General features: G+C 59.7%; 55 protein-coding genes and 1 riboswitch (1 of these 56 running past the window's edge). Of the genes, 20 read left to right on the forward strand and 35 right to left on the reverse strand.

The window, feature by feature from the left end:
* From HBH25_RS05885 to yaaA, 13 genes are all read right to left on the reverse strand, one after another.
* Positions 1–665: the 5' portion of an alginate O-acetyltransferase AlgF gene (locus HBH25_RS05885; RefSeq protein ID WP_168082441.1), read on the reverse strand. It extends 4 nt beyond the left edge of the window; only the first 665 of its 669 coding nucleotides appear in the window; it begins with the start codon at positions 663–665; its stop codon lies off the left edge, out of view.
* 50 nt (positions 666–715) lie between these two features.
* Positions 716–1864, reverse strand: a complete 1149-nt coding sequence (locus HBH25_RS05890) for an alginate O-acetyltransferase (RefSeq protein WP_168082443.1) — start codon at positions 1862–1864, stop codon at positions 716–718.
* Positions 1865–1875: 11 nt separating this feature from the next.
* A complete protein-coding gene (locus tag HBH25_RS05895) occupies positions 1876–3438 on the reverse strand; it encodes an MBOAT family O-acyltransferase (RefSeq protein WP_168082445.1) in 1563 nt (520 codons plus the stop codon).
* Between the two features lie 152 nt (positions 3439–3590).
* Positions 3591–4772, reverse strand: coding sequence for a mannuronate-specific alginate lyase (locus HBH25_RS05900; RefSeq protein ID WP_168082447.1), 1182 nt, complete (start codon positions 4770–4772; stop codon positions 3591–3593).
* A 13-nt stretch (positions 4773–4785) separates the two neighbouring features.
* The gene (locus HBH25_RS05905; RefSeq protein WP_168082449.1) at positions 4786–6228 is read right to left on the reverse strand and encodes an alginate O-acetyltransferase; all 1443 of its coding nucleotides are present in this window, start codon (positions 6226–6228) and stop codon (positions 4786–4788) included.
* A gap of 11 nt (positions 6229–6239) precedes the next feature.
* The gene (gene algG, locus HBH25_RS05910) at positions 6240–7844 is read right to left on the reverse strand and encodes a mannuronan 5-epimerase AlgG (protein WP_168082451.1); all 1605 of its coding nucleotides are present in this window, start codon (positions 7842–7844) and stop codon (positions 6240–6242) included.
* Between the two features lie 27 nt (positions 7845–7871).
* Complete coding sequence (locus HBH25_RS05915; RefSeq protein ID WP_168082475.1) at positions 7872–9362, reverse strand: alginate export family protein; 1491 nt, start codon at positions 9360–9362, stop codon at positions 7872–7874.
* Entirely contained in the window at positions 9359–10813 is a 1455-nt protein-coding gene (locus tag HBH25_RS05920) for an alginate biosynthesis protein AlgK (RefSeq protein ID WP_229631820.1), read from the reverse strand. Before HBH25_RS05920 ends, HBH25_RS05915 begins: the two co-directional genes overlap by 4 nt.
* A gap of 15 nt (positions 10814–10828) precedes the next feature.
* Positions 10829–11992: an alginate biosynthesis protein Alg44 gene (locus tag HBH25_RS05925; protein WP_168082479.1), complete on the reverse strand. Its 1164-nt coding sequence runs from the start codon at positions 11990–11992 to the stop codon at positions 10829–10831.
* Positions 11993–12028: 36 nt separating this feature from the next.
* Entirely contained in the window at positions 12029–13510 is a 1482-nt protein-coding gene (gene alg8 / locus HBH25_RS05930) for a mannuronan synthase (protein ID WP_168082481.1), read from the reverse strand.
* A gap of 103 nt (positions 13511–13613) precedes the next feature.
* Complete coding sequence (locus HBH25_RS05935) at positions 13614–14933, reverse strand: nucleotide sugar dehydrogenase (RefSeq protein WP_168082483.1); 1320 nt, start codon at positions 14931–14933, stop codon at positions 13614–13616.
* Between the two features lie 415 nt (positions 14934–15348).
* Complete coding sequence (locus tag HBH25_RS05940; protein WP_168082485.1) at positions 15349–15639, reverse strand: hypothetical protein; 291 nt, start codon at positions 15637–15639, stop codon at positions 15349–15351.
* A 137-nt stretch (positions 15640–15776) separates the two neighbouring features.
* On the reverse strand, positions 15777–16547 hold the full coding sequence (gene yaaA, locus HBH25_RS05945) for a peroxide stress protein YaaA (protein WP_168082487.1): 771 nt from the start codon (positions 16545–16547) through the stop codon (positions 15777–15779).
* A gap of 176 nt (positions 16548–16723) precedes the next feature.
* On the opposite strand from yaaA, the gene HBH25_RS05950 reads away from it, so the two are divergent.
* A complete protein-coding gene (locus tag HBH25_RS05950) occupies positions 16724–17827 on the forward strand; it encodes a polysaccharide deacetylase family protein (RefSeq protein WP_420708440.1) in 1104 nt (367 codons plus the stop codon).
* A gap of 281 nt (positions 17828–18108) precedes the next feature.
* On the forward strand, positions 18109–19503 hold the full coding sequence (locus tag HBH25_RS05955) for a PhoH family protein (protein ID WP_168082489.1): 1395 nt from the start codon (positions 18109–18111) through the stop codon (positions 19501–19503).
* 67 nt (positions 19504–19570) lie between these two features.
* Here the strand turns inward: HBH25_RS05955 and HBH25_RS05960 are convergent, their stop codons facing one another.
* The 4 genes from HBH25_RS05960 to HBH25_RS05975 are packed head-to-tail and all read right to left on the reverse strand — an operon-like array spanning position 19571 to position 24317.
* Positions 19571–20419 carry an efflux RND transporter periplasmic adaptor subunit gene (locus HBH25_RS05960; RefSeq protein WP_168082491.1) on the reverse strand — a complete coding sequence of 283 codons (849 nt, stop codon included), beginning with the start codon at positions 20417–20419 and terminating at the stop codon, positions 19571–19573.
* A 10-nt stretch (positions 20420–20429) separates the two neighbouring features.
* A complete protein-coding gene (locus tag HBH25_RS05965) occupies positions 20430–20630 on the reverse strand; it encodes a DUF1656 domain-containing protein (RefSeq protein WP_168082493.1) in 201 nt (66 codons plus the stop codon).
* Positions 20620–22788, reverse strand: coding sequence for an FUSC family protein (locus HBH25_RS05970; protein ID WP_168082495.1), 2169 nt, complete (start codon positions 22786–22788; stop codon positions 20620–20622). The genes HBH25_RS05965 and HBH25_RS05970 overlap by 11 nt, the downstream gene beginning before the upstream one ends.
* Positions 22785–24317, reverse strand: coding sequence for an efflux transporter outer membrane subunit (locus HBH25_RS05975; protein WP_168082497.1), 1533 nt, complete (start codon positions 24315–24317; stop codon positions 22785–22787). The genes HBH25_RS05970 and HBH25_RS05975 overlap by 4 nt, the downstream gene beginning before the upstream one ends.
* A 249-nt stretch (positions 24318–24566) precedes the next feature.
* Between HBH25_RS05975 and HBH25_RS05980 the strand changes: the two genes are divergently transcribed.
* Together HBH25_RS05980 and HBH25_RS05985 are read left to right on the forward strand one after the other, a co-directional pair.
* Positions 24567–25520, forward strand: coding sequence for a LysR family transcriptional regulator (locus HBH25_RS05980; protein ID WP_168082499.1), 954 nt, complete (start codon positions 24567–24569; stop codon positions 25518–25520).
* 102 nt (positions 25521–25622) lie between these two features.
* Positions 25623–26597 carry a 2-hydroxyacid dehydrogenase gene (locus tag HBH25_RS05985; protein ID WP_168082501.1) on the forward strand — a complete coding sequence of 325 codons (975 nt, stop codon included), beginning with the start codon at positions 25623–25625 and terminating at the stop codon, positions 26595–26597.
* Here the strand turns inward: HBH25_RS05985 and HBH25_RS05990 are convergent.
* Positions 26594–27499 carry a DMT family transporter gene (locus tag HBH25_RS05990; protein WP_168082503.1) on the reverse strand — a complete coding sequence of 302 codons (906 nt, stop codon included), beginning with the start codon at positions 27497–27499 and terminating at the stop codon, positions 26594–26596. The genes HBH25_RS05985 and HBH25_RS05990 overlap by 4 nt on opposite strands.
* Positions 27500–27638: 139 nt before the next feature.
* Here HBH25_RS05990 and HBH25_RS05995 point away from each other — a divergent pair, with 139 nt between their 5' ends.
* Complete coding sequence (locus tag HBH25_RS05995; RefSeq protein ID WP_168082505.1) at positions 27639–28511, forward strand: helix-turn-helix domain-containing protein; 873 nt, start codon at positions 27639–27641, stop codon at positions 28509–28511.
* Between the two features lie 46 nt (positions 28512–28557).
* On the opposite strand, the gene HBH25_RS06000 is transcribed toward HBH25_RS05995, so the two are convergent.
* The 3 genes from HBH25_RS06000 to HBH25_RS06010 are packed head-to-tail and all read right to left on the reverse strand — an operon-like array spanning position 28558 to position 30742.
* Entirely contained in the window at positions 28558–28890 is a 333-nt protein-coding gene (locus HBH25_RS06000; protein ID WP_168082507.1) for a DUF3325 domain-containing protein, read from the reverse strand.
* Positions 28890–30443 carry a PepSY-associated TM helix domain-containing protein gene (locus HBH25_RS06005; protein ID WP_168082509.1) on the reverse strand — a complete coding sequence of 518 codons (1554 nt, stop codon included), beginning with the start codon at positions 30441–30443 and terminating at the stop codon, positions 28890–28892. The genes HBH25_RS06000 and HBH25_RS06005 overlap by 1 nt, the downstream gene beginning before the upstream one ends.
* On the reverse strand, positions 30440–30742 hold the full coding sequence (locus HBH25_RS06010) for a DUF3649 domain-containing protein (RefSeq protein WP_168082511.1): 303 nt from the start codon (positions 30740–30742) through the stop codon (positions 30440–30442). The genes HBH25_RS06005 and HBH25_RS06010 overlap by 4 nt, the downstream gene beginning before the upstream one ends.
* A gap of 335 nt (positions 30743–31077) precedes the next feature.
* Between HBH25_RS06010 and HBH25_RS06015 the strand changes: the two genes are divergently transcribed.
* Positions 31078–31395, forward strand: coding sequence for a DUF3509 domain-containing protein (locus HBH25_RS06015; protein WP_168082513.1), 318 nt, complete (start codon positions 31078–31080; stop codon positions 31393–31395).
* A gap of 1 nt (position 31396) precedes the next feature.
* On the opposite strand, the gene HBH25_RS06020 is transcribed toward HBH25_RS06015, so the two are convergent.
* A complete protein-coding gene (locus HBH25_RS06020) occupies positions 31397–31894 on the reverse strand; it encodes a phosphate-starvation-inducible PsiE family protein (protein WP_168082515.1) in 498 nt (165 codons plus the stop codon).
* A 150-nt stretch (positions 31895–32044) separates the two neighbouring features.
* On the opposite strand from HBH25_RS06020, the gene HBH25_RS06025 reads away from it, so the two are divergent.
* Positions 32045–32290 (forward strand): YebG family protein, encoded by a 246-nt coding sequence (locus tag HBH25_RS06025; protein WP_168082517.1) that lies wholly within the window; start codon positions 32045–32047, stop codon positions 32288–32290.
* A gap of 7 nt (positions 32291–32297) precedes the next feature.
* Here the strand turns inward: HBH25_RS06025 and HBH25_RS06030 are convergent, their stop codons facing one another.
* Positions 32298–33317 carry a Glu/Leu/Phe/Val dehydrogenase family protein gene (locus tag HBH25_RS06030; RefSeq protein WP_168082519.1) on the reverse strand — a complete coding sequence of 340 codons (1020 nt, stop codon included), beginning with the start codon at positions 33315–33317 and terminating at the stop codon, positions 32298–32300.
* Between the two features lie 167 nt (positions 33318–33484).
* Between HBH25_RS06030 and HBH25_RS06035 the strand changes: the two genes are divergently transcribed.
* Complete coding sequence (locus HBH25_RS06035; RefSeq protein ID WP_168082521.1) at positions 33485–34291, forward strand: SirB1 family protein; 807 nt, start codon at positions 33485–33487, stop codon at positions 34289–34291.
* Positions 34292–34515: 224 nt separating this feature from the next.
* Here the strand turns inward: HBH25_RS06035 and HBH25_RS06040 are convergent, their stop codons facing one another.
* Positions 34516–34977, reverse strand: coding sequence for a flavodoxin (locus tag HBH25_RS06040; RefSeq protein ID WP_168082523.1), 462 nt, complete (start codon positions 34975–34977; stop codon positions 34516–34518).
* A 124-nt stretch (positions 34978–35101) separates the two neighbouring features.
* Here HBH25_RS06040 and HBH25_RS06045 point away from each other — a divergent pair, with 124 nt between their 5' ends.
* Together HBH25_RS06045 and HBH25_RS06050 are read left to right on the forward strand one after the other, a co-directional pair.
* On the forward strand, positions 35102–35557 hold the full coding sequence (locus HBH25_RS06045; RefSeq protein WP_168082525.1) for a PAS domain-containing protein: 456 nt from the start codon (positions 35102–35104) through the stop codon (positions 35555–35557).
* 67 nt (positions 35558–35624) lie between these two features.
* The gene (locus HBH25_RS06050; protein ID WP_168082527.1) at positions 35625–36266 is read left to right on the forward strand and encodes a hypothetical protein; all 642 of its coding nucleotides are present in this window, start codon (positions 35625–35627) and stop codon (positions 36264–36266) included.
* Here HBH25_RS06050 and HBH25_RS06055 read toward each other — a convergent pair.
* Positions 36231–37181, reverse strand: coding sequence for a MerR family transcriptional regulator (locus HBH25_RS06055; protein WP_168082529.1), 951 nt, complete (start codon positions 37179–37181; stop codon positions 36231–36233). The two genes, HBH25_RS06050 and HBH25_RS06055, sit on opposite strands and share 36 nt — an antisense overlap.
* Positions 37182–37414: 233 nt before the next feature.
* Here HBH25_RS06055 and HBH25_RS06060 point away from each other — a divergent pair, with 233 nt between their 5' ends.
* The 3 genes from HBH25_RS06060 (at position 37415) to HBH25_RS06070 (ending at position 38761) form a co-directional block, all read left to right on the forward strand.
* Complete coding sequence (locus HBH25_RS06060; protein WP_168082531.1) at positions 37415–37990, forward strand: putative antibiotic biosynthesis monooxygenase; 576 nt, start codon at positions 37415–37417, stop codon at positions 37988–37990.
* 131 nt (positions 37991–38121) lie between these two features.
* Complete coding sequence (locus HBH25_RS06065) at positions 38122–38418, forward strand: DUF1244 domain-containing protein (RefSeq protein WP_168082533.1); 297 nt, start codon at positions 38122–38124, stop codon at positions 38416–38418.
* Positions 38411–38761 carry a HopJ type III effector protein gene (locus tag HBH25_RS06070; RefSeq protein ID WP_168082535.1) on the forward strand — a complete coding sequence of 117 codons (351 nt, stop codon included), beginning with the start codon at positions 38411–38413 and terminating at the stop codon, positions 38759–38761. Before HBH25_RS06065 ends, HBH25_RS06070 begins: the two co-directional genes overlap by 8 nt.
* Positions 38762–38819: 58 nt before the next feature.
* On the opposite strand, the gene trxB is transcribed toward HBH25_RS06070, so the two are convergent.
* Positions 38820–39785: a thioredoxin-disulfide reductase gene (gene trxB, locus HBH25_RS06075; protein WP_168082537.1), complete on the reverse strand. Its 966-nt coding sequence runs from the start codon at positions 39783–39785 to the stop codon at positions 38820–38822.
* A 287-nt stretch (positions 39786–40072) separates the two neighbouring features.
* On the opposite strand from trxB, the gene cysZ reads away from it, so the two are divergent.
* Together cysZ and HBH25_RS06085 are read left to right on the forward strand one after the other, a co-directional pair.
* Positions 40073–40822, forward strand: coding sequence for a sulfate transporter CysZ (gene cysZ / locus HBH25_RS06080; protein WP_168082539.1), 750 nt, complete (start codon positions 40073–40075; stop codon positions 40820–40822).
* A 68-nt stretch (positions 40823–40890) separates the two neighbouring features.
* Entirely contained in the window at positions 40891–41232 is a 342-nt protein-coding gene (locus tag HBH25_RS06085; RefSeq protein ID WP_168082541.1) for a hypothetical protein, read from the forward strand.
* A gap of 68 nt (positions 41233–41300) precedes the next feature.
* Here the strand turns inward: HBH25_RS06085 and HBH25_RS06090 are convergent, their stop codons facing one another.
* Both HBH25_RS06090 and HBH25_RS06095 read right to left on the reverse strand, forming a co-directional pair.
* Positions 41301–41783 carry a glutathione peroxidase gene (locus HBH25_RS06090; protein WP_168082543.1) on the reverse strand — a complete coding sequence of 161 codons (483 nt, stop codon included), beginning with the start codon at positions 41781–41783 and terminating at the stop codon, positions 41301–41303.
* Between the two features lie 19 nt (positions 41784–41802).
* On the reverse strand, positions 41803–42288 hold the full coding sequence (locus HBH25_RS06095; RefSeq protein WP_168082545.1) for an FKBP-type peptidyl-prolyl cis-trans isomerase: 486 nt from the start codon (positions 42286–42288) through the stop codon (positions 41803–41805).
* Positions 42289–42513: 225 nt separating this feature from the next.
* On the opposite strand from HBH25_RS06095, the gene pta reads away from it, so the two are divergent.
* Complete coding sequence (gene pta, locus HBH25_RS06100; RefSeq protein WP_168082547.1) at positions 42514–44610, forward strand: phosphate acetyltransferase; 2097 nt, start codon at positions 42514–42516, stop codon at positions 44608–44610.
* Between the two features lie 20 nt (positions 44611–44630).
* On the opposite strand, the gene HBH25_RS06105 is transcribed toward pta, so the two are convergent.
* A complete protein-coding gene (locus tag HBH25_RS06105) occupies positions 44631–45344 on the reverse strand; it encodes a YiaD family glycine zipper/OmpA-like lipoprotein (protein WP_168082549.1) in 714 nt (237 codons plus the stop codon).
* A gap of 248 nt (positions 45345–45592) precedes the next feature.
* On the opposite strand from HBH25_RS06105, the gene HBH25_RS06110 reads away from it, so the two are divergent.
* Positions 45593–46249, forward strand: a complete 657-nt coding sequence (locus tag HBH25_RS06110; RefSeq protein WP_168082551.1) for a polysaccharide lyase family 7 protein — start codon at positions 45593–45595, stop codon at positions 46247–46249.
* 133 nt (positions 46250–46382) lie between these two features.
* On the opposite strand, the gene pstB is transcribed toward HBH25_RS06110, so the two are convergent.
* From pstB to HBH25_RS06140, 6 genes are all read right to left on the reverse strand, one after another.
* Positions 46383–47156, reverse strand: coding sequence for a phosphate ABC transporter ATP-binding protein PstB (pstB, locus tag HBH25_RS06115; protein WP_168082553.1), 774 nt, complete (start codon positions 47154–47156; stop codon positions 46383–46385).
* Positions 47156–47974, reverse strand: coding sequence for a phosphate ABC transporter permease PstA (gene pstA, locus HBH25_RS06120; protein WP_168082703.1), 819 nt, complete (start codon positions 47972–47974; stop codon positions 47156–47158). Before pstA ends, pstB begins: the two co-directional genes overlap by 1 nt.
* A gap of 53 nt (positions 47975–48027) precedes the next feature.
* Complete coding sequence (pstC, locus tag HBH25_RS06125) at positions 48028–49023, reverse strand: phosphate ABC transporter permease subunit PstC (protein ID WP_168082555.1); 996 nt, start codon at positions 49021–49023, stop codon at positions 48028–48030.
* Positions 49024–49092: 69 nt separating this feature from the next.
* A complete protein-coding gene (gene pstS / locus HBH25_RS06130) occupies positions 49093–50106 on the reverse strand; it encodes a phosphate ABC transporter substrate-binding protein PstS (protein WP_168082557.1) in 1014 nt (337 codons plus the stop codon).
* Positions 50107–50292: 186 nt separating this feature from the next.
* Positions 50293–52026 carry a DUF1302 domain-containing protein gene (locus tag HBH25_RS06135; RefSeq protein ID WP_168082559.1) on the reverse strand — a complete coding sequence of 578 codons (1734 nt, stop codon included), beginning with the start codon at positions 52024–52026 and terminating at the stop codon, positions 50293–50295.
* 99 nt (positions 52027–52125) lie between these two features.
* Positions 52126–52755, reverse strand: a complete 630-nt coding sequence (locus tag HBH25_RS06140) for a LysE family translocator (protein ID WP_168082561.1) — start codon at positions 52753–52755, stop codon at positions 52126–52128.
* Positions 52756–52852: 97 nt separating this feature from the next.
* On the opposite strand from HBH25_RS06140, the gene HBH25_RS06145 reads away from it, so the two are divergent.
* The 3 genes from HBH25_RS06145 (at position 52853) to HBH25_RS06155 (ending at position 55686) form a co-directional block, all read left to right on the forward strand.
* Positions 52853–53818, forward strand: coding sequence for a 2-hydroxyacid dehydrogenase (locus HBH25_RS06145; protein WP_168082563.1), 966 nt, complete (start codon positions 52853–52855; stop codon positions 53816–53818).
* 46 nt (positions 53819–53864) lie between these two features.
* A complete protein-coding gene (locus HBH25_RS06150) occupies positions 53865–54863 on the forward strand; it encodes a methyltransferase (RefSeq protein ID WP_168082565.1) in 999 nt (332 codons plus the stop codon).
* A gap of 32 nt (positions 54864–54895) precedes the next feature.
* Positions 54896–55013: riboswitch (yybP-ykoY riboswitch) on the forward strand.
* Positions 55014–55101: 88 nt separating this feature from the next.
* The gene (locus HBH25_RS06155; protein WP_168082567.1) at positions 55102–55686 is read left to right on the forward strand and encodes a TMEM165/GDT1 family protein; all 585 of its coding nucleotides are present in this window, start codon (positions 55102–55104) and stop codon (positions 55684–55686) included.
* Positions 55687–55725 lie beyond the last annotated feature (39 nt).

Here is a 55725-nt window from a genome sequence, read left to right on the forward strand (position 1 = left end):
CGAGCAGAATCAGTTTGCTCGACCCAGGCTGGGTTCAAGCTGGTGCCTTGACCGGTAACGAACAGTACAGTGGCCTTGCCGCGCTCGAGGTTGACAGGCTTGAGGTCGGCGACTTTGTTGGCGCCGTCGAACAAGGCCAGGCTAACCTTGACCGGGTTGATCTCACGCTCGCCGTGGCCATTAGGCGCAACAGCAGGGATCACTTCCTTGCCGTCGGCGGTTTTCAGGGCCAGCGGCTTGTCGCTCAGGTTCTGTACGCGTACCAGCGCTTTTTGCTTGTTGGTGAAGGCACCCTCTTCCACCAGTTTGGACGTGCCCGAGGCCGTCTTCACGATGGTGTAGTAGTGATCACCAGCCACGTTCACCGGCAGGGATTCGCTGCCCAGCTTGGCGGTGTACTGGCCACCGGGCATGAATTCAAAGGCAGTGCCTTTGCCAGCCGGAACGTCAGCAGGCTTGTTGTTGCCAATGGTGGAGCTCACTTGCTGGCCGCTGGCGTTGTAGACACGAACGAACGCAGACCCTTTCGGCGCGGTCGGGCCATACAGTGCGGCGTCACCGGCAGCGAAGGCTTGGGTGGACAGCAGGCCAAACCCCACAGCCAGGGCGCATGCCTTGGCAATACGGGAAGTACGCAGGGCAGTCTTCAAAGTATGTGCGGTCATGTGCGTTCCTCTCGGCAGATATAAAACTACTGCCGTTTATCAAATTGGTTTCAGTTATTCTGGCCCACGGCCAGATTCTGATTGCTGTCTTGGCTTTTCTTCAGTTCTGCAACCCAAGCTGGGTCAAAGCCACTGAGATCATTCTTCATTGGCAAGTAGCGTTCGGGGAACTCCCAAACCAGAACTTGCGGCGGACTGTTTTTGAAACCGTCGCTCTGCAAGTATTTAAGCATCGGCAGAATCGGACCATGGCCTTCCTCGGCATAGTTCACGACATCGCTGTGCAACGACTCGCGCAGCGCGCCCAGGAAGTTCCAGTGCGGGTTGGCGCTGTAGCTGGTGCCTACCAGGCCAACCGGGATTTCTGCGTCGCTGAAGAGAGCATCATCATTCTCCACAGCGCCTTCGACAGCGTGAGTTGTCTTTTGTTGCAAACTATCTGGCTGCGGAAGCAAATTATTGAACAACGGATCCAGTGGCAGGAAGGAAGTGAGGTCACCCTTATAAGGCTTGGCTTCTTCCGCTTCGGTTACATATTGAGTAGGTGTGCCATTAATTGGCGTATGTGCCGAAATGGCGGCGCCAATATTACGTGCAACAACTTCCGCGCCCAATGGCGTCCAATGTGTATCCGTACGCAAGAACACTTGCCCCTGCTGTTTGGCCTGTTGCATCGGGCCCATCAGGTCTGGGGCAAAGATGCCTGCCTGCTTGGCCTGTGCATGGAATTGCTCGTACAGGTCACGGTGCATGGTGGCAGGCTTCATATCGCCAAAATGCTCGGGGTAAAGCCGAGCCTTGGCCGGAATGATCGCCATCACCAGCTTCACGTTGTGCTGCGCCAGGCGGTCCCGTACGCCACGGATCAGGTCGAAGTTTTCCTTTTCGATCTGGTCCCCGTTGGCCACGGGCTTGAACTCTTCATCGGTAAACAGCCACTGGTCCTTGCCCAGCACAACCCCTGGCCGCCCTTCGTTGAAGAGCTTGTAGTCCACTGCAGCCCACAGGTTGGTCCCCAGGCGTTTGATGGGAAACTCTTCGTCGTAGTGGGTTTCAACAGCCTTGGTGAGCCTGCCGTTGAAGAAGGTCATTTGCGCGGTGCGTTCGAACGAGCCGAACGACACCAATGACCACAGCCCCATCAGCACCAGAATGCCGAAGAACAGGGCCACGTAGAGAATGCGTAATGAACGGGTCATGGTCGGCACCCTCAGAACTGGAAGTAAAGGAAAGGCGAGAAGCTCTGCGCCGACAGCTTCAGGATCGAAGCAATGAACAGCAACAGAATCATCGCGCGCATGATGTAGCGCGGCCAGTCAGCCACCCAGTAGGCGGGCTGAACCTGATGACCGGCCGCATGGGCCTGCACGATGGCCGGTTGGTCGCCTGGCACGGCCTTGATCTGGCCGGGCTGCGCAGTGGCTGGGCCATTGGCTTCGGTGCCTTGCTGGGCGGCGGCTTTCTGGGCACGGGCATTGATCGGCTGCTTGTAGAAATCGCGCAGGCCGAAGAACGCCATGGCCACATAGGCTACAACCAGGGTCGCGACCTGCAGGCCCGTCAGGCTGGCGGCATTAAGCTCAGACAGGCTCCACTCACCGAAGCTGAACATGGCGTGGTACATGCGCATGGCCACGTGCACGTTTTCAGCACGGAAGATGACCCAGCCCAGCACCACCAACAGGAAGGTGAAGATCCACTTGATCGGGTTGAACCGACGTGGCGCAGCATCGATGCCCAAGGCACGTTCGATGGCCAGCCACAGGCCGTGCCACATACCCCAGATGATGTAGGTGAAGTTTGCACCGTGCCATAGGCCGCCCAGCAGCATGGTCAGGAACAGGTTGCGGTAGGTGGCGAAGGTGCCGCCACGGTTGCCGCCCAAGGTGATGTAGAGGTAGTCACGCAGCCAAGTGGAGAGGCTGATGTGCCAGCGACGCCAGAACTCGGTGATGGACTGGCTGATGTACGGCTGCTTGAAGTTCTCCATGAAGCGGAAGCCCATCATCAGGCCAAGGCCGATGGCCATGTCGCTGTAGCCGGAGAAATCGAAATACAGTTGCGCCGTGTAGGCCAGCGCCCCCAGCCAGGCATCGCCTGTAGTGGGGTCTGTCAGTGCAAAGGAATGGTCGGCCACCACCGCAATGGTATCGGCGATGAAGACCTTCTTGATGAACCCCTGCATGAAACGGGTCGCACCCTCGGAGAATTTGTCCAGGGTGTGGGTGCGGTGATTGAACTGGTCAACCAGGTCCTTGAAGCGCAGCACGGGGCCGGCGATCAAGTGGGGGAAAATCGCAACGAAGGCGGCGAAATCGATCAGGTTGCGTGTGGCCGGGGTATCGCCACGGTACACGTCGATGATGTAGCTGATGGACTCGAAAGTATAGAAGGAGATACCGATCGGCAGAATGATATGCGTGAGGATGAACGGCTCAAGCCCGAACGAGGTGATGATCTGGTTGAGGCTGTCCACGCCGAAGTTGGCGTACTTGAAATAGCCCAGTACCACCAGGTCTACCGCTACGCCTAATAACAGCCATTTTTGGGATGCCTTGGTTCGCACACCGTTGGCACCGATCCGAAGGCCGATGAAGTAGTTCCACAGTGTCACGGCTGCAAACAACGCGAGGAAGTCAACACGCCACCAGGCGTAGAACACATAGCTCGCTACCAGCAGCAGCAAGTTTCGATAGCGGGTTCCGCTCAGATAGTACAAACCGAAAAAGATCGGCATGAACAGGAACAGGAACACGTTGGATGAAAAAACCATCCCGATCTCTCCTTGGTTTTCCTACACCGGGAGCCGGAAATGGCCCCCCCATACCCCCCCACCTCGGGCGAGGGGAAGCACGACACGCGCCAGACGGCGAAACAGGCGCGTATCGGTTATTGCCTTAACCCCACCGGCAACACACCGGGGTGTTATTCGTCATCCTTGTCATCGGCCTGGTCGTCGGCCTTGTTGTTGCCTCTGCCGCCCTTCTCACCCTTTTCATGTTGAGGGTCGAAGGTACGGGTCAAGTCGCCGCCTAGGCGGAAGGTCTTGAAAGGCTCCATCTCACGCTTGCGCGCCACGGTGTCTGGGGAGCAGTTGTAGAGCGTGCAGTAGGGTTCAAGCCAGGCGTACTTGCTGTCGATCTTCAGGTCAGTCATGTCCTGCTTGTCGCCGTTTCGCTGCTCGAACTCTTCTGGCTCCTTGCTACCTTCCAGTACCCGGTCCCCCAGGCGCTTGAGCGCGCCATTGTTTTCCGGGCGCAGGTCCACACCGTTGGCTTGGGCGAACGTGGCAATCATGGCCAGCGGCGGCAAGGCATAGTTGTGGTAGGCCAGTGCGCGCTGGTTGCGCTTGAGCTCGTTAGGCAGGAAGCCCTGATCGTCAACCTGGTTGGCCGCGACCTTGAACTCCTTGACCGACCAGTCGAACAGGTCACGGCGGTTGGTCACCACGGACGTGGCCATCACCGACCAAGCCGCCCAGTACGAATGGTTGTTGATCTTCTCCAGCGGCAGGTTGCTCCAGTCGCTCACGACTTGGTCGGCCATACGGCTGAACCAGGCTTCGATCTTCTGGGTTTGTGCTTCATGCCCCTGCAAAGGGTGAGATTCGGAGAACTTCAACCGCAGGTAGGAAGAGGAAATGCTGCCCAAGGCCCACTTACGCATGGACTTGCCCGTGTGGTTGAAGTCTTTGGACATCAACGCATTGGCGTCTGCCCAGGCGCCTAACCAGTTCAGGGTGCAGTCCAGCTCGGCCGGCTTGCCGTCGCGCATGAACTGCATGACTTGCTTGCTTACACCACGTTCAAGGGTAGTGATGTCCTTGGTGGAGTCCCGGAAGGCTTGGTCCGACGCCGCGTTGAAGGTCGCACGGGCCTTATCCGAGCCTTCGTACTTGCTGCGGAACTGCAGCGAGCCGGTGTAAGGCGTTGGTGGTGCGGGGCAATCGAAACTCCCGCCTTTCCCTGGCTTCTCGATACCGTCGTAATATCCCTGAGGAGGAACCAGCCCCGCGGCATGTGCCACGGAGCCGAACATGGCGAGTCCCAAGAGTGCCGGCGCGAAGAAGCGGCGCGCGGCTTTGGGCGTAAGACGAGAAGTCAACATAAGCATTCAGCCCTCAGAGCCCGGCCTGTGCGTTTCGTGCAGCAACACCGGGGAACACGTTGCGTTTGCAGATCTTCGCCTCGACTTTCTGCGGCGCGGCCGTGGCATCTTCCGGCCCGTGAACTTCCACAGCCAGCAGGTTGCGCTTAGGCCAGTCGGCATCGTCACGCAGTTCGAATGCGAAGCGCCCGTCTGTATCGGAAGTGGTCGGCTTCTCGATCTTGATATCCTCGTGGCGGCCATCCATGTACCAGAGGGTCGCCTTGAAATCCTTCACTGAAGGGTCGGCGAACTTGATGTCAACCTGATGATTCCAGTTCTCCAGGTCCTTGATACCGTTGCGGCCATTGACCAACAGTTCGGTAGCCTGGTTTGGCTTGACCACGCCGCTACCGCTCAGTTCGGCAACCTTGCCTTCACAGCCATTGCCCATCAGCGCCATCATCTGGCGGTAGATGGTTTCCTGGTCCAACGGATACAGCGGTGAGAATTCCCATACCAGAATCTTGGGTGGCTTTTTCTGGAATTCTTCACTGCCCAGGTACTGCAGCATCGAACCTTCGAAGCCGCCGCCCGGGAAGGCCACGTTCAGCACGTCAGTGTTGGCGTACTGTTGAAGGAAGCCGGCAAAGTTGTAGTTCTTGCCGCTGTGGCTGGTGCCCACCAGGGTGACATCCGGGCTTGCCGTGTCACCGAACAGGTCGCCATCGGCGGCTTCACCCTTGGGCTCGGTGCCGAACTGGTCCATGTACTGGATCGCGTAGCTGGTGCCGCACAGCTGGCCAGCCATGTTCTGCAAGGTACCGGTCTTGCCCATGCGCCCAATGATCTTGGTTTCGAACTCTTTCTTGGGAATGCCCGAGTAACCTGGGACCTTCTTGATGGTCTGGGCCACGATCTTGGCGGTACGCTCTGCCCCGTAGGGCGTCCAGTGCTGGTCACCGCGGAAGTAGAAGTCATGGGCCTGTTGCTCGTTGGTCAACGGTGACAGGTCCGGTACGTGGTAACCCATGGCCTGGAAGCGGCCAACCATGTCCTTGTAGTTCTTCAGCGCCTTGTCGTAATCGAAGCGCTGACGATCTGCCGGAGACATGTGTGCACGGTCAACCAGGCCACGGGTGGGCTGGTAGACGATCACCACTTCCACCCCACGGGCCTTGAAGGCGTCGTGGAGTTCTTTCATGCGGCGGTAGCCCTCAGGCGAGGTCTGGAATTCAGTACGCAGGTCTTCCACGGTACGGAACAGCCAGTCACCCTCCCCTTGCACCAGGGTAGTGAAGTTACGCTGGTAGCGGGTCACGTAATTCTTGGCATCGGCGGCAGCCGGGCACAGCTGGCAGCAGGGCTGGGCAGTGAAGGTCGGCGGCTGCACGTCGGCAGCTTGCGCGCTCCCTGCGGCAAACAAGGCGGTGGCCAGGCCGGACAGGCTGAGCAGCTTGATCAAATGTGAATGCATGGAAATGGTCCTTAATCCTGCGCCATGTCTGTCTGTTTCTCGACCGGGTCGATCAACACTGCTTTTTTCTGGCGAATCAGCAGGTCCAGAATTTCTGCCTGGTGGTCACCCAGGATACCGGTGAAGCTGATCCCGCCCGATTTGGTAGGCGCCAGCATTGCCACGTTGTACAGCTCGATACTCAGGGGCGAGTCGATCGCCAGTGGGTTGGTGCCGTTACCGGTCAGCTCGCCACCTACCACGATCATCGACACTTCGGCGTCGAAGGGGTCCATCGCCACGTCACGGTCGGTATCGCTCAGGTCCTTGATGTGGCCGTAGACACCCGTCAACCCGTTACCCATGGCCATGTTGTCGTACAGGCGGATGTTGGTGCTGTTACGCACGCGAATCCCGTGGCGCTTGTTGGCCACCAGCTTGTTGCCCCACAGCAGGTTGTCGCCGCTTTCGTACAGGGTGATGCCGTCGGTGTGGTTCTGGTAGATCTCGTTGTAAGCCACCAGGTTGCCCACGCTGTTACGGTCCAGCACCACGCCAGACAGGTGGTTGTCGTAGCTGCGGTTGTTGATGATGAAGCTGTCGTTCACTTCCCGCGACACGATGATCCCGTGCTTCTTCTTGGTCCCGTACACCGTGTTATCGGCGATGATCAGACCATGGGAGCGGTCGTGCGGGTCGATCCCGTAAATGATGTTGTCGTGGTAGGTATTGCTCTTCACCACGAAACCTTGGGTTTCATAGCAGTAGTAGCCGTACCACATGTCCGAGAAGGTAGAACCGATGATCCAGCCGCTAGGCTCGGAGCGGCCCATCTGTGCCTTCATGCTTGGGGTGTACTGGGAAATACTCACACCGTAGGACTTACTCTCGTTGTAACCGAAACTCTTCATTTCGGTGTTGACGAGGTAGGTCTCGGTGCCGCCCCAGGACACCAGGAACGGACGGAACTCGTTCGGCGTCTTGAACCAGGCCTGGTCGTTCGCCGTTTCGCTCCAGCCGGTCACCTTGGTATCGAAGGTGAACAGCTTGCCATCGTTGACGATAAACGAACCGCCTTCCTGGGACAGGCGCAGGTCCTTGACCTTGCCATCGATTTCCAGGATGCCTTTGTGCGCGACCACGATCGGGATACGGGCCAGCCACACACCTGGCGACGTTTCGCGCAGGTATTGCTTGGGCACGGTCTTGCTCAGGTCGCTGAAATTCACATAGCCACCGTCAATGAAGATGGCTTCTGGAATACCGCGCTGCTTGCCTACCCACGCCATCATCTTGTTGTCGCCGCCGATGAAGGCCTTCAGAGGAAGCTCCTGCATCATGCGGCGGATGCTGACCTTGCCTTTCACGGCACGGTCAACCTTGGCATGTGCGGCAGCAGCCGTATAGCCGCTCAGGTCTGGCAGCTTGGGCGGCGCCAGGTTCAACGGTTCGATCGGTGCGCTGGCCACGCTGTACGTCTTGGCAGCCTGCAGTTCCTTGGTGGTACCGGGCTTGGCCACCGCCTGGGTCGCAGGTACGGTGGCGGCCAGGGCGGAGCCGCCGGCCACCAGCAGCGCTGCGGCCAGAACGGCAACTGGCCAGGCGTGCTTACGCACCTTGCTGTATGAATGATTCATCTCATTGCACTCCCTTGGCGGTACCCATCAGAAACGCCAGATAACGTCGACGATGGCCCGGTGCATATAGGTGTCCACGCCACCGGCATACGCATCGCCGGGCTTGAACACGCCAGCGCGCAGGCGTACCAGCGCAGAAGGCTCATCGAACGTTTGGCTCAGGCTGGCAGGCAGCAGGCCTTCCTTGAAATACTTGGTCACGACCAGGTCCACTTCCTGACCCAGGTCTTTCTCGCCATCGTTAAGCGGCAAGGTAGACAGCGACAGGTCGCCTGCGTTGTCAGTCGACTCGTAAGCGGCGTTGATATTGCTGCCGCCGATAGGCGAGCTGCCATCCACGCGCCAGAAGCGGTGATAGATCAGGCTGGCGTCGTAGCTGTCCTGCATTTCCCAGGACGCAAATACCGAGGCGGTCTGCACGTTGGCGAGTTCAGCCTGGAAGGCTTCACCAAAACGGCTGATACGCGAACGGGTACCGGTCCAGCTGGAGCGGTTGCTCTGCAGGCCGTTCTGCTCGTAGTTCTTGCTGGCGCGTGCATAGGCACCACCCACTTGCCACTGAGGGTCCAGGCGCAGGCGCAGGCCCAGGTCGGTGGCCCAGCCGCTGACGTCTTCACCGAACGTATCACCGGCCGTGATCACGCCACCGGAGGTGGTACGGTTGAATTTGTCGCGGTTCCCGGTAAGGCCGGTCACGCTGGCCCAGTAGTTGATCTGGTTGGTATTGCGATGGTTGTAGGCATCGCTGGTCGCTTCCAGGCCAACCCAGGTCAGGTTGCCGTTGCTGGTCTTGTCCAGGTCGTCGATTTCTTCACCGGCGTTAGCCAGGTCACCGTCGTCATGCACGTGGTGCACACGCAGGCCGGCCCATTGGCTGGGTGCCCACTGATAGGACACATCGCCCCATACGTGCGTGCGGTCTTTGTCGTTGGGCGACAGGCGCGAATAGTCGGTGCGGTAGTCGCTGAAGCGCTGGCCCACACCCACATCGGCCTTGAGCAGCGTGGTATCCAGGTTCCAGGTCAGGGACTCGATGTAAGCATCGTGCCACTGGCCATCGTCCTGGCGCAGGCGCTGACGGCCGAACTTGGCCAGTTCGCCAGGGTACGGCGTAAGCAGGCGGCTGTAACCGACCCAGAATTCGCGCAAGGCCAGGTAGCTGTCATCCGCTTCACGGTCTTTGCTGTAGTAACGGCTGTTGCCACTGCCTTGAACGTCGTCGTCGGGCTGGATCAACGGGTCAGTCTGGATGGTGTCAGTCGCCGCCACCGCCTGGCCCATGATGTAGGCGCTCCAGTTGCCCCACTCACCGTAGGCCCACGGGCGCAGGTCGATACCCACACCGGCCACGTCGCCACCAGAGCGCGTGCCCAGGTCGCGGTCGTCTTCGGACTGGCCCGTAGCCTTGACTTCGATACCAAAGTTGTTGGTAGCGGTCAGGGCCGCCAGGGTCGGGCAAGACCACAGGGTGGCAAAGCCAAGGCCCACACCGGCCAGCATCCATTTATTCAGAATCATAGGTCTTCATCCTCGCCGACGGGGGCTTGTGGCGCATCATCATTGCCAAGTACGTCTGTCACAGGCGCGCTTGGAACGGGCGCTACGACACGAGAGGCAGTTTCCTGATGCAGCAGCTGCTGAGCCTGGGCCAACAGTGGCGGTGGTAGTTGTTCTTCGATGGTCTTGGCCAGGTCCAGCACTTCCGGGCGAGGCTGCGGTGTGGTCAGGGCTTGTGCCTTGGCCAGCTGGCTGAACACGTAGGCATTGACGGGGTTGGGCTTGGTGCCACGGCCGTTGAAGTACAGCTGAGCCAGGGCGAAGTCCGCGCTGTTCTGGCCACGGCGGGCCGCGGTCAGCAGGTTGTCCACAGCCTTTTGCGGCTCAACCATGCCCAGGTAGCCACGGCGGTAGATCTGGCCCAGATAGTAGTAGGCGCTGACTTGGTCCGGAATGGCCTTTTTCAGGTGCACTTCGGCCTTGGCAGCGTCTGGCAGTACCACTTTGCCTTCGTAATAGATCTTGCCCAGCAGCAGCTCGGCACGGCTTGGGTCAGCGTCATGGCCTTTGTCGATGTAGCCCAGCAGTTGGTCCACGTCGCCCAGGTCGGGGTAATCGTATTGCAACTGAGCCAGGCTGATGTAAGCGCCAGGGTAGGTATCAGCGGCACTTTCCAGCAACGCCTGGGCGGTTTTCGGGTCAGGCGTTCCCAGTTCCGGGTTGGCAATGATCCGAGCAACAGCGTCCACACGGGCAGGAATGACACGGCCTGCTGCAAAGGCGCCCTGCAGGCGCTTGATCAATGCCGCCTGGTCTTCGGTACGGTTCTGCTTCTGGTAGACCGTCGCCAGTTCAACGTAGCAAAGGTCGCTGGTATCCAGGGCAGCCTTGCAGATGCGTTCAACCTCGGCCAGGTTCTGGTCATAGGTGTTCTTTACGCGGTACAGGATGATCTGGGCCAGGCCCGCCTCAGGGTAGCCGGCGGCTTTCCACTGGTTGATCTTGTCCTGTGCGTTGACGTTGGGGAAGCTCTGCGGATACTGAATGTACAGCAGCGCCAGAGACATCAGCGTACCGCCCTCCCCGCTAGCGAAGGACTGCTTGAGCAGGCCTTCAGCTTCGTGGCGTTCAGCTTCCGTGCTGTTTGGCTTGGCGGCCAGCAGCTTGCCCAGGCGAGCAGCGGCGCGCGGCGACGTGGCCGCAGCGGCCCGGTAGGTCGCCTCGGCCTTGGCCAGCTGTGCAGGGTCACCGCTTTCCACCCAGATATCAGCCAGGCCAACCTGGGCATCGGTATAGCCCAGGTCTGCCAGTTGCTGATAGTTCTGCTGCGCCAGGGCCACGTCACCGTTCTTCAAGGCTTCGTTGGCCAGGCGCTGGTCCGGCAGGCCGGCACAGCCTGCCAGGCCCAGGGCAATGGCCAGGCCCAACACGGCAGGCCGGTGCAAGTGTCGTAAAGTGTCAGCCACGCTCATTCTCCTGGCGCTCACTTAGAAGCCGTGGGCCATGGCTTTGTCGATCAGCCAGTCCAGCGAAGGGCCGCGGGTGCTCGAAACGTCTACTGGGCGGCCAGCGAACTTGATGTCCAGTGGCTGGTCAGGCTTGATGGTCACGCGCATGTCGGTAGACAGGTCGTCCACTTTCAGTGCGGTAGCGTCCACGATCTGGCCCGAACGAACCTGGTCGTCACCTGCAACACGGAAGTCAACCTTGCTGCCTGGGCGAACGTCGTCGATCTGGCGGTAGGTGTAACGGGCTTCAATGTTGGCGGTGGTGTTACGCGCGACCAGGTTGAAGATCACGTCACCTTTGCTAGCGTACTGGCCGTTGGCAACCAGTTGCTGAGCTACAACGCAGTCGCATGGCGACGTCAGAGTGCCGGTCATTTGCTTGCCGAACAGCTCAGTGACTTTCTGCGGGGTCAGGTCCTGCTCTTCCAGGTGGCCCTTGAGCACGTCCAGCATGCTGGTGCTGAAGGTAGCCAGTGGCGAACCTTTAGGCGCGATGCCGTTGGCGCCAACCAGGCTGGATACCGTACCGTCGCGCGGCATGGTGATGTTCATGCCGGGCGCGGTCACGATGCCGGATTCGGCATGGGTCACGAAGTACAGGTTGTACACCGACTTGAAGATGTAGCCGAACGCTACCAGGCCGATCAGGAAGATCCCCAGGCTGAAGGTGATAGCGCGCAGGCGACCGAAGAAGCTCATGTCGCTGCTGGCGCCCTTGCGCTTGCGAGCCTTGGTGAAGTTGTCACGCTGCAGCGTGCCCAGTACATCACCCATGGTGACTAACTCGCCGCTCAGGTGAGAGGTGATCAGGTGGCGCAGGGTGGAAATGTCGGCCTGTTCCAGGTTCTGGAACTGGGCGCCTACGCGGCCATCGCCTTCAACGGAGCGCGCCTGGAACTCTACGTCCATGCCCAGGCCCAGGTTGTCGATCACGAACATCAGGCGGCCGCGATAGATCTCGCCTTCTACCACAGGCTTTTTGGGGATGAACGAGAAACCACCGGCAGACAGCTCGTCTACTTTGGCTTCCTGGGTTTCACGGTTTGGCCCGATGAAACGGATTTTTGCAGGCAGGCGGACCCGTGCATGCTGGCGCTGGGCTTCGGACTCATGGACCACATTGGGGTTTACGGCTGTATTCATGGCGATTTTTTTCCTACTTCATCCATTGAGGGCTGGTCAGACGATCGTGAACAGGAACGCAACAAAGATGCTCCCCGCCGCAAAGGTCATGGTCCGAGACGACCAGGTGTTGAACCACTGTTGAAAGCTCGCCGTGTCGCGTTTGGTCGACGTCGGTTGGCGAGTCCAGGATTGCCGATCGAGGCGGAAGAAGACGTAGATCTTCATGAGTGCGCCAACGATCTGGTTGTAATACAGAATGATCGGGTACGCCGGGCCCACCGAGTGCCCGCTGAGTGACAGCAGGATGGTGAGGATCAAGCGGGTGATACCGATCCACAGCAGGTAGGCCAGCAGGAACGTGACGCTGTACTTGAACGTCGCGATCAGCGCGGCGGTCAAGCCCAGCAGCGACGTCCACATGGACACGCGCTGGTCGAACAATACGACCATGGTGAACAGCCCCAACCGACGAATACCCAGGCCAAGGGCGCGGGAGTTCTGACGCAGGTTGTTGCCGTACCAGCGGTACATCAGTTTGCGGCTGGCTTTGACAAAGCTCTTCTCTGGCGGGTGTTCAACCGTGTTGATGGTTGCATCCGGCACATAGAAGGTGTCGTAGCCCAGGCGCATCAAGCTGAACCAGCTCGACTTGTCGTCACCGGTCAGGAACCGGAAGGTCCCCAGGCGCCAGTGCTTGAGGGAGTCGGCTTCCACGTCAGCAATGAACATCGGGTCTGTGACCACCGAAGCGCGGAATACGGACATCCGCCCGGTCATGGTCAGCACGCGCTTGCTCAGGGCCATCGAACACATGTTGATATGGCGCTGGGCAAACCGCAGCTTGTGCCATTCGCTCATGATGTAACCGCCGCGCACTTCGCAGAATTCGTTGGTGGTCAGGCCACCCACGTTCGGCCACAAGGCGAACCAAGGCACGGTTTTGCGCACCACGCCCTCGTTGAGCACGGTGTCGCCGTCAATCACAGCCACAACGGCATGTTCATCGGGCATATGGCGGGAAATGGCACGGAAGCCATAAGCCAGGCCGTCACGCTTGCCGGTACCAGCAATACGTACGAAGTCCAGGTTCACCCGCTCAGGCGGGTTCATCTTGGCCCACAGGGACTTCATCAGCATTTCGTCAGACATTTCCACCAGCGAGCACACGATCGTGGTGGGGTAGCCACTCTCGATCGCTTCGCGGATCACCGACTGGTAGACGGCGGCCGTGGTGCTGGCGTCGATACGGAAGCTGGTGACCATCAGGAACACGTGTGACGGGTCTGAGTCTGTACCCAGCTTGCGAACCTTGCGGCGCAGCAGGGGATAGACCACATAAAGGAACAGCATGCCGCGCACGAAGTGCGTTGCACCCATTGAGTAGCGCCAGATACCGACGGCACCAATCAGGAAAATGAAATCCTTGGAGTCTGAATTGAACAGCGATGGGGGGAGCGCAAGCGCCAGGCCCATCAGCAGACACAAGTAAAACAGCCATCCAGCAGCCTGTAGCAGGCCGTGCTTTAGCCTTGACATATCCGCATCCGTCTCTTCATCGACCGCCTGCAACGGCGTTCGAAAGTGTTAAGGCAGGCGTAAAGAGCCGCAGGCGGCGCAAGGCCGCCTGCGGTTACGGCTGTTACCAGCAGATACCTTCGTAGCTTGTGTTCGAATCGGTCTCTTCTTTCTTCAAGAAGCCGACCAGGTCGAAGACTTGCTTGCCAGCTGGCGGGTTCTGCAGCAACTCGCCGAAGGCTTTGTCACCGTTACCCAGGATCAGCACGTCGGCCTCGTTGATTACTGCGTCGAAATCCGACTTCAGCAGCGAGGACACGTGAGGAATCTTGGACTCGATGTATTCCTTGTTGGCGCCCAGGATACGAGCGTGCTCAACGTTCTTGTCGAAGATGCTCAGCTCGAAGCCTTTACCGATCAGACGCTCGGCCAGCTCTACCAGCGGGCTTTCACGCAGGTCGTCGGTGCCGGACTTGAAGCTCAGGCCCAGCAGGGCAATCTTGCGCTTGCCGTAGCCATTGATCACTTCATAGGCGTTCTGCACCTGCTGCTCGTTGCTGACCATCAGCGAGTTGAGCAGAGGGGTTTTCACGTCCATGGCGCTGGCACGGTAGGTCAGGGCACGAACGTCCTTGGGCAGGCAGGAACCGCCGAAGGCGAAACCTGGGCGCATGTAGTAGGACGATACGTTCAGCACCTTGTCCTTGCAGACCACTTCCATCACTTCACGGCCATCTACACCAGCGGCCTTGGCAATGTTGCCAATTTCGTTAGCGAAGGTGACTTTAGCAGCGTGCCATACGTTGCAGGTGTACTTGATCATCTCAGCCACTTCGACCGGCTTGCGGATGATTTCAGCATCCAGCTCGCTGTACAGGCTTTCCAGCACGTCGCCGGAGGCCTTGTCGAACTCACCGATGACGGTCATTGGTGGGTGATCGTAGTCTTTGATAGCGGTGCTTTCGCGCAGGAACTCAGGGTTCACTGCAACGCCGAAATCAGTACCTGCCTTCTTGCCGGAGTATTTTTCCAGGGTCGGAATGACAACGTTTTTCACGGTGCCTGGCAGGACGGTGCTGCGCACGACAACGGTGTGGCGCTCGGTCTTGTCCTTCAGCACTTCACCGATGCTTTTGCATACGGCTTCGATGTAGTTCAGTTCCAGGTCGCCGTTCTTCTTGCTAGGCGTAGGTACGCAGAGCATGGAAACGGTGGTGTCCCGTACAGCCTGGGCGAAATCGGTGGTGCCGCTCAGCTTGCCTTGGCTCACAGCTTTTGACAGCAGCTCTTCCAGGCCAGGTTCGACGATTGGCGATTTGCCAGCGTTGATCAGGTCGATTTTGACCTGCGAAACGTCAACACCTACAACATCATGACCACGAGCTGTCAAGCAACCCGCACATACCGCGCCAACATAGCCCAAACCAAAGATGCTGATACGCATCGCTTCACCTCATGTGTTTATCACGTCGGCTCACTCAGGAGCCAGACTGGGGGTTAATTATCCAGCAGTATTCGGGCACCCGGGTGCAGGGCAACGGAACGTACCATTGCAACTGTCGCACCAGCGAATGCAGGCATATAAGTCCGAGTGCCCCAGAAATATGTGCACTCAACAAGGGCATTGATGAACCCTTTTTTCAGGTTCGCCCTGGAATGTAGCCAGCCTTTATGACAAAACGGCTCACTTGTTTTCGCTACTTGCCTTCGCGGGGTATTGTTGTGCCTTGCGAATCAAGCATTAAGCCGCATGCATGAGCTTGCAGCGCAAACTCGGGTACTGGCCTTGTGCTGAGGGTAATAAATAGTGCGTTCTCTCCTGAGATAACCTTAGGGCTGCCAGGGCAGTTGCCATCTAGTCATACGCCTGGATCACTACGCTCAGGCGCCTGAATCTCCTGCTTTGTACGCTTTCTCTCACACGGGAAAGATTCTGTACGCGTCGTATGAGCTACAGACCCCCCTGTAAGTTCCTCAGTGACATCACCGTTCAGCCAGAATTCGACAAGAATTTTCCTACAAAAAGCGATATCAAAGAGCCATATTTCAACCCTAAATCTCTTTATTATCAATAGCTTAATAGGATAAACACTCAATGCGCCAGCATTACAAAAAATTTTGGCTTTTTTGAGGCTTTCTGCAGTGGCCAAGCGCCACCCATCTTTTGAAGCACCGAAACCGACTAATTATTGGCGCCTGTTAGTTGTCAAACTGCAGGTTGCACGGCCTTTTCTGTGATAAACATTCTTATTTGGGTGGCCAACCGCCATGTGACGAAGATCACACTCTAGGGTTCTCGAAGGAATACAAGGTTTTCGGAGGTAGAACGGCTCTTGTCGTAGTAGTAGCCCGCTTCGGAAAAACCCATCAGGCCATCCAGGGTGTCGACCTGATGCTTGATCACGAAACGTGCCATTAGCCCTCGAGCTTTCTTGGCATGGAAACTGATTATTTTGTACTCCCCATTCTTCAAGTCCCGAAACTCGCACCCCACCACACGTGCTTCAAGCGCTGAGCGCTTTACGGCAGAAAAGTATTCTTTGGAAGCCAGGTTGAGCACAATGTCGCTCCCTTGTGCTTTCAATGCCGTGTTCAACCCCTCGCTTACAAGGTTCCCCCAGAAGGCATAAAGGTCCTTCCCTCGTGCGTTTTTAAAGGCCGTGCCCATTTCCAGGCGATAGGGTTGCATCAGGTCCAAGGGGCGCAGTACGCCATACAGGCCAGACAACACGCGCAAGTGCTGCTGGGCGTAATCGAACTCTGCTTCGGAAAAGTCTTCGGCCTGGAGGCCGGTGTAGACGTCGCCTTTGAAGGCCAGAATGGCAGGCCGGGCGTTATCAGGCGTAAAAGGCGTGACCCAACTGCCGAAGCGGGCCACATTGAGGGCGGCCAATGCGTCTGAAATACCCATCAACTGGCTTAGCTGAGCGGGTGACAGCGCTTGTAGCGCTGCAATCAATTCCTTAGCGTGTTCGATCAAGGCCGGCTGGGTATGACGAGACGTGGCCAAAGGCGTTTCATAATCGAGGGTCTTGGCAGGCGAAATCACCATTAGCATGGCAGGGCTCCTTATAAAAGGACGCCAGCTTGGACGTTTACCCTTAAGCCTTCAATACTAGGATGTCTACCATTAAGGCCCTCTGTAATTGATCAAGCGGGCCAGGCTGCATCCGCTATCATGCGCCCCTGCCTTAAGGAGGATATTCGTTGCGCTTGTTCCCCATGTTACTCGCCATGGCTGTAAGCCTTAGCCCCCTCATGGCTCAGGCCGGGCCAGCTGAAGTGGCTACCCTGGACCGAGGCGAATGGCCCGAGGCCTTGAGCACGCCTGCGCTGTTCGACGTGGCCTCCCGCGCACAGATATTGAGCTTCGCCCGAGAGCTTCTGGTAAGCGAGGCGCTGGACGAACCTGCCCTGGCAGACCGCCTTGGCTTGCGCCAGATCAACCTGGTGGCCATCAACACGTTGCGCGAGCACTTGTGGCAGCGCCTGTGGTCGGCCTTTGGCCACGCCCAACAAAGCTGCGAGGAAGATGCCTCCTTCTGCTACGCGATCGAAAGCCTGGATGACCTGAAGGCCCAGGCGGCGCAATTTGCAGTCGCTGCGGACTCCTTCTATGCACGGTGGGCAGAGCCTGGCCGCGCATTCAGCCGCACCTACCTGGACGAACAATTGCGCCTGGCCGCCTTGTCACCGGATATCGCCAGCGAGGTCGTCACCTTTTCGGCTGTCGAACACACCGGCGACAGCCTGGAGGATCGTGTCTTCCTGCTGACGTTCGATGGCGGCCCAAGCCCTGGGGATGGCAATACTGACTGGATGACCGACTACCTTCGCCGCCAGAAGATGAACGCGACCTTCTTCGTACTAGGCAACAGCGTGCAGTTACGGCGCCAGAACGGCGCCTCGGATGATCTGGAAGCCCTTTACCGCGACCAATGCGTAGGCATACAAGGCTGGCAATACCGTTCTCATAGCCAGTGGGTGGACTGGCAGAAGTCCGTGCTCGACAGCGTGGCATTGGTGCAAAGCCAGTTGCCGGACGCTTATGTGCCACAGTTCAGGCCGCCCTACGGGCAGCGGCGATCAGACAGTGGGGAATTCTTTGAAAGCCAGCAACTGGACGTGGTGCTGTGGAACATCGATGCCCAGGATGGCAACAGCCAGTTGACGGCCGAGGACAGCGGTGACCGCGTGCTGACCCTGATGCTGCTCTGGCGCCACGGCATCATCGTGTTCCACGATGCGCAACTGAAGGCCCGTACGGCCTTGCCCGCGTTGCTTACCGCAACGGCCCAGAGTGGGATTGGCTGGGAAGACTGCCACGATTTCCCCTGAAGCGCTGCCAAGGTGACTTCCGACTGTAACGGGGCCATAGGTGCTCGCCAAGCCCTATTCGTCACATCAGCAAATAAACCTTGAACAGGGCGCAAAGTGCTTTCTCTGGTCACAGGTTTTGGAGTACTAAGAAACAGACCGCCGACCCCTGCCGACACAGGTGGCGTTTCATACCCGACTTCGCCCGTTGTCGCAGGCCTCCCGCTGGAGCAAGGCGGCCGTTCAAGGCGCAGCACCGTTCAGGTATTGCGTCCACTGGCTCCCACTAAAGGTGACCGAGTATGGATGAACAAGGACGCACGCTCTCCGCCCACCAGCCCATTTTGTATGTGCTGGACACCAACGTCCTGATCCACGATCCCAACGCACTGCTCAACTTCCAGGAACATCACGTAGCCATCCCCATGACCGTGCTGGAAGAGCTGGACAAGCTCAAGGCCGGTAAACACTCTGTGGCTGCCGAATGCCGCCAGGCCATTCGCCTGATCGACAAGGTGCTGGGCCAAGCGTCACCCCAGGACGTCGAACGCGGCGTACCGATCGATCGCGGCAAGGGTGACCCGAAAGGTTTTCTGTCCATTCTGATGAACAAGCATGGGGCCCTGGAAAGCCCCCTCCCCGACCACCTCAATGACAACGTGATCATCAACCAGTTGATCGACCTGCATACCCGTCGCCCGGAGATCGACGTGGTGCTGGTCACCAAAGACATCAACATGCGCCTCAAGGCACGGGCCTGCGGCATTGCTGCCGAAGACTACAGCACCGACCAGTTGGTGGACGATGTCTCGCTCTTGTCCCGTGGCTACCACACGGTTACGGGTTCATTCTGGGACCGCGTACAGAAGGTCGATACCCGCCAGGAGCGGGGGCGCACCTGGCACCGGGTGCAACTGGCCGAAGCCTTGCCGTCGGCGCATGTGAACGAGTTCATCATCGATGAACAAGGCTTTGTGGGCTGGATCAAGGCAGCGCGCGACAACGAGCTGATGATTTTGGATATGCATCAGGAACCCTTGATGCATCAGGAAGCCTGGGGGCTCAAGCCTCGGGACATCCATCAGGCCCTGGCGCTGTTCGCCCTGCTGGACCCGGACATTCACCTGGTGAACCTGTCGGGTGCGGCGGGTTCAGGCAAGACCATTCTGGCCCTGGCGGCGGCCATCGAGCAGACCATGGTGAGCAAGCGCTACCGGCGGATCATCGCCACCCGCAGCGTACAGGGCCTGGACCAGGAAATCGGCTTTTTGCCCGGCACCGAAGCCGAGAAAATGGAGCCTTGGCTGGGCGCGATCACCGATAACCTTGAAGCCTTGCACATGGATGATGAAAACACCCATGGCAGCGTGGACTACATTCTCAGCAAGGTGCCTTTGCAGTTCAAATCCCTCAACTACATCCGGGGGCGCAGTTTCCAGCAGAGCCTTATCCTGATCGATGAGTGCCAGAACCTTACGCCACACCAGATGAAAACCATCATCACCCGAGCAGGTTCAGGCTCCAAGGTGGTCTGCCTGGGTAACCTGGCGCAGATCGACACCCCTTACCTTTCCGCTACCAGTTCAGGCCTGACCTACCTGACCGAACGTTTCAAGGACTTCCCGCACGGGGTGCATATCACCTTGCAGGGCGTACCGCGCTCCATCCTGGCTGAATACGCCGAATCCCACCTCTGACCTCCTGCCTGCTGGCATGGCCGCCTCCTCTGCAGGAGGCGCCCGTGCCAAGGACGGCGCCAGCTGTTCAGTGAATCACCACCGTGCAGGTTGTACCCGCTGCCAGGAGCATGCCCTCGGGCACTTCATCCAGGTGAATGCGCACCGGCACTCGCTGAGCCAGGCGGACCCAGTTGAACGTCGGGTTCACATCCGCCAGCAGTTCGCGGCTTTCGGGGTTATCACGGTCGTAAATGCCGCGTGCGATGCTTTCCACATGGCCGTGCAGCGTTTCGCCACTCATCATCTGCATTTCGGCCATGTCCCCTACGTGGACGTGAGGCAGCTTGGTTTCTTCGAAAAAGCCATACACCCAGAACGAGTGCTCGTCCACGACGGCCATCTTGGCGTCACCGGCCCGGGCATAATCACCGGCGTGCACATTCAGGTTGGTAACATAGCCGTCCACTTGGGCAACTACACGGGTGCGGGCCAGGTTCAGCTCTGCCGCTGCCAAGGCCGCCTGCGCCTGCTGGTACTGCGCTTGGGCCTGGCTGGCCACGCTGCCGGCATCCTCCTGGTTTTCCTTGGAAATGACCAAGGCATCCAGGTCTGCCCGGCGCTTGGCATTGAGCCTGCGCATGTCCCACGTGGCCTTGCGCGCCGCTACCAGCGCCCGGGCCTGGTCTACCGCGACCTGGTAATGGGCTGGGTCCACCTGAATCAGCAGGTCGCCCTTGCGCACGCGCTGGTTGTCCTTGACCGGCACCGCCACCACATAGCCCGACACATCGGCCGCCACATTGATGATGTCGGCGCGTACGCGGCCATCCCGGGTCCAGGGGGTGTCCATGTAATCGACCCACAGCAACCGCCCCAGCAGCAGGGCAATGCCGAACACCACTAACGTGCCTAGCAGGCTGAACAGCTTTTTCATCAGGTTGATCTCAACGGTAGACAGTCAGCGCCAGCGCGCCAAAGAGGCAGAAGAACAGGCTCAGGCGCAGCAGCGCCGGGTGCCAGAAAAAGCGGTATACATCCAGGCTGGCCAACAACCGGTCCAGTACCCAGGCGAGGCCGATGGCAACCAGTAACAGCACGGTCAGCACAGGCATGTATACCCCGTGGAACGCAATTTCACGCGGCATGGGCAGCTCCTGGCAGCGCTGGCAGCTCGGCCAGGGGTGAGCGGGGGTCCAGCAGGCTGCTGCGGATGAAGTGCAGGTAGCTTTGTACGCGCCTGAGCACAGACGTATCAAAATGACGGGCAAAGGGTTCGTCGGCTTCATGCACGCAGCGAATGGCATGGTCCACGGCCTGCAGTGCCCGCTCCCGGTTTGCCGCCACAGGCTGGATAAACAACCGGATCAACGCCCGGCCCATGGCACGAATGGCTTGGCGCCATGGCTGATCCTGGGCATAGGCGGGGTGAACGAACAACGCGTCTTGCTCCTGGCGAATCTCGATCACCGCATGGCCCACCTCCAGCACCAGCAGCATCCAGCGCATCAGGTCGCGCTGCACCCTGGGCTGCGCCGACGCCAAGCCATAGGCCTGGTGCACAATGTCTCGGGCACGGCTTTCAAAGCTGCTGGCCAACCGACGGGACTCGCCACTGACCGCAAACACTATCAGGCGGCGCAGTTCGGCCTGTAGCCGTCGCCACATCCAGCCGGCGTTAGGTGGCAGGATGATCGCCCCTGCTGCTGCGCAGATCAGCATGCCCACCACCATGGCAATGTAGTCGTTGATAAAGCCATAAGGGTTGTACACCGTGAGATTGTCGGGCACCGAGCCGATGGAAAAGAAAATGAGCAGCCCCAAGCCATAGCCGGCCAACGGCGGGCGCGATGCCAGAAAGGCACCAAACGCAAAAACGGGGGCTAGAACAAAGCACAGCAGAGGAAAGCCGTCGATCTGTGGATAGACGAAGAACTGCTCCACAAACCCTGCGAGGGCCCCAAGCAGCGTGCCACAGGCCATCTGAAACGACATGCGCCTGGGGTTGGGCGTGGCGGCGGACAGCCCGATAGTGGCTGCTGCGACCAGCGTAAGTGTGCCCCCGCTGGGCCAGGCAGTAACCAGCCAGTAGCTGCCTAACCCCACTAGCACCACCATGCCGCGTACGCCGGCGGCCAGCGACGCCAGCCAGGAGGTATGGGTGGTGTAGGGCTGGTCCCACTGTTCGCGCGCATGGCGGTGCGATGCCAGCGAGGCGTGGGTGAGTGCATAGCTATGCAGGCTTTCGGCAAAGCGGAACAGCAGCTCGAACGCGGTGTGGAAGTCCAGCAGGTCGCTGTCCGTGGGTAGGGCCTGGAGGAAGCTGGCGCGCAGCGCACGTACCTGCTCGGTAAAGGCGCCACGGTACGCCTCAAGGGCCGCGGCCAACTGTGAAGCATCCTCCAGGGTCAGCGGGTGCCCTGCAAATGGCGCCAGGGTGGCCGTGAAGCGCGCCAGCTCCGGCGCTATGGCTGCACGCACCGGGCTACTGGCGCTCAGGCGTGCCAGCAACTGATGGAAGGCATTGAAGCGTGTCGTCAAGGCCATGAACTCACTATTGAGCCGGCTCAACCGACCGCTGCGCTGGCGCATGTGAGGGTCTTCAAAGGCCGTGGCGCTGCGTAAACCCTCCAAGCCTACAGCTTCAGTCAAAAAGCGCACATTGCTGCTTTCGAAACCAGCCTCGTCACCCTCACCCTGCATACCCCTCACCACGAAGGCCGCGAATACACCGAAACGTTGATACAGGGCGTTGCGCATCGCAGCACTGGCAGACTGGGGCAATACGGCGGCGCTAACCGCGGTGGCAATCAACAACCCCAACGCGATTTCCAGTACCCGCCAGAGGGCGGCAAACAGCGCACCTTCGGGGTGAGCCAACACCGGCAGGCCGATCATGGCTGCCGTGTAGCCGGAGAGCACAAAACCATAACCACGGAAATTGCGCTGGCGCACGGCGCCTGCCGAACACAAGCCTACCCACAAGGCCAGGCTGGGCAGAAACAGCTCAGTGTTCTGAGGGAACAGTGCGATCAGGGCCACCGTGACCACGGCGCCTGCCAGAGTGCCAAGCAGGCGGTAGAAGCTTTTGGCAAACACAGGGCCGCTTTGGGGCTGCATCACGATAAAGACGGTAATCATGGCCGTGCGCGGCTGGGGAAGCTCCAGCCGCATGGCCAGCCACAGTGTGAGAAAGGCCGCCAGCAGTACCTTGAAGATAAACACCCAGGTTACGCCGTCGCTACGGGCCCATTCACGCCAGCCTCGGTGCAAGCGGTGGCCAAGGTGCATCGCCTGGGTACTCATGGCTGCCCCACACCTTCAAGGGTGTTCATCAGGCTCAGGGCCGGTGGTGTTGGCGGAGCAGCCAGGCGTTCAGTAGCCGGTACATCGGCGCCCGCGCCCAACCCACCCCCCAGCGCTGTCATCAGCCCGGCCTGGGCGGCGAGGCGTGAGGCCTGCACATGCTCTTCAATGGTGCGCTGTCGCAACAGTGCTGTCTGCGCTTGCAGTACGTCCAGGTAACCGGTGAGCCCGCGCTGCCAGCCCACCTTGGCCAGGTCATAGGCCTGTTGAGCACTAGCCACGGATTCCTGGGCGAAGGCCGCCTGATGGGCCAGGGATTGGCCGCGTATCAGTTGGTCAGAGACCTCTTTCAAAGCGTTGGCCAGCACCTCCCGGTAGCGTGCCACGGCCAGGTCGTAACCCGCCGCCGCCTCGCCCAGTTCGCTACGCAGGCGGCCACCATCAAACAACGGCAGGCTGAACGCAGGGCCTGCGCTGTAACCGAGCTTGTGCCCTGTCAGAAACTCCAACATGCCACCACTGGTCGCCATGTAGCTCAGGCTGGCCGTAAGGTCCACATTGGGGTAGAACCCGGCATGGGCCACCTCGATACCGCGGGCCTGGGCCGCGACCTGCCAGCGGCTGGCGACCACGTCGGGGCGCTGCCCCAGGAGTTGCGCCGGCAGATGGCTGGGCAGGCCAGGGGCGGTCGCCAATTGCAATTGCGGCCGCTTGATCGTAGCCCCCTCCCCTGGTCCCTTGCCTGCCAGTGCCGCCAGTTGGTTACGGGCCTGTGCGATCTGCTCCTCCATGTCATCCAACTGGCGATGGGTCTCGGGCAGCAGGGTCTGGGCCTGGCTGACCTCCAGTTGGGTACCGATACCCGCCGTGAGGCGTTTGTTGGCCAGGTCCAACACTTGGGACTGCTGCGCCAGGGTGGCTTTGAGAATGTCTTGCTGGGCATAGCTCAACGCCAGGGCGATGTACACACGCACTACATCCTGGGTCAGCACCAACTGCGCTTGACGCATTTCAGCCGCGGCCACGTGGGCCAGGTCCAAGGCACGTTCGCTGGCGCTCTGGTCACGGTGCCACAGGTCCAGGTCATAGCTGAGGCTGAGCCCGGCGTTGTTGTCCCAAGTGGTCTGGTTGGCCAGGTCACCCGGGCCATAGAAACCGTCAGTGGGCCAATTACGCCGGTGCAAGGTGCCCTCTGCACTCAGTTGAGGGGTTTCCCGTGCCTGAGCAAGGCCGGCAGCACTGCGTGCCTGACGCAGCCGGGCCGCAGCAATAGCCAGGCTGGGGCTGCCTGCTACGGCCAGGCCTACCCAATGGTCCAGTTGCGGGTCCTTGAACGCCTGCCACCACGTTTCACTTGGCCACTGGGCTTGTGCGGCCGCCGCCTGGATGGCCTTGTCGGTTGCCAGCGCATCAGGCGCCGGCAGGGCTGCGGTGGGCGTGATACCACCAGTCCCCATGCAGCCGCTTAAACAGGAATAAAAGGCACAGGCACTGAGCGCTTTGAGCGCACGGGAAAAGCGACGCAACACAGCGGCGGGTTCCGAAGAGTGAAGGTAATAGGGAGGAGGTCTGGCAAGGCCATTCTAGGGGGCTGCCAACTGGTCGATAAGCGTGGTTTGTGGTGATTCTTTATTACAGGAAAGAAGACAATCCCTAGCGCATATTCCTTGGATAGGGCTTGCCCAGCAAAGTGCATGAACCCTAGCGACTCGGCGGGAGAATGATGGCGATTGTGTAACTTCATGAGACAATTTGCCGGTGTATTCAGAGAGCGAGCCATGGACACCCTGCAAAACATGCGTGCGTTTACCTGCGTAGCCGAAGCGGGCAGTTTCACTGCCGCTGCCGTGCAGCTAGATACCACCACTGCCAATATTTCCCGTGCCATCTCCAACCTGGAGGCGCACTTGCAAACCCGGCTGCTCAACCGCACCACGCGGCGCATTGCGCTGACCGAAGCGGGCAAGCGCTACCTGCTGCGCTGCGAGCAGATCCTGGCCTTTGTGGAGGAAGCCGAAGCAGAGGCCAGTGATGCCCATGCACGGCCCGCAGGTCAGTTGAAGGTGCATACCATGACGGGGATCGGGCAGCATTTCGTGATCGATGCCATTGCCCGCTATCGCAAGATTCACCCGGATGTCACCTTCGACCTGACACTGGCCAATCGCGTGCCTGACTTGCTGGACGAAGGCTATGACGTGTCCATCGTGCTGGCGAGCGAACTACCCGATTCGGGGTTCGTGTCCCAGCGCCTTGGTATCACCTACAGCATTGTCTGTGCCTCGCCCGATTATGTAAAAGCCCATGGGATGGCGCGCAAGCCCAGCGAGCTACGCAACCATGCCTGCTTACGCCTGGTAAGCCCTGTGGTACAGCTGGAACGGTGGTTCTTCGACGGGCCTGAAGGCCAGGAAATGCTCAATATCACCAATGCGCCTTTCCAGGTGAATTCGGCCGACGCCATGAAAACCGCGATCTCCAGTGGCATGGGTGTAGGTGTGTTGCCCATTTACGCCGCCATTGAAGGCCTGCGTAACGGCACCCTGGTACGGATGATGCCCGAGTACCGTTTGCAGGAGCTGAACCTGTACGCCATCTACCCGTCCCGCCAATACCTGGATGCCAAGATCAAAACCTGGGTCGAATACCTGCGTGGCTCGCTGCCCGATATCCTCGCGGCACAGGACGCCGACTTGCGCAGCCATGAACTGGCTTTGAGCGGCAAGCTTTGAGCGGCAAGCTGCAAGCAAGAGCGCCGCGTACTGCTTTTAGCTTGAAGCTTGCCGCTTGAAGCTTGTAGCTTGTTCCCTCCCCCCGAAATGGAATTGCGCCCGATGAGAAAGACTGTACTTGCGTTCAGCCGCATCAGCCCCGACATGGTCGAACGCCTGGAAAAGGACTTCGATGTGATTGTGCCCAATCCCAAGCAAGGCGATGTGGCGGCGCAGTTCAACGAGGCCCTGCCAACCGCACACGGCCTGATCGGCGCGGGGCGGGCGCTGGGGGAGGCACAACTGAAGGCCGCTACGAACCTTGAGGTCATTTCCAGCGTGTCGGTAGGTTACGACAACTACGATGTGGCTTACCTGACCCAGCGTGGCATTCAACTGACCAACACCCCGGACGTACTGACCGAAAGTACGGCTGACCTGGGGTTTTCGCTGATCATGGCCAGCGCACGGCGTACGGCCGAGCTGGATGCCTGGACCAAGGCCGGCCACTGGAAAGCCAGCGTCAGCCCCGACCTGTTCGGCAGCGACGTAAACGGCAAGACCTTAGGCATCGTTGGCCTGGGCAACATCGGCGCAGCGATCGCCCGCCGTGGCAGGCTAGGTTTCAACATGCCGGTGCTGTACAGCGGCAACAGCCGCAAGCCAGCGCTGGAAGCCGAACTGGGCGCCACGTTCTGTACGCTGGACGACCTGCTGGCCAAGGCAGACTTCGTGGTACTGGTGGTGCCCTTGAGTGACAAGACCCGTCACCTTATCAGCCACCGCGAGTTGGGGTTGATGAAGCCCTCTGCCTTCCTGATCAACATCGCCCGCGGCCCGATCGTGGATGAGGCGGCGTTGATCGAAGCGCTGCAGAACGGGACCCTTCGCGGTGCCGGGCTGGACGTGTACGCCCACGAGCCCCTGGCCGAATCCCCGCTATTCTCGCTCAAGAACGCTGTGACCCTTCCGCACATTGGCTCGGCGACGGGGGAAACCCGCGCGGCTATGGCGCAACGGGCCATGAACAACCTGACCGCGGCCCTCAAGGGCCAACGGCCAACCGACCTGGTAAACCCGGAAACCTTCAAAGGTTAGGCTGCTTTCAAGGAAGGGGCGGCAGGTGTGGCCGCCCTTCCCTTGCGAAACACCAGCACGTTCCCGCCCAGCACCAGCACTAGCCCAAACAGCGCGGGAGCACTCCAGGCATAGCCCTCGTAACCGGCAGAAACATTCAGTGCGACCAAGGGGAATAGCACGGTGCAATAGGCCGCCCGCTCCGCGCCCAAGCGGCCCACCAGCGTAAGGTAGGCGGTGAAGGCAATGACCGACCCAGGAATGGCCAGGTACAGCAGCGCGCCGACGTAAGCAGGCGAGGTACTGAATGCCAAGGGCGTACCGCTTACCACACACCAAGCCGCCAACAGGGCAGCACCGTACCCCATGCCCCAGGCATTGCTGGTGGCCGGCCGAATGCCTCGTTTCTGGTGCAGGCTGGACAGCAGGTTGCCCGCCGAGAAACACAAGGTGCCTAGCAGAGCCAGGCCTACACCCAGCACCGTTTCGGCCCCGGCGCGCTGGCGTGACAGCTCTGGCCAGAACAGCAACGCCAACCCCAATAGGCCCATGGCGCCACCGGCCAGGACCTGTGGGCGTATACGCTGGCCAAACCATAGCCGGGCATTGAGGGCGTTCCATACCGTGGACGTTGAGAACACCACTGCAACCAGGCCACTGGCGATGTGTTCGCTGGCGTGAAGAAAACAGACGAAGTTAAGGCTAAACAGGCATAACCCTTGAGCGACCGCCAAGCCATGGCTCTTTCGCCCCATCGGCTGCAGCCGACGGCTGGCCAGCAGGATAACGAACAGAACCCCCGCTGCCAGCGCAAAGCGGTAGAGGATGGACGCCGCGATCGCCACCTCGCCCAGTTGCAGTTTCAAGGCAATCCAAGTGGTGCCCCATATCACTACTGTCAACAGATAAAGCATAACCGTCATGGCAACCTCCAGGCTTCAGGCCGCCACTGTGCGCGCCAAACCCAGGCAGCGCTTTCAGATTCCTGCGCTTTTGTTTCAAGCGCTGCCGTAACGAACGCTGCCTGAGGGTAGGATATGCGTATTCCAGGAGGATGACCGTATGAACGCCCACGCACTCGATGTGTTCGAAGCCTTGCGACAGTCTCCCCACGCGCGCCTCGAACAGCAGGCCGCCTTGGGCGACGGCCTGGCGGCGGCGGTGTGGAACAACCGCAATGATGCTCGCCATTACCAGGCCCCTGCCCATCACACACTCTCGTGCTACATGGCCGGCGGCACGGGCACCCATCGCCAGGGCCAACCCGGGCTCAATGGCGCGCCGGGCAAACTCTGCGTACTGCCCGCCGGGCATGATTCCGCCTGGGTCATCAATGGCCCCATTCGCCTGGCACACCTGTATTTCAGCGAAGAGCAGTTTGCACTAAGCTGCATCGCGCTCTTCGACCGCGAGCCTCGTGCACTAGCGCTACAGGAAAAGACCTATGTGGACGACCCGGAGCAGGCATGCCGCTTTACCCGGTTGATCGGGCTGAACTGGCATGAGCCCGCCGAACGCTTATTGACCAGCAGCCTGGCCCATGAACTGCTTAACCAGGCGCTGTTGCGCCAGGTGGCACCCAAGGCTGCACCCCAGGTAAAGGGAGGGTTGGCGCCAGCCCAGCGCCACCATGTACTGGACTATATAGAAAGCCACTTGGCTGCACCTTTAAGCTTGGGTGAGCTGGCTGCCGTGTGCCACCTGTCGCCGTTTCACTTTGCGCGCATGTTCCGCCTGAGCCTGGGCGTGCCGCCTCACCGGTACGTGCTGGCCCGCCGGTTGAGCGCTGCGCGTAGACTGCTGGCAGACCGGCAGCAACCCTTGGGCGAGATTGCGCTGGCCTGTGGGTTTGCCAGCCCCAGCCACTTCAGCAGCCGGTTCCGTCAGGCCATGGGCGCCACGCCCGCAGCGTATCGGGCGGCAGTAGGCCCTTAATAGGCAACACCGTAGCCACAGGTGGGTGACCATCGGGTGGCTGCTGCTAAACGTAAGGTGTAATCAACCCGGCTACCAGCGCACCGGGAATCGCCAACGCCGCCAGTCCCAGTGCAAGCCTGGGCCAGTACGACAACAGCCCTACCAGCATACCGGCGCTGGCCATGGCCAACCCGACACCCTGTGCCAACCCTATGGCCCACCCGGCATCCCCCATGACCTGCGCAAGCGCTACAAGCCACAGCAGGGCTGCCACCACTCGCAGCACTACCTGCAACGGGCGCCCTGGTTTTCGACCGAGGACGTCTTGGTGATGCCGGTCCATGGCCAGGCACAGGCACCCGAAGCCGGCATAGCACAGCAGCGCGGCAACCAGCATCAGGGGGCCACCCGCGCAACCCGTGCCGGTGCCACGCGCGCCGCACCCTTTACCGCGACCTTGCGCGCAAGCCAGGCCAGCACGCAGGCGGCGCCCAGGAGGGTGAGGTCCACACCGGCGATGGCCCAATCCTGCACCGCTATCGCCTGAGGCAGGCCGCGGGCGGTAGTAACCATACCGAACAGGGGCAGTACGGCATACAGCACGGCAGCTACGCTCAACTGGTGTACCCAGCCCTGCCGCGTAGGGCGCCAGGCGGCGTACAGCAGTGACACCAGCCAGGTCAGGAAGAAGACACGCACCTCCCATTCTGCACGCCCTACCACGTGAACGGGCAGCAACCGGTTGGCGGTCAGGAAACCGGCCACCGCCAGCAGCAGGCCGGCCATGCCCGCCAGGTTCAGCGTGGCGACCAACCGCAGCCCGAAGGGCGGCCTGGCTTCACGGGCATGTTTAAGCTGGCGCTTGGTCAGCCATAGCACCAGCCCGGTGCCCACCATGGCGGTGCCACTCAGGCCAAACACAAAGTACAACCAGCGCTCTACAGGCCCTGCGAATTGCCCCATGTGCAAGCCGTAAAACCCACCCGCCACCAGCATGGCGCCGTCCCCTGGGATGGCGCTTTCAATCAGTTGCCCGGTCACACCGTCAAACGCCAGGCTAGCCCCAGGCAGGTACGCCACGCGATCTCCTCCATGACGATAAAACACGACACGTGCGCCCTGGTCACCGGGATGCTGAACTTCCACCCTGCTGAAACGTGCGCCAGGCCATCGGTGCTGCGCTTTATCGTACAGGTCAGGCAAGGCCACCAAGGTGCCGGGTTCGCCCTTGGCGGGCGCAGGAAAGGCGTTGGGGAACAGGGCTTGGTAGAAGCCGGCAGGCTCGCCTTTGTAAACGGTCATCAGCGTGGCGGGCAGCAGCATGGCCATGAAGATCACCAGCCCGCTGTAAGTGATCATCACGTGGAACGGCAGCGCCAGTACGGCTACGGCGTTATGGCCATCCAGCCAGGAGCGTTGTCCCTTGCCTGGGCGGAAGGTAAAGAATTCCTTGAAGATTTTCTTGTGAGTAATGATGCCGCTGACCAGTGCAATCAACATGACCAGTGCTGCGGCGCTCGCTAGCCATCGACCAAACGGGTAGTTCAGCTCCAACTCATAGTGAAAACGGTAGAAAAAGTCGCCGCCCTTGCTGTCTCTTGCCTGTACCAAAGCCCCATTGGCGGGGTCCAGCGGTTTGCTGATAAACCGGCTCCCGGCGCCCGGTGGCGCCTGCCACATCACCTCAAGGGCGGCTTGCCGCGACGTGGGCGGCATGATGTACCAGGCATCGGCCTGGGCTGCATGTTGCGCCAGGTAAGCCTGGGCATTTCCAAGTGCCGTGCGGGTATCCACTGCTCGTACGGGTACTTCAGGCTGCGCCCAGTGAGACAGCTCCTCCTTGAAGTAGCTGAGCGTACCCGTGAAGAAAATCGCGAATAGCAGCCAGCCGAAGCACAACCCAAGCCACGTATGCAGCCAGGCCATCGCTTGACGAAAACCTTCTCTCATAAGGTAGCCATCCGGTACAGGCCAAGGTCGGCCAGGGCCAGGGCCAACGCAGTGCCACCAATGCCGAGCCACGCCTTGAGCGCACTGGAGCAGGCAAACGCCCAGATAACCGCCAGCACATAGACGATAAACCCGACCATCATGCCACCGACTGCCATGTGAGCCGGCGTTCCAGGCATCAAAAAGGCAATGAAGCTGCCTGCCGCCGAGGCCAATGCATACCCTCCCAACCCTGCAGCCAGGCATCGAGAGGCGACACCCAGCCGATAGCGGGTGGAAATGTGCAACGGCTTTTTCATAAGGCAGCCATCAACCGCAACGCGGAAAGGCAGCAATTCTATTGATAAACATTCTCATACGCAAAGAAACTACACATGCACCGTGTTGGGGCATTTTTGTGCCTGCGCTGCTTCGGCCTCTAGCCTGCAAAGCAATGGAACGGGCAGATTCCTGCCCACCCAAAGCGCTAACTAAGTGTTTTGAAGAATGCGGCACAGGCCTTGCACTGCCTAGACCGATAGCTTGCTTCCCAAGCTGTCCAGGCTGATCGCGGTGTTGAACCGACGGTCAGGACCACGAGAACTATCACTGGCCGCCCCAGTCCATAGGTGCAGTCTCGACCTGTAGGTGAAACATGGATAACCCTTTTCAGATCATCAGTGACGCTTTCCAGCCTGACTACCGGGTGAACCTGAGTATTCAGGGGCTGGACGGCACCATCATGCTGACCCTGTCCAACGAACAGGGCATGGTCGCCAAGCGCATGATCAGCATCGCGCAGCGCAACGACCCCAAGCGCTTGCAGCGCTTGATCGAGAGCATCAAGTTCGGGATTGCCATCGAACGTGGGGACAGTGCGATCGCCATGCTTGCAGCCATGACAGACAGCCACAAGGGGTTGCCCCCTCCGGCCGCTGGTGGAAAATGGCAGGCACCTGCGTCGGTGCTCTGACTCAGGTCTCCCCTTTTTCCAGCTCCACTACCTCGACCTTGCCTGCGCGCTTGCGCTGCGGACCTTCGATCTTGATTGAAGGGTAGCGAGACGACGCGTAGCGCACCACAAGAATGGCAAAGGCCAGCAGCAGAATGGCACCGGACAGGTACACCACGCCCAGCCCAGGCGGCGCATGGTGAGACACGTCCGAAATCAGCAGCCGTGTGAGCGCGGTAATGGCCACGTAGATCAGGAAACGCACGGGCATGTGGTTGGTCTTGAAATAGATCCCCACCATGGCGCCCAGCTCCAGGTAGATGAACAGCAATAGAATGTCGTCTACCGTGATCGATCCTTTCTCCAGCATCTCCAGGAATGCCAGCACGGCAGCCCAGGCCGTCACGCCGCCGATGGCGAACAGCGACAGGTAATGAAACCCTTCCACGAGCAGGTTCCCCATGGATTCTGCGCACCCGTGAACCCGCTCTCGCAACGTGTCGGCCCAATTGCTCTTCACTGCCCTATCCTTACAAGGTCACTGGGCGACATGCCCAGGCATCGTTACACCAGAACCTTCATGCAGAATCAAGGCCACGGGCTTGCCTGTGCGGTCATGACACTGTATAAATAACCAGCTTACGCACACACTCGCGCTTGAGAGGCCCTCATGGCTGTTGAAGTCCTGTACCGAAGTACTCGTGACCCGGAGACCCTATTCTTGGATCGGAAACTCGCAGACGCTCACGATCAAATGCTGGAACTGGCCGAAATGGTTGGCCAGGTTCTGGAGAAGAACATCACTGGTTTGAGTGAAAACCAGGCTGAGGAAATCGGCATTTTCCTTGCGCGGAACCGCTCAGTGTTCGCGGCAGCATTCAAGAGCAATGTCGAAGCGCTGGCGGATCTGAAGTAAGGCGCAGCTACGCCAGTATCATTCGCTCGGCCATGGCTTGAGCTATTCGCGCTGGCGAATGGTGCGTGGCCTGCGCATGAGCGAAAATATCGGTCAGGCGCCTGCCGATTCCACCCAGGTGTTCGGCAATACCTTGGGTGCCTATGCCTTGGTACTGGAGCGCTACCTGGATCAAACCGCCCGCATTGATGACATAGTCAGGTGCGTAAAGAATGCCTCGGCTTTCCAATTGATCGGCGGCGTCCAGGCCAGTGAGCTGTGCATTGGCAGAGCCTGCTACTGCTGCACAGCGCAGTTGTGCCACGGTTTTTGGGTCAAGTATGCCGCCATAGGCACAAGGTGCAAAAATATCGCAGGGGGTGGTAGGCAAACTGTCGCTGACAATGGGCCGCGCATTGAGCCGTTCGACTGCCAATTGCACCCGGGCAGGGTCAGTGTCGCTTACCAGCAGTTCAGCCCCGGCTGCGTGCAAATGTTCTCCCAGGCTGTAGCCCACTTGCCCCAGGCCCTGGATGGCCACCCTTAACCCTTCCAGGTTATCGCTGCCAAGGCGCGCCATGGCGGTACTGCGAATACCTTCGAAAACGCCCAAGGCCGTATTGGCTGATGGGTCTCCGGCCTGGGTGGTACTGGTGACATGGCAGGTGGCGTGTGCCACGCAGTCCATGTCCATGGGCGTGGTGCCACTGTCCACTGCTGCAATGTAGCGCCCTTGCAAACTATCGATAAAGCGCCCAAGGGCCTCGAACAGTCGGCCGCGATCTTGCACGTGAGGCCCCCGCAGTATCACGGCCTTGCCTCCGTTGAACGGCAAGCCCGCCAATGCGGCTTTGTAACTCATAGTTTCTGCCAGAGCGATGGCGTCATTCAAGGCAGCGTCATCATCAGGGTACGCCAGGTAGCGACATCCACCGATGGCGGGCAGAGCGCGACCAGCATGAATCGCAATGATTGCGCGCAGGCCGCTGGCTTCATCGACCATCATGTGAACAGTGTGCACGCGGGTGCGTTGCATCAGCGCGAGCATGTGGCAGCTTCCGATTAGCCAGGGACAGGTTGAGTATAGGTGGGCCTCAGCGGTGCGTCTGGTGTATCACCATTACTGGACGAAACGTCACTGCGGGGCTACAAGGAGCATAAGCCTGCAAGCGCTGCCCGCGCGGTTGCAGCGCCCGGCCAACGGAGCCTTATGCCATGAACCCACGCCAGGCCTGCCTTGAGTGCTTGAACCGCCAGCCGCCGGCGCTACTTGAGGCGGCGCTGTGGGTGGCAGTCGAGCACGACCCGACCGTCGAGCCTGGTCTATGGCTTGGGTGTGTCAGGGACCTGGCTGCTACTATCCGCGCGCGCCTACCTCTGTTGCCAGTGCGAGAGCTGGCCCAGCCTCTGCTTCGGCTGCTCAATGCATTGGGGTATGTGCAGGATGAACAGCGCCCGCTACGGCCTGAAGCCGCTTTGTTTCATAAAGTGCTGTCAAGAAAACGAGGGCAGCCCCTGGCGTTAGGCCTGTTGGCCCTTGAGCTGGCACGCCGGCTGGACATCCCGTTGGCTGGCGTGAATTTTCCCGGCCATTTTCTGTTACAGGTGCCCGGCGCAGACCATTGGCTGGACCCTTGCGGCGGTCGGCGGCTTTACCCGCAGGATTGCCGGGAACTGCTGTTACGTCAGTATGGCCCAGCGCAACCACTGCAGGCAGAGCACTTTGCCCTAGCGACGCCGTCGCAAATCCTGCAGCGGCTGTCCCGTAACCTGCGCCATTTGCACAGTGGCCATGATGACTATATGGCGGCGCTGAGCGATGCCGAGCGCGTACTAGCGCTTGGCCCAGGCACCGCAGCGGATCACTTGGCACGGGCCAGCTTGTACCGGCGGCTGGATTGCCCACAAGCCGAGCGCTTCGACATAGAACACGCGTTGTTGCTGACCGACGATCCCGTGCAGCGGTTGCACCTGACCGAACGCCTGCAACAGTGGCCCTCAACCTTACCGCGGCTGCATTGACTCCCCTGGATTATTACAGCTATCGCAAGAGTGAATGTCAGACGTTCTCATTTACCCTCCTTGCACCACCTCGTATCCTTGCGCGGGTCGAACATTGTTCAATCGATAAGGGCCGTTCATGGCCTGTATCGTCTTCGTGGTGTTCAACAAACCCCTGACGTTGTTTGGTAGCTCCTGAACCAACGTCCTGCTTGGCCGCTGTGTGCGCAGCGGCCTTTTTTTGCTCAAGCCTGCTGTTCAAGCGCTTTGGCAAACCTCTCCAGCCAGGGCACGGCATCAGCCTCGGGCGTTACGCTTTCACTGGCATCAAGGCGCAGCATAGGCTGTACTTGCTGGACGCCTAGCTCATCGAACAGCTCTGCGACCAACATCCCTCCCCCGCAGTAGCTGTCGCTATAGCTCGAATCACCCAAGGCAATCACTGCGCCCGGCAAGCCACGCAGCGCGCTGGGTAACTGATCGCGAAGCTCGCTATACAATGGCATCAGGGTATCAGGCAGTTCACCCATGCCTGTTGTAGACGTGATACCAAGCAATGCCTCTGGCTCGGCGGCCAGCAAGGCTGCCAAGTCCACTCTCGGGTTGTAGTAGCACGCATGGCCTGCCGCTTCCAGATGCGCTACAGCATGGTGTGCGACCTCTTCGGCAGCGCCGTAGACCGAACCGGAAAACAGAGCAACTTTCATGTCAGGGCCTCAATGGATACAGGCGGGCAGTCTAACAGCCTGTACACGGTTCAACTTAGGACAGCCAGAACGCTTCAGGGTGGGTTAAAATGCCGCCCTTGTCACGTGGGCCGGCGGAGGGCTCATGATTAACCCTAACCTGTTGCAGCTGGTCGTCAATGCGTCCAATGACGGAATTGTCATCGCGGAGCGAGAAGGCTCGGATAACATTCTCATCTATGTCAACCCTGCCTTCGAACGGATGACCGGCTATACGTCCGAGGACATTCTCTACCAGGACTGCCGTTTTCTACAGAACGGCCAAGCGAGCGATGCAACCCGCAGGGCCTTGCGCATGGCCATCGACAACGGGCTGCCCTGCCGGCAGGTGATGCTGAATTTTCGAAAGGATGGCACCCCGTTCTGGAACGAGCTGGCCATTGCGCCCGTAGACAACGAAGGTGACGGCCGCCGCTACTTCATCGGTATTCAGAAAGATGTCACAGACCAGGTTGTCGCGCAGGAACGAATAATGCAACTGGAACAAGAGCTGGCGCTTTTGCGTCAGGAAATCGTACAGGCGACCAAACCCGAACGGTGACTGCACAACGGCAAATGAGTGGGTTTTGTCTACTGTCCTGTCCATGCGACGCTGAATGAGCTCCGACATGCAACCTGATACCTTGCTGACTCAGGATGAGATCGATTTTATCCAGAGCATGCACCATAGCCTGCCATTGGACAGTGCCGACGTTAGTGCGGGGCTGATGGTCAATGGCGGCAGCCAATTGCAGGCATTGCTGACACGGCTGGTGGCACATGAACACGTCACCATACAGGCGCAGTACGAGAACCAGCAGCTCAGTTTTCCCCTGCAACTGGTGGAAGACGAATTTCATGCCCAGCACATCAAGATGGGGGCGCCCACTATCTATGAAGACGGCCCCATGGTTCGCCCTTGGCGCCTGGCATTGCCTAGCCCGGTGCCGTTGCAGGACCGCAATGGCATGCTGACCCACCTGAAGTTGGTAGAGGTTTCAGTCAATGGGGTGGTGGTGCAGGTTCGAGCAGGTGTAGAGGCGCCCGAGGTATTCTCACTCTGGTTCGCGCCAGAGGGTTATACCCCTATTGCGCTGCGCGGCAGCCTTGAGCGACAGATTGCTGACGGGTTCATGGCCTATCGCCTAATCGCACATGCGCCCCATGAAACGGAGCGATTGCGCCACTATATTCTCGAACAGCACCGGCTGGCACACCCAGGCCTGCACAGCACCTCAGGTGTCGAGGTGCCCGGCGATGTACTGGAGTAGGCGACGTTGCATCAATTGGCTGTTTCCACCCAGGCAAGCGATGGGCGAGTGAACCAGCTGGTCGTGAATCAGTTCGCTCATCTCCCCTGCCAGCAGCAGAGGGCAACTGAGGTTCAGGCCTAGCTTCATGAAGCGACGGCCCGCGTCTGCACTCGGGGCATGGTTGGAAAACAGTATGACGGCATGGGGTTGGATACGCTCGCTCACCAGCCCCAACTCCTCCAACGGTTGGCCGGTGCCCAGAGGTTGTACCCTCACATACTCACCGCCGAGCAGCAGCGCTGCCACTAGCAATTCCAACTCATGGTACTGGCCAGGTATGCCACAGAGCAGAACGTGATGCTCGGCTGTTTCCCGCTGTGCAAACTGAAGCCGCTTGAGGGCCTGCCCTCTTAAAAAGGCATCCAGGAACGCCCACTCACTGGCTCGCCCGAAGGCCTCTTGGTGCAACCGGGCGTTCTCCCAAACGGGCAGAAACACCTGATTGAACGCCGTAGCCATGGGATAGGTGGAAAACACTTCGCCGTACAGGCGAGCGAGTGTAGCCTCGTTGAAGCCCTGCACAGCCCCTGTGATGCGGTCTCGCCAGTGCCGGCAATCACTGTCACCCTTGTGGTAGGCAATCGGCGAGGGATCAACTGGCGCCGGGTTACGTGCAATCAAGGTGCCCACCTTGCTCACCGCCACGCCGCGCTCAAGCCAACCCAGTATGGCGCGCACTTCGGCAACGTCAGTCAGGGAATACAGGCGGTGCCCGCTCTCTGTGCGGGTAGGCTGAATCAACCCGTACCGACGCTCCCAGGCACGCAGCGTCACAGGGTTCACGCCCGTAAGCCGCGCCACTTCACGAATGGGAAACAGCTCTTTTCCACTGTAAGCACGGTCGGCCGCGATGAAGTGTTCGTTGTCGCTCATGGTGAGAAAAACCGCGCTACCTACGGGTGGTTACAAAGATTGTAACTGTTTGCAAACCAGTTATGCCCTCTCCCTTGCAATGATAGGACCTTGCGCAAGCCGCTTTGGTCAGCCCGCGCAGACGTCGCCGATAGAATAAGGAATAATCGCCGCAGGAAATGCCGCGCCCCGCCACCCAGGGGTACGGCTGCGCTGCCTTTACCCTAGGCGTCGCTATCGCTCGGAGATAAACCATGTCTACGCCCCCTGTTACCATGCTAGTTGCACGTCGAGCCGCTAAAGGGCGCTATCAGGAATTGATCGCTTGGCTACAGGAAGGTGAGCATCTGGCCACTGACTTTCCAGGCTACCTGGGTTCGGGCATTCTGGCTCCACCCCAAGGCGACGATGAATTCCAGATGATTTTCCGCTTCGCCGACGCCTCTACCCTACATGCCTGGGAGTTTTCAGCGTCTCGGCAGGCCTGGCTGTCCCGGGGCAACGGTTTGTTTGCTCACCCCTCCGAGCATCGGGTGCAGGGCATGGACGGTTGGTTTGCTGCCGTTTCCACAGGCGGCGAACTGGCACGCCCGCCGCGGTGGAAGCAGGCCGTTGCAATATGGCTGGCGTTCTTCCCAGTGTCGCTGCTGTTCAATGCCGTGTTTGGTCCATGGCTAAACGAACTGGCGCTTGCCCCACGTATTCTCCTCAGCACGCTGGCTCTGACCCCTCTAATGGTGTTTGTCTTCATTCCATTGTCTACACGGTTATTGGCGCCCTGGCTCAATGCCCCTGCCCCCGAGTCAAAAGCGGCGGCGCAGACGCGATAGCGCCCTGACAGACAAGAAGGGGGCCCTCAAGGCCAGCCAGCTGGCAGCATTGCTTTCACTGGCCTGCGTTGATTGCCCCAAAAGCACCAAGCCTTTTATTATCCCCGCCTATTTCCCGCAGGAGCCTTTTCATGAATCAACAACAGCGCCTGGAGCTGGAAGCCGCTGCTTTCCGCCGCTTGGTGGAACACTTCGGCAAACGCACCGATGTGCAAAACATCGACCTGATGAACCTGGCAGGTTTCTGCCGCAATTGCCTGTCGAAATGGTACAAGGCAGCGGCTGACGAACAGGGCCTAGACCTTAGCCTGGACGCAGCACGGGAAGCGGTGTACGGCATGCCTTACGACGAATGGAAACAGCGTTATCAGAAAGAGGCCAGCCCCGAGCAAGCGGCAGCCTTTGCCAAGGGTAAGCCTAATGACTGACCTGATAGCCTTGCGTAACAGCCTGAAAACGGGCGAACACCTGTTTGCCGACACGCTGGCATTCGTGGCTGAACACTACACCTACAGCCCTCAAGCCTTCACTAATGGCCCGGTGCATAACGCTGCTGGCCAGAACGAAGGGTCCTGCAAGGTGCTGGCCATGGCAGAAATGGAGGGGTTCAGCGACCTGGAGGCCCTGCAGGCGTTCGGGGAGCACTACCGCGCCGTGCTGGCCTCGCCAGCAGGCAACGACCACAGCAATATCCGAGCGCTTATGGCTGGCGGCATGGGCGCTGTAACGTTTGAACAGCTGCCTTTGGTGAAAAACAACAGCAGCCGTTGAGCAACGGCCTTGCGAGAGGGGCCAGCACTGCGCCAGCCCCTCAGCCGTACGTCAACCCTTATTCAAAGGTCGCGTTCTGCAGGCCGTCCAGGTAACGCTCTGCGTCCAGTGCGGCCATACAGCCCGCCCCCGCAGAGGTAATGGCTTGGCGGTAAACGTGGTCCGCCACATCACCTGCCGCAAACACACCGTCGATGTTGGTTGCCGTGGCATTGCCTTCACGGCCGCCTTTGACCACCAGGTAACCGTCCTTGAGCTGAAGCTGGCCCTCGAACAATGAGGTATTCGGTGTGTGGCCGATGGCGATGAACACGCCGTCCACGCTCAATTCATCCGCACTGCCGTCGTTGTTTCTCAGCCGTGCGCCTGTTACGCCCATCGTGTCGCCCAGCACCTCCTCAAGTACCGCATTGAGCTTGAGCTCAATCTTGCCTTCGGCAACGCGGGCATGCAGCTTATCGATCAGGATCTTTTCTGCACGGAAGGTTTCGCGGCGGTGAATCAGGGTCACTTTTTTCGCGATATTGGCTAGGTACAGGGCTTCTTCCACCGCCGTGTTACCTCCGCCCACTACCGCAACGTCACGGTTGCGGTAGAAAAAGCCATCGCAGGTAGCGCAGGCAGACACACCCTTGCCCATGAAGGCTTCTTCTGACGGCAGGCCCAGGTAACGCGCGCTGGCACCGGTAGCAACGATCAACGCATCACAGGTGTAGGTGCCGCTGTCGCCGCTCAGGGTCAGTGGCTTGGCCGCCAGGTCCACCGCATTGATATGGTCGAACACGATTTCGGTCTCGAACCGCTCGGCATGCTCACGCATGCGCTCCATCAGCGCCGGGCCGGTCAAACCATGGGGGTCACCGGGCCAGTTGTCCACCTCGGTGGTGGTCGTCAACTGACCGCCTGCTTGCATGCCAGTGATCAGCAGCGGCTTGAGGTTAGCGCGTGCGGCGTACACCGCAGCGCTATAGCCGGCAGGGCCGGACCCCAGGATGATCACTCGGGAATGACGAAGCTCAGACATGGACACACTCCTGTCGACCGGCAAAATGTGCCGTGTCGTGGCGCCGGTATAACCGGCTTGAGTAAAAAGGGAAGGTTGTAAAGGAAAGTGCGTGAAGCTTAACGAGGACCAGCCGACTTGGGAAATACCCTTTGGCAATTCGAGCGATAGGGGAGCGCTATCCGGGCGCTTCCCTTGCTATTGAGTGAAAGAAGTTGTCTGGATGTTTCCCGCGCTGCGCCCGGCTTTTCCCCTGCCCTCAAAGCCGGTACCGTTCGCTTCTCTTAACGTTCTGGAGCACGTGTTGCATGCCACCTTCTGTATTGTCCGGCCCAGAGTACCTTCGCCAGGGGCTGAAACTGGTGCTCAGCCCAGGGCTGCGGCTATTTGTGCTGCTGCCGTTGTCCATCAACCTGGCGCTGTTCGTCGGCCTTGTCTACTTTGCCGGCCACGAATTCAGCCTGTGGGTAACCCAACTGATGCCGGAGCTGCCTGCTTGGCTGGGCTTTCTCAACTACCTCCTTTGGCCGCTGTTCGTGGTACTGGTGATACTGATGGTGTTTTTCACGTTCACCATGGTGGCCAATATCATTGCCGCACCCTTTAACGGGTTTTTATCCGAAAAAGTGGAGATCGTGGTACGTGGCAAGGATGACTTTCCTGCGTTCAGCTGGGGGGAACTGGTGGCTATGGTGCCACGCACGTTGAGCCGCGAGATGCGCAAGCTGGCCTATTACCTGCCGCGGGCGCTTGTGCTGCTGGTGGTGTCGTTCATTCCCGGTGTCAACTTGGTCGCGGCACCGCTGTGGCTGATATTTGGTGTCTGGATGATGGCCATCCAATACATCGACTACCCAGCGGACAACCACAAGATGAGCTGGCAGGACATGCTTGCCTGGCTGCGCAAAAAGCGTTGGGCGAGCCTGAGCTTCGGCGGCATCGTTTACTTGGTATTGCTGATCCCGGTCATCAACCTGTTGATGATGCCTGCAGCCGTAGCGGGCGCTACCTTGTTCTGGGTGCGTGAGCGGCCAGGAACAAGCGAAAGACTTAATTAGCGCCAGAGGCACGCTTCAGGCCGCTTAAATGCTGGTCACGCACTGCCGCGTATGACCAAGGAGCGCCTATGACTGACTTTCGTAATGACCCTGCCTTTGCGGACAACCTGCGAGCCTTGCTGGCTCAACTGATAACCGATGAAGGCATTTTCGAGCCTGACATAACGCCTGACAGCCTGTTCCTTACCACTGTTGACTCAGAAGACGGGCACATTACCGCCTCGGTGTCTCTGTTCGACGAAGCGTACCGAAGCATCGTCGAACGCCAACCACCGGTATACGCGCCTAGTTACCCTTTCAGTGGCGTGTTCAGTCAAGGCGAAACGTTTGATGATGCCTACAGGGTTCATCCCTCATTCGAGCCTATCGACTTTTACTATCTGATTGGTAAGGCCTACGACATCGTCTAAGCGCGCCACTTACCCGAAGACTGTTGTTCAACCGAGGCAGCCTGCCTGCCTCGGATGCCCTCTGCAGATCACCCCAGCGCGCGTTCGATCGCGCTCACTACTTCGGGCGATTCAGGAAGCGTTTTGGGCGAGAACCGAGACAATACCTCCCCGTTCTTGCCTATCAGAAACTTTTCGAAATTCCAGGTGATGTCTCCAGGGAAGGTCGCACCCGGCCCTACAAGCAGGGTGTAAAGCGTGTCCCGCGCCTCGCCGTTCACCACCGACTTGGCCGTCAACGGAAAGGTAACGCCATAGCGGGTAGTGCAGAACGCTTCGATTTCGGCCTCACTGCCTGGCTCCTGCCCGGCAAACTGGTTGCAAGGCACACCCAGCACAGTGAAACCACGAGGGCCGAAGCGTTGTTGCAGGCGCTCCAGGCCCTCGTACTGCGGAGTGAGGCCACACTGGGACGCTACGTTGACAACCAGAACAACCTGATCGACGAAGCGGTCCAGCAACAGTGCACTGCCATCAAGGCTGGTGACCTGAATGTCATGAAATGTGCTCATGCCCTCTCCCCGCTGCAAATCAATGGTGGTGACCGCCTTCACCGTGAACGTGGCCGTGTGCCTTTTCTTCTTCGCTGGCATCACGCACCGAAATCACCTTCACATCGAAGTTCAGGCGCTGGCCAGCCAGAGGGTGGTTACCGTCCACGGTGACTTCATCGCCATCCAGGTCGCGGATGGTCACGATTTGCATCTGGCCGTCCGGCGCTGAGGCATGGAACTGCATGCCGACTTCCAGTTCGTCCACGCCTTCGAACATGCTGCGGTTCAGCGTGCTTACCAGCTCAGCCGAGTACTCGCCGTAAGCGTCTTCAGGCTCGATGGCAACCTTGACTTCATCACCCACCTGTTTGCCTTCCAAGGCTTTTTCCAGGCCCGGGATGATGTTCCCAGCGCCGTGCAGGTAAACCAGCGGCGCACCGCCGGACGAGCTGTCGATAACCTCGCCAGCGTCGTTGGTGAGGGTGTAGTCGATGGACACAGCCTTATTGGCGGCAATGGACATGGGGCGAGACCTTTACACAAGAGATAGGAAGGCCTCAGTGTAAACAAGCATGATGACGATTGCGAATGCCGCAGCCTGTGTGGCACTGGCAAGGGGCGTGGGGGCTGTTGTCCAGGCCGTCGGCTGTCGAGCGTGCACGACGCAGGCCATTGGCGTTACCCTTGGCCGATTCCTGGCAGTGCGGTAGCACTGCGTCGTAGTCTGTTTCGTTGATCGAGACTTCTCATGCAAACCTTTTTCATCGCCCCAACCGACTTTGGCGTAGGCCTGACCTCCATCAGCCTAGGGCTGATACGCACCTTGGAGCGGGCAGGCCTGAAGGTCGGCTTTTTCAAACCGGTGTCCCAACCGCACCCCGGTGATACAGGGCCGGAGCGTTCTACCGAGCTGGTTGCGCGCACCCATGGGCTCAAGCCCCCTGCCCCCTTGGCCTTGGGCCACGTGGAACGCATGCTGGGCGACGGCCAGTTGGACGAGCTGCTTGAGGAAATCATTACCCTCTACCAGGCCGCTGGCGTGGGCAAGGATGTACTGGTAGTCGAAGGCATGGTGCCCACCCGACAGGCCAGCTACGCTGCCCGGGTGAACCAGCATTTGGCCAAAAGCATGGATGCGGACGTGATCCTGGTGTCGGCACCAGAGAATGAGGCGCTGGCTGAACTGTCGGGGCGGGTGGACCTGCAAGCACGGCTCTTCGGCGGCGCCAGTGACCCGAAGCTGATCGGCGTGATTCTCAACAAGGTTCGCGCCGAGGAAACCATCGAACAGTTCGCTAGCCGCCTGCGGGAGCACTCCCCCCTACTGCGAGGTGGCGATTTCCGCCTGCTGGGCTGTATCCCCTATCAGCCTGAGCTGAATGCGCCACGTACACGGGATATAGCCGAATTGCTGGGTGCCCAGGTGCTGAACGCCGGTGATTTCGAGCAACGGCGCATGTCACGGATCATTATCTGCGCGCGCACCGTGCTTAACACCTTGCAGTTGCTCAAGCCTGGCGTGCTTGTGGTCACACCTGGGGACCGTGATGACATCCTGCTGGCAGCCTCTTTGGCTTCGCTCAATGGCGTTCCCTTGGCCGGCGTGCTGCTCACCAGCGATACCCGCCCGGACCCGCGTGTGATGGAGCTATGCCAAGGCGCCTTGCAGGCCGGCCTGCCCGTGTTGTCGGTGAGCACAGGGTCCTACGATACCGCCACTCGGCTGAACCAGTTGAACAATGAAATCCCTGTGGATGACCGCGAGCGTGCCGAGCACATCACCGATTTTGTGGCCAGCCACCTTGACGCTGCCTGGCTGCACCAGCGCTGCGGTACACCGCGTGAGTTGAGGCTTTCTCCTGCCGTATTCCGGTATCAGTTGATCCAGCGGGCACAGGCTGCCAACAAGCGCGTTGTGCTGCCCGAAGGCAGCGAGCCCATGATCGTTCAGGCCGCGGCCATTTGCCAGGCTCGCGGGATTGCACGCTGTGTACTGCTGGCCAAGCCAGCGGACGTAGAGGCGGTGGCACGTGCCCAAGGTATCGAGCTGCCAGCAGGGCTTGAAATACTGGACCCTGATGACATCCGGGCACGGTATGTGTCACCCATGGTGGAGCTGCGCAATAGCAAGAACCTGAACGCCCCCATGGCTGAACAGCAGCTTGAAGACCCAGTGGTCATCGCCACTATGATGCTGGCCCTCGACGAGGTGGACGGGCTGGTATCCGGGCTGGTGCACTCCACTGCCAACACCATTCGCCCCGCCCTTCAGCTGATAAAAACCGCACCCGGTTGGAGCCTGGTGTCTTCGGTATTCTTCATGCTGTTCCCGGACCAGGTGGTAATGTATGGCGACTGCGTCATGAACCCCCACCCGGACGCTGCCGAACTGGCGCAGATTGCCCTGCAGAGCGCGGATTCGGCACAGGCGCTGGGCATTGCCCCGAGGGTAGCCATGCTGGGCTACTCCAATGGGCAGGCCGGCACAGGTGATGAGGTGGAAAAAGTACGAGAAGCGACCTTGCTGGCGCGGGAGCAACAACGCGACCTGCTGATTGATGGGCCGCTGCAGTACGACGCGGCCGCCAATGAAACCGTGGCCCGCCAGCTAGCGCCTGACAGCGAGGTTGCAGGTCGCGCCACAGTGTTCGTGTTCCCCGACCTGAACAGCGGTAATACGACCCACAAGGCCGTACAGCGCAGCGCTGATTGCGTAAGCCTGGGGCCCATGCTTCAAGGGCTGCGCAAGCCCGTGAATGACCTGCCGCGGGGCGCACAGGTCGACGATATCGTTTATACGATCGCCCTGACCGCCATCCAGGCCAGCCGCAGCCTGGACGGTTGATCCACAGGCTGACTGTGCAGTTACTGGGCCGGCTGCTGATACTGCTGGCCCGGGATGGGCTTGAGGTTCACTTCTACCCGGCGGTTCTGGGCACGGCCATTGGCATCGGCGTTGCTAGCGATAGGCTGGTCCGGCCCGGCGCCCCGCACGCTCAAGCGTGAAGCGTCCACGCCCTGGGAGCTGAGGTAGGTGCTCACGGCCTGCGCCCGTTGCAGGGACAGGTCCATGTTGTGCTGCCGCGCACCGGTGCTGTCCGTATAACCCACGATTTCGATGGTGTTCTCGTTGAACTGCTTGAATGAACCGGCCAGGTTGTTCAGCGGTGCGTAGAAGCTTGGGGCAATGGCTGAAGAGTCCGTACCGAAGGTGATGTTACCTGGCATGATCAGTTTGATCTGGTCCCCTTGGCGCTGCACTTCAACGCCTGTATTGGCCATGCTTTCACGCAAGGCTTTTTCCTGACGGTCAGCGTAATAGCCATAGCCTGCTGACGCCGCACCAACCACCGCTGCGCCGATCAGTGCGCCCTTGCCACGGTGATTGTGATCAATGGCAGCGCCTGCCACCGCACCTGCCAGCGCACCCAAGCCGCCATATTTGGTGGTGTTGCTGACACCTTGGCCAGCCTGCCCCTGGCTGGCCTGCCCTTGTTCGGCATAAGGGTTTTGGCCAGCACACCCTGACAGCAAGGCAAGGGTAGTGGCGGCGACGATCAGGCGGCTGGGGGTAAGCATGGCGAACTCCTGGAAACATGAACAATAACAAGCGGCGTAGCCCAATTTGAGCGCAAAGGCGGGGATGAATTCCAATGACATATGTTTCACCGTCTTTCTTCAATTGCCGTGCCGCTTATCAGAATGCCATCAAGCCTTATCGGACCTTGCCGTTAACCACACCGTAGCGCCAATGGACGGCACGATACTGCTACGCCTGCTGGCTGAAACACCTCCTGCACGAGGGTCGGCCCTTACGAGCTCTTGCCATGATCGACCTGACCCTCTGGAACCTTACGCTTCCAATCGAGACACCTGCACTGACTATTGCCACGGCAGCCCTGCCGCGCTTGCAGACCTCCTACTTCACCAACACAGGTGACAAGATCGTGTTCTGGGCGCCGGTCACAGGCTCCCACGCCGGCAACAGTGATTTTCCGCGTACGGAGCTCCGGGAAACATCCATTGATGGCAAGGCCAGGAATTGGCTGTACAGCAGCGGAACTAACACCCTCAAAGGTACACTGTCGGTCAACCAGGTACCGTCTACGGGCCGTGTGGTGGTTGCGCAGATCCACGCCAAAAACGCTACGGCGCCCTTGCTCAAAGTGGTGTACCGCTATGCCAACGGCACCGGCAACATCGACCTTGAGTACCGGGTAAACCCTGGAGATGTGAAAAGCCCGGTGGCCTATACCCTGCCTAACGTGCCCTTGAACAAAGCGTTCGCCTACGCCATTCAAATGAACAAGCAAGGCAAGCTGACGGTGCTGATCAACAACATCGGCTCGCAGTTCCAGTTGGCGCCGAGCTGGTACGGGTATGCGTTCTATTTCAAGGCAGGGGTGTACACATTGGACAACGTGGGCTCAACGACCGAGGGCGGTAAAGTGACCTACACGCGGCTGGACGTCAGCCACCTTTAACGGACCGCTTGCTGGCTGCTCCCCTGCAGGAAGCGGGCAAAGCCCGCGAACAGCCCGCTAAATCCGTTTAAAAGAATGCGGGCCTGGCGCTTTTGCCACACAACATGCCCTTCATGGCCCTGCATCCAAAGCACTAACCAAACCGGCCGGTAATGTAGTCCTCGGTCTGCCGCTTGTTGGGCTTGGTGAAAATGGTATCTGTATCGCCGTGCTCGATCAGTTCGCCCATGAACATGAATGCGGTGTAGTCCGAACAGCGCGCTGCCTGTTGCATGTTGTGGGTCACGATGATCACCGTGAACTGTTCCTTGAGTTCGGTGATGAGCTGCTCGATGCGGCCCGTGGAGATCGGGTCCAGGGCTGAGGTCGGCTCATCCAGCAACAGCACCTGCGGGCGAAGGGCGATGGTACGGGCGATACACAAGCGCTGTTGCTGCCCACCGGACAGGCTTTGCGCGCTTTGCTTGAGCTTGTCTTTCACCTCGTCCCACAGCGCGGCGCCTCGCAGCGCCTGTTCCACTCGCTCCTCCATTTCCCGCCGGTTCAGCCGCTCATGGTGCTTCACGGCATAGGCGATATTGTCGAAGATCGACATAGGGAACGGCACAGGCTTCTGGAACACCATGCCCACGTGGCTGCGCAGGCGGTTCATGGAGTAGTTGGGCGCCAGGATATTTTCGCCATTGAGCAGCACTTCGCCGCGCGCTTCCTGCTTGGGGTACATGGCATAGATGCGGTTGAACACGCGCAGCAAGGTGGACTTGCCACAACCGGATGGGCCGATGATGGCCGTCACATGCTTTTCAGGAATGTCCATGTTGATGGACTTGAGCGAGCGGTTGTCGCCATAGAAAAACTCGAGGTCGCGCACCTGGATCTTGGTTCGTTTCGGGGCGAGGTTGTTCATCAGTTGGACCTGTCGCGCAAAAGGATAAGGCGGGAAATCAAGCTGAGCATCAGCACGAACATCGTCAGCACCAATGCACCGGCCCACGCCAGGGCATGCCAGTCGTCAAAGGGGCTCATGGCGTACTGGAAAATCACTACCGGTACACTGGCCATGGGTTTCAAGATATCGCTGCTCCAGAACTGGTTACCAAAGGCGGTAAACAGCAAGGGCGCGGTTTCTCCCGTAATACGAGCCAGCGCCAGCAGCACACCTGTGACCACACCGGCGCGGGCCGCGCGCAATACGATCTGCAGTGTGAGCTTCCACTGGGGAACACCCAGTGCCAATGCCGCTTCGCGCATGGTGGAGGGTTGCAGTTGAAGCATTTCATCCGTGGTGCGCACCACCACCGGGATCACCAGCAACGCAAGGGTGAGCGCACCCGCCAGGGCCGAGAAACCTACCCGGTGGTTGGTCAAGGCGCTGACCGGCAGAATGAACGCGGTGTATACGAACAGCCCCAGCACGATCGAAGGCGCCGACAACAAGATGTCATTGATGAAACGTACGGCGGTGCCCAGGCGGGTATGACGCGCAAATTCGGCCAGCCATACGCCAGCCATCAAGCCGATAGGCGTACCAATCACCAATGCGATCAGCGACATCAGGGCGCTGCCGTAGAAGGCATTTGCCAGGCCGCCCGGGCTCCCTGGCGGCGGCGTCATCTGCGTGAACAGCGCGGTGCCCAAGGCCTGGAAACCGTTGGTCAAGGTCGTGAACAGAATCCACACCAGCCAGAGCAGCCCAAACAGCGTAGCGCCACAACTGAGCACCATGGCGAGCCGGTTCTTGAAGGCACGTATCCGGTACAGGTTTTCATTGGACGTACTCACAGGCCCTCCTTGCGCGACAGGCGCATCAGCATCAAGCGGGCAATGGCCAGCACAATGAACGTTACGACAAACAGCAGGAAGCCCAGGCCGATCAGCGAAGAACGATGCAGGTCGGTGTAGGCTTCACTGAATTCGTTGGCGATGACCGAGGCGATGGAGCTGCTGGGCATTAGCAGCGAGGCCGACAGTTGGTGAGCGTTACCCAGCACGAATGTAACGGCCATGGTCTCGCCCAAAGCGCGCCCCAGGCCCAGGAATACGCCACCCACAACGGCGGTGCGCGTATAAGGCAGCACGATGTCCCAGACCACTTCCCAGGTAGTGCCACCCAAGGCGTAGGCCGACTCCTTCAAAGCCACTGGCACAGTGCGGAATACCTCATTCATGACCGAGGTAATAAAAGGAATGATCATGATGGCCAGCACTATACCCGCCGTCAGCGTGCCAATCCCCAGGGGTGGCCCCTGGAACAGCAGGCCTATGCCAGGAATGGCACCCAGGTTGTCATTGATCCATGGAGCCAGGTGTTCGGCCATGAAGGGGGCGAACACGAACAGCCCCCACATGCCGTAGATGATCGAAGGAATGCCAGCCAGCAGTTCAATGGCCGAGGCAATGGGCATGCGCAGCCAGGGCGGTGCTACTTCGGTCAGAAAAATGGCGATACCGAAGCTCACCGGTACGGCGATCAGCAGTGCCAGAAAAGAGGTGACCAGTGTCCCGTATACAGGCACTACCGCGCCAAACTTGCCCGCGACGGCATCCCAATCCGTGGTGGTCAGAAAATCCAGGCCAAAGGTTCTGAAGGCTTCACTGCCGCCCCACAGGGTTGAACCGGCAATGCTGGCCAATAGGAACAGTACCAGCATGGCGGCGCCGCGCACGGTGCGGCGGAACCATAAGTCGTGGCGTTGATCCCGTGCTGCGCGGGCCTCGCTTTCGCTGTGGCAGTCGGCAGTCATGTTGGGGAGCGCGTGAGAATTATCGGTCATCGGTAGGGCCACTCATGGCAAATCCCCCGAACCGCCAGAAGCGGATCGAGGGATGGCTTCGGGTTGCGGTTACTTGGCGAACTCGGACTGCCAGTAGCCTTCGATGCGTTTCACTAGGCTTTCTGGCAGTGCAACGTAGTCCAGCGAAGCGGCCTGCTCCTGGCCTTTGTCCAGGCTCCACTTGAAGAAGTCGAAGGCCGCCTTGCTCTGCTCGGCGTTCTTGGGCTGCTTGTACATGATGATCCAGGTGGTGGCTGCAATTGGCCAGGCATTGTCACCCGGCGCGTTGACCATGAGCAGGTTGAAGTCTTGTGCGTTAGCCCAATCAGCCGTATCGGCAGCGGCCTGGAAGGTTTTCATGTCAGGGGACACGAACTTGCCTGCGGCGTTTTTCAGTTGGGTGTAGTTCATCTTGTTGGTCTTGGCGTACGCGTATTCCACGTAGCCGATCGACCCCTTGATCTGCTTCACGTAGGCTGCAACGCCTTCGTTACCCTTGCCGCCCACGCCTACTGGCCACTGCACGGTGCTGCCGGCACCGGCTTTCCACTCACCGCTGGCTTTCTGCAGGTAGTTGGTGAAGTTGAAGGAGGTACCCGAGCCATCCGAACGGTGGACCACCGTAATGTTGGTGGCCGGCAGGTTTACCCCTGGGTTGAGGGAAGCAATGGCAGGGTCATTCCAGGTTTTAATGGTGCCCTGGAAGATCTTGGCCAAGGTGTCGCCATCCAGTTTCAGCTTGCCATCTTCAATGCCTTCCACGTTGATGACAGGCACGATGCCACCGATGACCACGGGGAACTGGCCCAGGCCGCCGGCTTTAAGGTCGTCAGCACTCATAGGCGCGTCGGAGGCACCAAAATCCACTGTGGCTGCTTTGATCTGCGCGATACCGCCACCTGAACCGATCGATTGATAGTTCACCCGGTTAGGGCTGGCCTTGGCGTAATCCTGGCTCCACTTGGACAGCACAGGGAAGACGAAGCTGGACCCCGCGCCCGTGATGTCTGTCGCATGGGCAATGCCCGAAAGGCACATCGAAGCCAGCAAAATCGTTAGGCGATTTTTGGTCAGCAGTTTCACGGCAACACCTCTGTTGGGGTCCGTGGAGTCATTCCACGGGAGTTGGCCGTGCTGATTTAAAGCTTTGAATGTGACCTTTTGATGACAATCTCTTTAAAACGTGGCAATAGGACATTGCCTTGCCCGGCCTTGAGCGGTTGCCGAAACTGGCCGGGGTATAGGGGCTGTTCGCACGCGGTAATACGGTCAGAACTGCATGCCCACCCCCATGGCAATGAAGTCCCGATCGTCTACGGTGCTGTACTTGCCATCAAAGAAGTTGGTGTAGTAAAGGCTGGCGGTATAGGTGCTGAGGTAGTTGGCCTCCAGGCCTACGGTGATGGCCTTGCGACCCTCCTCAAAGTTGCCCCCGGGGCCAGGCGAGTAGCCGTCTACGTCCTGCGCCCACGCCACGCTGGGCTTGAGGTTGATGCCAGCGATGGCGTTGTTGAAGTCCCAGGTGCCTCGAACCCGGTAACCCCAGGCATCGGCTGTGGTGAAGCCATCGCTCTCGCAGTAGCGGCCCACATTGCCAAGTGCTGCACCGCCCAGCAGGCCGGCATTGAGTGCCTGGCACTGACCGTTGGGCAGCGGGCCGAACCCATAACTGGGGTCACGGCCATAACGCTGCGTCGAAGTACTGTCCAACCCCCCTACATGGGTCCAGCCCACTTCGCCTACCAAGGTAAAGCGATCGGCCCCCATCACCTGATCGAACACCTGGGTGAGGGTTGTCTGGAACTGGGTGATTTCCTTGCGCCGATAGCCGGGCTGGTCTGCCTCAGGCGAGCCCTGGGCTGGAGACAGGCTTGCGTAGAGGATGTCCGTGGTATTGACCTGTACCGGCGCGTTGGGCCGGTAGCTGAGTTCACCACGCCAGGCCGTGCCCGTGGGTAGCGTGGTAGAGAAGCTCAGCCCGTAGAGGTGAATGTCTTCCGGGTACTCTACGAAATAGCTGCCAGTGCCGCCCCCTGAATGGCTGCTGAAGATAGGTTGGCGGCTGTGGTAGTTCATGTAATAGGCGCCGAACTCGGTGTTAAGCGGCTCGAAGGTGTAGTGCAGCGCCAGGCCGAACTGGCCACTGTCACGCGCGTCGCGGTCCGCATCACGGTGCACCACAACGCCTTCGCTGCTGGCCCGAGAGCGGTTCAGGCGGGTTGAAGTGCCCGACACCGCCAGGTTCCTGTTGCAGCCGTCCGCCACTACATCTGTCTGAGAGAAGAAGGTGCCGCAGTTATCCACAACGGCCTGATCCCACTCCAACTGATAGAAGCCTTCAGCGGACAGGTTATCGGTCAGGTTCTGAGACAGGTAGAACAGGTTCGTCGGGACCAGCCCCTGCTTGATCTCTATACCTGGCCGGCGGAAGGCAGAGACGTCGATAGGGTTGATGCTGTCGATACCATTGCCGATGAATGTGCTTTCACCCCAACTGACAACCTGCCTGCCCACGCGAACGGTACCGGGCAGGTCACCCACGCTGTAATTGTGGTAAACAAAGGCGTCCAGCAGTTGGGTGCCTGAGGCCCTGGCCGCCGCCTTGCGCCCTGAATCACTGATGGCTTTGAAAGGCCGGTCTTCATCCTTTAGTTCGAAGTCGTACCAGTACTTGCCGCGTAGAAACACCCCAGTGTCGCCATACTTGAACTCAAGGCCATGAACCCCCTCCAGGCGCTTCGAGAAGGCATCGCCCCGCTTGAAGTTGAGCCGCCCATCGTCAGACCATTGCGACAGCCCTCGCCCACCGTTGTTGACGCCTACCAAGTGTTTATCTGGGCTGGCGGTGGCCCAGGCGGTGCTTACTGAAAGCGAAGAGTCAAACTGGCCTTCGATTTCACCGATGTTGAAGCTGACCGCAAACACAGGGGTAGCAAAGGACGAGGCAAGGCCGACCGCCACTGGCAGCCTGCCCCGCTGCCAAAAGAAACGGAGGGGGATCATTGACACGGTTACTCCTTGAATAAGGCGCCTGTTACGCCGACCGGGTAGTGTAGAGGTACACCGAGCGACAACAGCGCAGGGGCGCGAAGCGTAAGGGGGTCAGTGCACTTCACTGAGTGCGATCTTGACGCCGAGCGCGATTAGCACCGCCCCCATGACACGGTCAAACCAGTGCCCGATACGGGCGAAGCCTGCACGGACGCGGTCGTAGCTGAACAAGCGCGCCACCATGCAGAACCAGGCAGCAGTGGCAATGGCCAGGTATACGCCGTAGGCGGCTTGCACGATCAAAGGGGTATGAGGGTTGATCACTACGGTGAACAACGACAGAAAGAACAATGTGGCCTTCGGGTTCAGGCCGTTGGTCATGAAGCCAGCAACATAAGCCTCCCGAGGCGTGCGTACCTGAGTAGCGGCCTGCACCTTGGCCTGCCCTTCAGCGGCCGGGCCGGCGCGCAAGGCTTTGAAGCCGATGTACAGCAAGTAGGCGGCAGCGAGCCACTTGAGCACGTTGAACAGCACAATCGATTGGGAAACGATCAAGCCGATACCCAGCAATGAATAGCCCACATGCAGAAAGATGGCCGACCCTACGCCAAGCGCCGTCCATGTTCCCGCACGGCGGCCATGGGTGACGCTTTCGCGTACCACCACGGCAAAATCCGGGCCTGGGCTGGCAACCGCCAGCAGGTGGATGGCAGCTACCGCCAGAAACTCGCTCCAGTACATGTGCACTCCCTTTAAAAGATGTAACAAGCCGATACAGCGGTTACCTTAACGTTTCGATGCTCGGCCTGACAGCCACTTACTTGCCTAGAGGCCTCTGATGACCCTTTCCCACCGTGCTGTTTTTCTTGACCACCAAGCGTTGGGCTTGGAGGACCTCGACGTTGTGCCGCTTCACCAAGCGTTCGACGCCCTTACGCTGCATCCCGGCACAACGCCGCACGACGTTGCCAGCCGCCTGGCGGGTGCTCAGGTAGCCATCACCAACAAGGTGACACTGGATGCCGCTACCCTGGCCTGCTGCCCTGACCTGAAGCTGATACTGGTGACTGCAACAGGGGTCAACAACGTGGACCTTGCCGCGGCCTCAGCCCATGGCATTACGGTCTGCAATTGCCAAGGCTACGGCACCCCTTCTGTGGCGCAGCACACACTGATGCTATTGCTCGCCCTGGCTACACGCCTGCCTGACTACGAACGCGCAGTAGCCGATGGCCAATGGCAGCGTTCTACGCAATTCTGTTTGCTTGACTACCCCATCATGGAACTGGAGGGTAAAACCTTGGGGCTGCTAGGGCATGGTGAGCTGGGCAGCGCCGTGGCGAAACTGGCCCAAGCCTTTGGCATGCGGGTGCTGGTAGGCCAACTGCCGGGGCGGCCTGCTCGACCGGACCGCCTCCCGCTGCAAGTGCTGCTGCCGCAGGTCGATGCCCTCACTCTGCACTGCCCACTCACCGACCACACCCGGAACCTGATTGGCGCACCTGAGCTGGCGCTGCTCAAACCAGGCGCCCTGCTGGTGAATACCGCGCGCGGCGGCATTGTTGACGAACAGGCACTGGCGGCCGCACTGCGCAGCGGGCACCTGGGCGGAGCGGCGACTGATGTACTCACGGTAGAGCCGCCTGTAGAAGGCAATGTCCTGCTGGACCCCAGTATCCCCCGCTTGATCGTGACGCCCCACAGTGCCTGGGGCAGCCGAGAAGCGCGGCAGCGGATTATCCGGCAACTGGGTGAAAACGCCACGGCCTACTTTGCAGGTACACCGATGCGGGTGGTCGGGTAACCCGCCCGGCTCTGGTAAACTCGGCGTCTTTACTCAGGAGTACGCCATGGACCCGCGCAGTGAAGTGCTGCTTCGCCAGGCCCATCTGTTCGAAGGCCGTGTGTTGCTGGCTGGCCTGCCGGCTGACGGCCTGCTCGATAAATTACCCCATGCCACAGGCTGGAGCTGGAATGCCGCCGACCATGCCGGCCTAGCCACCCGTTACGGTGAACGCACAGGTTTCGGTGTTCATCCACCTGAAGGCGACTTCAGTGCTGCCGTGCTGTTCCTGCCCAAAGCCCGCGAGCTCAGCGCCTATGTGTTGAATACCTTGGCCAGCGGGCTGGAAGGGCGCACCTTGTTTCTCGTGGGTGAAAAGCGCGGCGGCATTGAAGGCGCGGCACGCCAGCTAGGCGCATTCGGGCGCGCACGCAAGTTGGACAGCGCACGCCACTGTCAACTATGGCAGGTTGATGTTGAGCAGGCACAAGCCAAGCCCGACCTGCACAGCCTTGCCCAGCGCTTCACCCTGGAGGTGGACGGTACGACGTCGCTTGAAGTGGTCAGCCTGCCTGGCGTCTTCAGCCACGGCCGGCTGGACCGTGGCACGCGCTTGCTGCTGGACCACCTGCACAACCTCAAACCCGCTCACGTGTTGGATTTCGGCTGTGGTGCCGGCATCCTGGGGGCTGTGATCAAGCAGCGCTACCCACAGGCCACTGTCACGTTACTGGATGTGGACGCTTTCGCCATTGAAAGTGCCAAGCTGACACTGGCGGCCAATGGGCTGGAGGGACAACTGATCTGTGCCGATGGCATTGACGCAGCCCCCCACGGCCTGAGCGCTATCATCAGCAACCCGCCCTTCCATACCGGTGTGCACACCGACTACAGGGCCAGCCAGGCATTACTCGAACGCGCTGTGCAGCATCTGGCTCAGGGGGGCGAAATTCGCTTGGTGGCCAATAGCTTCCTGCGTTACCAGCCTCTGATCGAAGCTCACCTGAGCGATTGCACAGTGATGGCAGAGGGTAATGGCTTCAAAGTGTATCGGGCCGTGCGGTAAGGCTTGCGAACAGCCGTCAACGAAGGCAGAATCCGCTCCGTCCTAGGGGAGTAGTCTCCGCGAGCTCATGCTCACTGGCATGCGTCAACATACTTGGCCCTCAGGCCATGGCGCTGCGACCCCCGTGCTCACTTGCGGCACCGGCCGGTTTGACAAGACCTATGACACGTTCACCTGACCCGGGGCGGGAAGGTTGTACGTGTCATAGCCGTGTTGACCCGCCCCTGTAGGAAGCCTGATGCTCGAATCCTTGCTTGTCCCCACCGGTGTAGTGGCCCTTGCCGAAATCGGCGACAAGACCCAACTGCTTGCCCTCATTCTTGCCGCGCGCTTTCGCAAGCCTTGGCCCATCATCGCTGGCATCGTGGCCGCCACCCTGGCCAACCATGCCGCTGCCGGTGCCGTAGGCGCACTGGTCAGCAGCTACTTGTCCGACACCGTGCTGCATTGGATTCTTGCGGCAAGCTTCACCGCCACGGCGCTCTGGACCCTTGTGCCTGACAAGATCGATGATGACGAAACCCGTACCGGCAAGGTACATGGTGCGTTCGTGACCACATTGATCGCGTTCTTCCTGGCTGAAATCGGCGACAAGACCCAGGTCGCAACGGTGATGCTGGCGGCCCAATACCCACATCTGCTGTTGGTGATCCTGGGGACCACCCTTGGCATGCTGGCAGCCAACGTTCCTGTGGTACTGGCCGGCAACTTCGCCGCCGAAAAGCTTCCACTCGCCCTTATTCGTCGACTGGCCGCCCTGTCATTCTTTGTACTGGCCGCCTTTGCGGTGTATGAGGCAATGAAGGTGAGTGGGTGGGTGTAACACGTAGCCATAGCCTGCTGTGGGACCGGCCGTAGCCGA

Origin of the sequence: Pseudomonas quercus (genome assembly GCF_012033695.1) — a bacterium.
In the GTDB taxonomy this organism is placed as follows: domain Bacteria; phylum Pseudomonadota; class Gammaproteobacteria; order Pseudomonadales; family Pseudomonadaceae; genus Aquipseudomonas; species Aquipseudomonas quercus.

Excerpts from the sequence above, each read along its gene's own strand:
- HBH25_RS05895 (WP_168082445.1), bottom strand. The coding sequence starts at position 3,438 with ATGGTTTTTTCATCCAACGTGTTCCTGTTCCTGTTCATGCCGATCTTT.
- HBH25_RS06145 (WP_168082563.1), top strand. The coding sequence starts at position 52,853 with ATGACCCTTTCCCACCGTGCTGTTTTTCTTGACCACCAAGCGTTGGGC.
- HBH25_RS05900 (WP_168082447.1), bottom strand. The coding sequence starts at position 4,772 with ATGTTGACTTCTCGTCTTACGCCCAAAGCCGCGCGCCGCTTCTTCGCG.
- HBH25_RS05925 (WP_168082479.1), bottom strand. The coding sequence starts at position 11,992 with ATGAATACAGCCGTAAACCCCAATGTGGTCCATGAGTCCGAAGCCCAG.
- pstC (WP_168082555.1), bottom strand. The coding sequence starts at position 49,023 with ATGACCGATAATTCTCACGCGCTCCCCAACATGACTGCCGACTGCCAC.
- HBH25_RS06070 (WP_168082535.1), top strand. The coding sequence starts at position 38,411 with ATGACTGACCTGATAGCCTTGCGTAACAGCCTGAAAACGGGCGAACAC.
- algG (WP_168082451.1), bottom strand. The coding sequence starts at position 7,844 with ATGAATCATTCATACAGCAAGGTGCGTAAGCACGCCTGGCCAGTTGCC.
- HBH25_RS05935 (WP_168082483.1), bottom strand. The coding sequence starts at position 14,933 with ATGCGTATCAGCATCTTTGGTTTGGGCTATGTTGGCGCGGTATGTGCG.
- HBH25_RS05965 (WP_168082493.1), bottom strand. The coding sequence starts at position 20,630 with ATGCCGCGTGAAATTGCGTTCCACGGGGTATACATGCCTGTGCTGACC.
- HBH25_RS06065 (WP_168082533.1), top strand. The coding sequence starts at position 38,122 with ATGAATCAACAACAGCGCCTGGAGCTGGAAGCCGCTGCTTTCCGCCGC.
- HBH25_RS06110 (WP_168082551.1), top strand. The coding sequence starts at position 45,593 with ATGATCGACCTGACCCTCTGGAACCTTACGCTTCCAATCGAGACACCT.
- pstA (WP_168082703.1), bottom strand. The coding sequence starts at position 47,974 with ATGGTGCTCAGTTGTGGCGCTACGCTGTTTGGGCTGCTCTGGCTGGTG.
- HBH25_RS05905 (WP_168082449.1), bottom strand. The coding sequence starts at position 6,228 with ATGCATTCACATTTGATCAAGCTGCTCAGCCTGTCCGGCCTGGCCACC.
- HBH25_RS06030 (WP_168082519.1), bottom strand. The coding sequence starts at position 33,317 with ATGCTCGCGCTGATGCAACGCACCCGCGTGCACACTGTTCACATGATG.
- HBH25_RS06010 (WP_168082511.1), bottom strand. The coding sequence starts at position 30,742 with ATGAAAAAGCCGTTGCACATTTCCACCCGCTATCGGCTGGGTGTCGCC.
- HBH25_RS05920 (WP_229631820.1), bottom strand. The coding sequence starts at position 10,813 with ATGAGCGTGGCTGACACTTTACGACACTTGCACCGGCCTGCCGTGTTG.
- HBH25_RS06085 (WP_168082541.1), top strand. The coding sequence starts at position 40,891 with ATGACTGACTTTCGTAATGACCCTGCCTTTGCGGACAACCTGCGAGCC.
- HBH25_RS06055 (WP_168082529.1), bottom strand. The coding sequence starts at position 37,181 with ATGAGCGACAACGAACACTTCATCGCGGCCGACCGTGCTTACAGTGGA.
- HBH25_RS06045 (WP_168082525.1), top strand. The coding sequence starts at position 35,102 with ATGATTAACCCTAACCTGTTGCAGCTGGTCGTCAATGCGTCCAATGAC.
- HBH25_RS05915 (WP_168082475.1), bottom strand. The coding sequence starts at position 9,362 with ATGATTCTGAATAAATGGATGCTGGCCGGTGTGGGCCTTGGCTTTGCC.
- cysZ (WP_168082539.1), top strand. The coding sequence starts at position 40,073 with ATGCCACCTTCTGTATTGTCCGGCCCAGAGTACCTTCGCCAGGGGCTG.
- HBH25_RS06000 (WP_168082507.1), bottom strand. The coding sequence starts at position 28,890 with ATGCTGGTTGCCGCGCTGCTGTGCTATGCCGGCTTCGGGTGCCTGTGC.
- HBH25_RS06155 (WP_168082567.1), top strand. The coding sequence starts at position 55,102 with ATGCTCGAATCCTTGCTTGTCCCCACCGGTGTAGTGGCCCTTGCCGAA.
- HBH25_RS05960 (WP_168082491.1), bottom strand. The coding sequence starts at position 20,419 with ATGAAAAAGCTGTTCAGCCTGCTAGGCACGTTAGTGGTGTTCGGCATT.
- HBH25_RS06135 (WP_168082559.1), bottom strand. The coding sequence starts at position 52,026 with ATGATCCCCCTCCGTTTCTTTTGGCAGCGGGGCAGGCTGCCAGTGGCG.
- HBH25_RS06025 (WP_168082517.1), top strand. The coding sequence starts at position 32,045 with ATGGCTGTTGAAGTCCTGTACCGAAGTACTCGTGACCCGGAGACCCTA.
- HBH25_RS05950 (WP_420708440.1), top strand. The coding sequence starts at position 16,724 with ATGGCTGTAAGCCTTAGCCCCCTCATGGCTCAGGCCGGGCCAGCTGAA.
- HBH25_RS06005 (WP_168082509.1), bottom strand. The coding sequence starts at position 30,443 with ATGAGAGAAGGTTTTCGTCAAGCGATGGCCTGGCTGCATACGTGGCTT.
- HBH25_RS06090 (WP_168082543.1), bottom strand. The coding sequence starts at position 41,783 with ATGAGCACATTTCATGACATTCAGGTCACCAGCCTTGATGGCAGTGCA.
- HBH25_RS06050 (WP_168082527.1), top strand. The coding sequence starts at position 35,625 with ATGCAACCTGATACCTTGCTGACTCAGGATGAGATCGATTTTATCCAG.
- trxB (WP_168082537.1), bottom strand. The coding sequence starts at position 39,785 with ATGTCTGAGCTTCGTCATTCCCGAGTGATCATCCTGGGGTCCGGCCCT.
- HBH25_RS06040 (WP_168082523.1), bottom strand. The coding sequence starts at position 34,977 with ATGAAAGTTGCTCTGTTTTCCGGTTCGGTCTACGGCGCTGCCGAAGAG.
- HBH25_RS06150 (WP_168082565.1), top strand. The coding sequence starts at position 53,865 with ATGGACCCGCGCAGTGAAGTGCTGCTTCGCCAGGCCCATCTGTTCGAA.
- pta (WP_168082547.1), top strand. The coding sequence starts at position 42,514 with ATGCAAACCTTTTTCATCGCCCCAACCGACTTTGGCGTAGGCCTGACC.
- HBH25_RS06140 (WP_168082561.1), bottom strand. The coding sequence starts at position 52,755 with ATGTACTGGAGCGAGTTTCTGGCGGTAGCTGCCATCCACCTGCTGGCG.
- HBH25_RS05980 (WP_168082499.1), top strand. The coding sequence starts at position 24,567 with ATGGACACCCTGCAAAACATGCGTGCGTTTACCTGCGTAGCCGAAGCG.
- HBH25_RS05985 (WP_168082501.1), top strand. The coding sequence starts at position 25,623 with ATGAGAAAGACTGTACTTGCGTTCAGCCGCATCAGCCCCGACATGGTC.
- alg8 (WP_168082481.1), bottom strand. The coding sequence starts at position 13,510 with ATGTCAAGGCTAAAGCACGGCCTGCTACAGGCTGCTGGATGGCTGTTT.
- HBH25_RS05955 (WP_168082489.1), top strand. The coding sequence starts at position 18,109 with ATGGATGAACAAGGACGCACGCTCTCCGCCCACCAGCCCATTTTGTAT.
- pstB (WP_168082553.1), bottom strand. The coding sequence starts at position 47,156 with ATGAACAACCTCGCCCCGAAACGAACCAAGATCCAGGTGCGCGACCTC.
- HBH25_RS06095 (WP_168082545.1), bottom strand. The coding sequence starts at position 42,288 with ATGTCCATTGCCGCCAATAAGGCTGTGTCCATCGACTACACCCTCACC.
- HBH25_RS06015 (WP_168082513.1), top strand. The coding sequence starts at position 31,078 with ATGGATAACCCTTTTCAGATCATCAGTGACGCTTTCCAGCCTGACTAC.
- HBH25_RS06060 (WP_168082531.1), top strand. The coding sequence starts at position 37,415 with ATGTCTACGCCCCCTGTTACCATGCTAGTTGCACGTCGAGCCGCTAAA.
- HBH25_RS05990 (WP_168082503.1), bottom strand. The coding sequence starts at position 27,499 with ATGACGGTTATGCTTTATCTGTTGACAGTAGTGATATGGGGCACCACT.
- HBH25_RS05970 (WP_168082495.1), bottom strand. The coding sequence starts at position 22,788 with ATGAGTACCCAGGCGATGCACCTTGGCCACCGCTTGCACCGAGGCTGG.
- HBH25_RS05995 (WP_168082505.1), top strand. The coding sequence starts at position 27,639 with ATGAACGCCCACGCACTCGATGTGTTCGAAGCCTTGCGACAGTCTCCC.
- HBH25_RS06105 (WP_168082549.1), bottom strand. The coding sequence starts at position 45,344 with ATGCTTACCCCCAGCCGCCTGATCGTCGCCGCCACTACCCTTGCCTTG.
- yaaA (WP_168082487.1), bottom strand. The coding sequence starts at position 16,547 with ATGCTAATGGTGATTTCGCCTGCCAAGACCCTCGATTATGAAACGCCT.
- HBH25_RS06035 (WP_168082521.1), top strand. The coding sequence starts at position 33,485 with ATGAACCCACGCCAGGCCTGCCTTGAGTGCTTGAACCGCCAGCCGCCG.
- HBH25_RS05890 (WP_168082443.1), bottom strand. The coding sequence starts at position 1,864 with ATGACCCGTTCATTACGCATTCTCTACGTGGCCCTGTTCTTCGGCATT.